Source organism: Myxococcus xanthus, assembly GCF_013116825.1.
Taxonomy (GTDB): domain Bacteria; phylum Myxococcota; class Myxococcia; order Myxococcales; family Myxococcaceae; genus Myxococcus; species Myxococcus xanthus_B.
This window is the reverse complement of sequence record NZ_JABFNS010000087.1, coordinates 1-40,893: the sequence shown is the minus strand read 5'-3', so window position 1 is coordinate 40,893 and position 40,893 is coordinate 1. Positions and strand designations below refer to the sequence as shown.

Sequence of the window (40,893 nt, the reverse complement as noted above, 5' to 3'; positions counted from 1 at the left end):
CCCACGTCCGCCCTCCAATGCCGCCCATGCCCACGTGACTGCCACCGCCGCCACCCGAGTTGTGGCAGACGCCGCCGCCACCGGCGTTGGCGGCGTTGCCCCGGCCCGTCGTCAGGCCTGTCGGCCCATCAGGAGGGAGCGCCTCGCCCCCAAAACGGCCAGGCACCAGGCCTTCGCCCTTCGACGTCCCGATGAGATACTGATTATCGGGCCCCCACGCATCATCCAGGCCGTCGCAGCCGTCTCCTCCACCATTCCAGGCGAACCCTCCGCGGAACCCACGGCCATCGGCATGAATGGCCCCCGCATTGCTCACCGCCCCCTGCGCCAGGAAGGCCACCACGCCGCCCCTCGTCCCATTCCAGGGCAGCGGAACGAGGCTGCCCGCGGCGCTCACCGTCACGTTGGTGTACTCGGGCACCCGAATCACCTGCGTGCTGGTGGCCGCGAAGGCGCCGGTGAGAGGCTGCATGAAATAGAGCCGCGCGTTGCCAACATCGACGCTGTCAATCCGCGCCAGCTCCCAGCGCCCCACCGAGCCCCCCGTCAGAACGATGGGCGCTTGATTCCCAGATGGAGCATCGTCAAGGCCCGTGGCCTGGAAGACCATCACCAGGTCCTGCGCCGTGAAGCCGGCCGTCGTGTCCACCGTCACGAAGCTCTGCCCCGCGGAGACGTCCGCCGTCACGCCCGCGTAGTCGTTGACGATGGTGTCGGCGGCACCGACGGTCAGCGCGCCGCTGCTCCCGTTCCCCAGGCCGAAGGTGTCCGCGGCGGCCTTCGCCACAGGACCCAGCAGCGCCGCGCACATCAGCACCAGGGGTGCGATGGCCAAGCCGAGGCGTCCTCGGGAAACCCGCTCAAGCAGGGGAACGTAAAAGGTCTTTCGATTCATAAACTCGGGGTCGCTGGGGGGTGTGGGCCCAGCGGCAAATGCCGCCTATAGCAATCCGAGAGCCAGCCTCTGTCCAATCTACGACCCTGGAGATTCCGAGGATTTCAGCGTCCGACTCATGGGGTATCCCACGCCCCATCCGAACCACGGATCCAGATTCCGGAAACTGGACCGGCTCGGGCACTTCGGAGGGCAACCCATCAGGTCGGCTGACGCGTCAAACCAGGACGCTGGCGCGTCAACCAGGACGCAGGGCGTGTGGCCCACGCCAACAAAAAAGGGCCCCCCTTTCGGAGAGCCCTTTGGCAACGCGGTGGGCGCTCGGCCCGGCGCGTCAGAAGATTTCCTCGAGCCATTCGCGCATGCGGCCCTTCACCTTCTTGTACACGTTCTCCTCGCGGATGCGGAACATGCGCCGGTCCAGGTGGCGGGCGCCGTAGACGACCAGGCCCACGCCGGTGGCGTACATGGGGCTCTTCACCACATCCACCAGACCGCCAATGCCGCGCGGCATGCCGCGGCGGACGGGCAGGCCCAGCACTTCCTCGGCCAGCTCCGGCATGCCGGCCAGCAGCGTGGAGCCACCCGTAATCACCACGCCCGAGGCCAGCAGGTCCTCGTAGCCGCACTTCTGGATTTCGCGGTGCACGAGCTGGAAGATCTCCTCCACGCGCGGCTCCAGTATTTCGCAGAGAATCTGCCGCCCGAGCACGCGGGGATGACGGCCCCCGACGCTGGGCACTTCAATGGTGTCGTCCTTGTTGATGAGCGACGACAGCGCACAGCCGTACTTCTGCTTGATGCGCTCGGCCTCGTGCGCGGGGGTGCGCAGGCCAATGGCGATGTCGCTGGTGAGGTTGTTGCCGCCCAGCGCAATCACGGCCGTGTGGACGATGGAGCCGCCGGAGAAGATGGCGATGTCCGTGGTGCCGCCGCCGATGTCGACGAGGCACACGCCCAGCTCCTTCTCGTCCTCGCCCAGCACCGCCTCCGCGCTGGCCAGCGGCTGGAGGACGATGTCGGAGACATTGAGCCCGGTGCGGTTGGCGCACTTGACGATGTTCTGCGCGCTGGACACCGCGCCGGTGACGATATGGACCTTGGCCTCCAGCCGGACGCCCGCCATGCCCAGGGGCTCCTTGATGCCGCCCTGGTCGTCGATGATGAACTCCTGCGGGAGGACATGAATGACCTCCCGGTCCAGCGGAATCGCCACGGCCTTGGCCGCGTCAATGACCCGGGCGATGTCCGCCTCGCGGACCTCCTTGTCCTTGACGGCGACGATGCCCTGGGAATTGAAGCCCTTGATGTGGCCTCCGGCGATGCCCGTGTAGACGTGGGAAATCTCCGCCCCCGCCATGAGCTCCGCTTCTTCCACCGCGCGGCGGATGGAGGAGACGGTCGCCTCGATGTTCACCACCACGCCCTTGCGCAGACCCTTCGACGGATGCGTACCGATACCGATGATGTCGATGCCGCTGTCGGTCAGCTCTCCGACGATGGCGCAGATCTTCGTCGTGCCGATGTCGAGGCCGACGATGATCTCCCCCGACTTCTGCTTCGCCATGACAACCCTCCCAGGCCCCCCACTCTCGTGAAAGGGGCGCGTCCTCTTACCGCATCGAAGCCCCGCTCCTCTCGGACGCGGGGCTCGAAATCTTCACCGCCACCCAGCCGGGCCGGGCACGGTTATCCAGGTGAATGATCTCCGCTGCAAGCCCCCTCGCACCCAGTTCGCGCCGGACACGGGCAAGACGCTGCAGCTTGACCTCTGAATCTCCTTCACCCAGGCGCACTTCCTGCCCGGACGCCGTCACCAGCGCCAGGCTCTGCGCCTCCAGGCGGACCTCCGACAACTGTTCGGCCTTCTCGGGTGACAGCCGCGCGTACGCGCTGGCCACCGTCAGCGCCGAACGGAGGCGCTCCCGCGCCGCCGCCGGGTCCGCCACATAACCTTCCCGGTCCAGGCCCGTCACCAGGGGCAGGTCCAGTCCGTCCCCGGGCGTCACCCGCTTGAAGGGCTCGCCCTCCTCGTCCAGGACGTACAACTCCCCCAGCACCGCCATCGCCACCGGCACGTGCTCCGTCACCTCCACCGACACGCGGTTGGGGAAGCGGCGCGTCACCTCCACCGTGCGCAGCCAGGGGTGCTGGTGCATGGCGCGCTCCAGCGCGTCCACGTCCAGCGTCCACAGGTTCTGCCCCTTCGTCAGCGCCGCCAGCCGCAGCAGCTCCACCCGGGAGGCGCGCTGGAGGCCGGAGAAGGACACCGCCTCCAGTTCGAAGCGCGGCGACGTCAGCGCCCACTCCCGCAGCGCCACCCCACCCCACACCAGCAGCCCGGTGCCCAGGGTCAGCCCCATCACCTTGAGCACGCCCGGCCCGTGCGAGCGCACCGCGCCCCGGACCGCCTCTTTCTGCTGGGCGGCGTCCTGACGGCGGCGGTTCTTGGATTTACCGAAGGCCATGGGGAGAAAAGGGTTGACGCATGCTGGGCCCGGTTCGGGAGCCACGCCAGTTTTTGGCTACAGGCACGTCGCTGTAGCGCAAGCCGCCACACAGGGGCTTCGGAAATTTTCGAAGGAGGCCGACGCCAAGTTGCGCCGGCCCCATACCAGACGCTCAGGCCTTGAGACACGCGCCCAGCAGCAGGCGCTCACACAGGGCGGGAAAGTCGATACCGCGCCCCGCGGCAATCTTGGGCAAGAGGCTCGAGGCCGTCATGCCCGGCAGCGTGTTGGTTTCCAGCAGGAACACATCGCCTCCGTCGGTGACGATGACGTCCGACCGCGAGCCCCCGCTACACCCCAGGGCCTGGTGCGCGGCCAGGCACACCTCGTTCACCCGCGCATACTGATCCGGAGGCAGGGGCGCGGGGAAGAGGTACTGCGTGCCGGTGCCCGCCTTGTACTTCGCGTCATAGTCGTAGAACTCGCGCGCGGCGCGGACCTCGATGACGCCCAGGGCCTCATCGTCCAGCACGCCACCCTGCACTTCGCGTCCCTTGACGAACTGCTCCACCAGCAGGGTGCCCGCGTACTTCGCAGCGTCCGTCACGGCGGCCTCGTAGGCGTCCCGCGTCTTGCAGATGTGGACGCCCACGCTGCTGCCTTCGCGGCTGGGCTTCACCACCACTGGAAACGGGAAGGGCAGGCTGTCCACCGCCGCCAGCGCCGACGCGGCGTCCCGGAAGGAGCGGTACGCGGGCGTGGGGATGCCGTGGGCCACGTAGACCTGCTTGGCGTACACCTTGTCCATGCCCAGCGCGGAGGCCAGCACGCCGCTGCCGGTATAAGGAATGAAGAGCGACTCCAGCAGCCCCTGGAGACAGCCGTCCTCGCCATAACGCCCGTGGACGGCCAGCCACGCCACGTCCACCTTCTCCGCCGCCAGACGCGCGGGCAAATCCCGGCCCACGTCAATCTCCACCACGTCGTAGCCCAGCCCGCGCAGCGCCCCGGAGACGGCCTCACCGGTGCGCAGGGACACGTCGCGCTCCGCGGACATCCCGCCCAACAGCACACCGACACGCTTCTGCTTGAGCTCGTCCTTCGTGAAGGCACCGCGGTTCGGAGTCACAGGAAGTCTCCCAGGCGCTTGACTTCGGGTTTCATGTCAACGCCGGACTGCTCGAGCACCCGCTGCCGCATGAGGGTGACGAGTCCCAGCACGTCGCGGGCGGTGGCACCGCCCAGGTTCACAATCCAGTTGGCGTGCAGGGTGGACACCTGCGCGCGCCCCAGCGAGTACCCTTTCAGGCCCGCCAGTTCAATAAGCCGTCCGGCATGGTCGCCCGGCGGGTTGGTGAAGACGCTGCCGAAGTTGGGCTGACTGAGCGGCTGTGTCCGTTTCCGGTAACCCAGGTCCGCGTCCATGACGGCCTTGGAGGCCACCACGTCCCCCTTGCGCAGCGCGAAACGCACCCGGGTGACGACGCCGCCCGGCGGCAATTCGGAGTGACGGTAGGAATACGGCACCTGCGCCTTCGTCAGCCACCCCACCCCGTCCGCCGTGGCCACCTCCACCGCCTCGATGACGCGGAAGGCCTCGCCGTTCTTGGTGCCGGCGTTCATCGACACCGCGCCGCCCAGCGTGCCGGGGATGCCGGCCAGGAACTCCGCGCCCACCAGCGCGTGGGCCCGCATGACGTTGATGAGGCGGACGATGGCCGCCCCCGCGCCCAGGGTGAGCCGCCCTTCCTCGGGGCCCACGTCGGCCACCTCCGGAAAGAGGTCTCCTGGCAGCTTCAGCGTCAGGCCGGGCACCCCGCCGTCCCCCACCAGCGTGTTGGCGCCGCCGCCCAGAACCGAAACGGGGACCCCCTCTTCGCGCGCCAGCTTCAGCAGCGCCACCAGGGCGTCTGGCGAGCGCGGGCGCACCAGGGCTTCCGCGGCGCCGCCGGCCCGGACGCTGGTGAGAGGCGCCAGCGGCTCGCCCGCCTTCACCTCGCAGCCGCCCAGCGACTCCACGCGCGCCGCCAGCGCCGTCTTCACGCCCGCGTCAACCATGGCGCTAGTCCTTCGACAAGGGGGTTGTGCGCAGCAGCTCGAGCAACTCCGGCCCCACGTGGGTGATGTCACCCGCGCCCAGCGTCAGCACCAGGTCCCCCTCGCGCAGACGCGGCAGCAGCGCCGCCGGCAGGTCGGTGCGCTTCTCCACGAACGTGACGTCGCGGTGGCCGTGGGCGCGGACGGCGTCCGCCAGCGCGTCGCCCGTGGCGCCCTCGATGCGCTCCTCGCCCGCCGCGTAGACGCTGGTGACGAAGAGCACGTCCGAATCATTGAAGGAGGTGGTGAACTCCTTCATCAGGTCATGCGTGCGCGTGTAGCGGTGCGGCTGGAAGGCCACCACCACCCGGCGTCCGAAGGCCCGCCGCGCGCCGGCCAGCGTGGCCAGCACTTCCGTGGGGTGGTGCCCGTAGTCGTCCACCACGGTGATGCCCTGGGCTTCTCCGCGCACGGTGAAGCGCCGCTGCACGCCGCCGAACTCGGCCAGTGACTCGCGGACCGTCTCCAGCGGGATGTCCATCTCCTCCGCCACGGCGATGACGGCCAGCGCGTTGAAGGCGTTGTGCGCGCCCACCATCCGCACGCGGAACTCGCCCAGCGACTCCTCCCGGCGGTAGGCGTGGAAGCGCGTGGTGAAGCCGTCCAGTTGGATGTTCTCCAGCCGGTAGTCCGCCATGTGCGAGCTGCCGTAGGTGACGAAGCGCTTCTCGATGCGCGGCAGCAGCGCCTGGACGTTGGGGTTGTCCAGGCACAGCACGTTGAGGCCGTAGAAAGGCACCCGGTTGCAGAACTCCACGAAGGCGGACTGGAGCGTGTCCAGGTCGCCGTAGTGGTCCATGTGCTCCGGGTCGATGTTGGTGACGATGGCGATGGACGGATGCAGGTGGAGGAAGCTGCCGTCGCTCTCGTCGGCCTCCACCACCATCAGCTCGCTCTTGCCCAGCTTGGCGTTGGAGTCGAGCACGTTCACCTTGCCGCCCACCACCGCCGTCGGGTCCAGCCCCGCCGCGCTCAGCACGGTGGCCACCATGGACGTCGTCGTCGTCTTCCCGTGGCTGCCGGCCACGGCGACCGCGTACTTCAGGCGCATCAACTCCGCGAGCATCTCCGCGCGGGGGATGACGGGAATCTTCCGCTGCCGGGCGGCGACCACCTCCGGGTTGTCCTTGCGAACCGCGGAGGAAATCACCACCACGTCCGCCTGAATCAGGTTCTGCGCGCGGTGGCCTTCGAAGAAGGTCGCGCCCATGCGCACCAGGCGCCGGGTGATGTCGCTCTCGCGCAAGTCGGAGCCGGACACCCGGTAGCCCAGGTTCAGCAGCACCTCGGCGATGCCGCTCATGCCGATACCACCGAGCCCCACGAAGTGGACCTGCGCCGCATGGCGCGTCTTGAAGAGGCTGGGGGGCTTGTTACGCGTCACGAATGGCTCCTGGGGGCCTTCTTCTCGGCTTCGATGGGGGTGCGCTCGCGGCCATTGGGGCCCCACGTCTGGACCATCAGGTCCACGCACACGTCCGCCAGTTCCTTGGCGGCCTCAGGACGGCCCAACAAGCCCGCCTTCTTCTCCATGCTCTTGAGGCGCTCGGGGTGGCTCTTCAGCTCACGCACCGTCTGCGCCAGCTTCTCTCCGGTGAGCTCCGACTCGCGGAACATCAGCGCCGCGCCCGCATCCACCAACGCCCGCGCGTTGACGGCCTGGTGGTCGTCCGTGGCGTGCGGGAAGGGAATCAGGATGCTGGCCTTCTTACAGACGGTCAGCTCCGCGAGGGTCGTCGCGCCGGCGCGACAGACGACGAGGTCCGCGCGGGCATAGGCGCTGGACATGTCGTCGATGAACTCCACCACCTCCGCCTGGAAGCCCTTGTCCGCGTAGCCCTTGCGCACCGACTCCAGGTCGTTCTTCCCCGTCTGGTGGACGAAGTGCAGGCTGTCCTTCAGGTCGCCCAGCGAGTCCAGCGCTTCCGTCATCCGCTGGTTGATGCCCCGCGCGCCCAGGCTGCCGCCGAAGACGAGCACGGAGAAGCGCTCGTGCGCGACGTGGCTGCGCAGGTAGTTGTCCATCAGCTTGCGGCGGATGGGGTTGCCGATGAGCTGGACCTTCTTCTCCGGGAAGAAGGCGCGCGCTTCCTCGAAGGCGATGAACACCACGCGCACGATGCGGCCCAGCACCTTGTTGGTGAAGCCGGGCAGCGCGTTCTGCTCCTGGATGGCGGTGGGGATGCCCATCAGCCACGCGGCCAGCACGACCGGTCCGCTGGCGTAGCCCCCCACGCCCACCACCACGTCCGGCTTCTGCCGGGCGAGGATGCGAAAGGACTCGATGAGGGCCAGCGGCAGCGCGAAGAGCGCCTTGAGCAGGGACAAGAAGCCCTTGCCCTTGAGGCCCTGCACCTTCACCAGCTCCAGCGGATAACCTTCCTTCGGCACCACGCGCGACTCGATGCCGCGCTCGGTGCCCACGAAGACGACCTCGTTGCGGTGATGCCGTGTCACCACCTCTTCCGCCAGGGCGATGCCCGGAAAGAGATGTCCGCCCGTGCCCCCACCCGCGATGAGCACCTTCATCATGCCGCCACCTCCCGCATGTCGGTTCCCACCCGGCTGGGCCTCGCGGCCCCCTGGGTGTTCGCGCTCAACGACAACAGCACTCCAGCCGCACCCATCAACACCACCAGCGACGAACCTCCGTACGACACGAAGGGCAGCGTCAGCCCCTTCGTCGGCAGCAACCCCATGGCCACGCACATGTTGACCGCGGCCTGGAACGCGATGATGGAGCTGATGCCCAGCCCCAGGTACGTTCCGAACGTCTCCCCCGCCGCCAGGCTGGCCCGGACGCCGCGCCACAGCACGACGCCGTACAGCACCACCAGCAGGCCCACGCCAATGAGGCCCGTCTCCTCGGCGATGATGGAGAAGATGAAGTCAGTGTGGGCTTCCGGCAGGAAGAAGAGCTTCTGCCGTCCGTCGCCCAGGCCCAGGCCCACCACGCCGCCCGAACCGATGGACATCAGCGACTCGGCCACCTGGTAGCCCACGTCATGCCGGTGCGCCCACGGGTCCATGAAGGCCAGGATGCGCTTCATGCGGTACGGACTGGAGGCAATGGCCACGTAGGCCAGGGGCAACGCCAGCAGCACCATGCCGACCAGGTAGCTCAGCTTCGCGCCGGCCGCGAACAGCAGCACGAAGAGCATGAACACCAGCAGCACGCTGCTGCCGAAGTCGGGCTGCATCATACAAAGCAACACCAGGATGCCGCACAGCGCGAGGTGCGGAACGAAGCCCACGGAGAACTTCGCCACCTTCTCCCGCTTCTTCGCCAGCGAGTAGGACAGGTAGACGACCCAGGCGAACTTCGCCACCTCCGCCGGCTGCAGGCCAAAGCCCGGCAGGCGAATCCACCGCCGCGCGCCACCCGCCGTGCTGCCGATGCCGGGGATGTTCACCAGCACCAACAGGACGATGGCCGCCAGCAGCAGCGGATAGGCCCAGCGCGCCAGCCGGCGCCAGCCAATCTTCATGGCCACGGCCATGGCGCCCAACCCCAGGCCCGCGGCGACGAGCTGTCGCTTGAGGAAGTAGAGGCTGTCGCCCAGCTTGTCCTGCGCCAGCACCGCGCTGGCCGAGTACACCATCACCAGCCCGAAGCTCACGAGCCCGAGCACCGCGCAAAGCAGCACCGGGTCGAAGCGCACGAGGGCGGAGGACGGAGGAGAAGGGTTCTTCATGCAGTCACAGCGCCTCCACCAGGCGCTTGAACGAATCGCCCCGGTCCTCGAAGTTCTTGAACTGATCGAAGGACGCGCACGCGGGCGACAGCAGCACCGTGTCACCCCGCTCCGCCAACTCCCGCGCCCGCGCCACCGCATGGGCCAGGGTGCCGCACGCGTGGACCTGCGCCGCGCCGGCATAGGCCCGGGCCAGCGTGTCCGCGTCGTCCCCGATGGTGAGCACGCCCTTCACCTTGCCCTGCCCCGCCTCCACCATGGGCGCGTACGGCGCGCCCTTGCCCTTGCCGCCGGCAATCAGCCACACGCCGCTGGAAAACGCGCGCAGCGCCACCAGCACCGAATCCACGTTGGTGGCCTTCGAGTCATTCACCCACTCGACGCCATCCAGCACGCGCACGCTCTCCAGCCGGTGCGGCAGGCCCGGATAGCCGTCCAGCCCCGCTTGCACCTCGCCGGAAGTGACGCCGCCCAGGCGCGCCAGCAGCGCCGCCGCCATCGCGTTCTGCGCGTTGTGGGCGCCACGCAGCGCGCGGTTCGTCAGCGTGTAGTGCTCGCCCAGGAAGGCCAGCCGGAAGCCGCCCGGCTCCGCCACCGCCAGGCCCGCCAGCGCCGGGGCCTCCGCCACCGGCTTGCCCGTGAGGCTGAAGCCGTACACCTGCGCCTTCGCGCCGCGCGCCAGCCCCATCACGTCCGCGTCGTCCGCGTTCACCACCGCGAAGTCACCGGCCTGCTGCTGCTGGAAGATGCGCGCTTTCGCCTCGCCATACGCCGCGTGGCTGGGATAGCGGTCGATGTGGTCCGGCGTCAGGTTGAGGATGGCCGCGCCGCGAGGGCGCAGCGCGCGGATGCCCTCCAACTGGTAGCTGGACAGCTCCACCACCAGCGCGTCCCAGTCGTCCGGGGACATGGCCGCCTCGCTGAAGGGCCGGCCCAGGTTTCCACCCACGAAGGTGCGCTTGCCGCCGCTGGCGAAGAGCGTGCCGGTGAGCGCCGTGGTGGTGCTCTTACCGTTGGTGCCGGTGATGCCGAACAGCGGCACGCCGGACAGCAGCCGGCCCGCCAGCTCGACCTCGCCCCACACCGCCACGCCCGCCGCGCGCGCGGCCTGGATTTCCGGCAGCGCCAGCGGCACGCCCGGGCTCACCACCACCAGGTCCTGCGACGCGAGCAGCCCCGGCGGCGTGGGCCCGGACACCAGCGTGGCGCCCAGCGCCTTCACCTCGTGGGCCACCGCGCCCAGCGCGTCCTCGCCCCGTGCGTCCAGCGCCGTGACGTCCGCGCCCTGCTGACGCAGCAGGCGCAGCGCGGCCACGCCGCTCTTCGCGAGCCCGAACACCAGCACCTTCTGACCGGACAGCGCCAACGTCATGGCCGTGCCACCTCCGGATTCAGCGGAGCTTCAGGGACAGGAGCGCCACGCCACCACAGAGGATGGAGACGATCCAGAAACGGACGATGATCTTCGGCTCGGCCATCCCTTTGAGCTCGAAGTGATGGTGCACCGGCGCCATCTTGAAGACGCGCTTGCCCGTCATCTTGAAGGACGTGACCTGAATCATCACGCTCAGGATTTCGGCGAAGAAGACGCCGTGGATGATGGCGGACACCACCTCGTTCTTGGACAGCATCGCCAGCCCGCCCAGGGCGCCGCCCAGGGCCAGCGAGCCGATGTCGCCCATGAAGACGGAGGCCGGGTAGGTGTTGAACCACAGGAAGGAGATGCCCGCGCCGACGATGGCCGCGCAGAACACCGCCAGCTCCGCGCCGCCCGGCACCTGGAGGACGCCCAGGTACTGGTACAGCGGCGTGGCCACCAGCTTCGACACGCCGCCCACCACCTCCGAGTCCGCGATGCTCAGCGTGGTGCCCGCCACGTAGCAGAGCACCGCGAAGGTGATGGCGGACACGATGGTGGGGACGATGGCCAGACCGTCCAGGCCGTCCGTGAGGTTCACCGCGTTGGACGTGCCCACGACGACAATCCACGCGAAGAAGACGTAGAACCAGCCCAGGTCCGGGTTGAACCAGCGCGTGGGGATGAACGGCAGCGTCAGCTTGGTGTTGACGAGCAGCGTGGGGCCGAAGGAGCCGTCCGGCAGCGTCCACGTCGTCAGCAGACCGAACACGGCGACGAGGAAGAAGAAGGTCTGCAGCACCATCTTCTTGCGCCCGGCCAGGCCCTTGGAGTTGCGCTTGGACAGCTTGAGCCAGTCATCCAGGAAGCCGATGAAGCCGTAGCCCAGCGTCAGCAGCAGCATCACCCAGACGGCGCGGCTCTTCAGGTCCGCGAACAGCAGCGTGCCCGCCGCGATGCACAGCAGGATGAGCGCGCCGCCCATGGTGGGCGTGCCCTTCTTCTTCTGGTGCGAGTCCGGCGTGTCCTCGCGCACGTTGCTCTGCCCGTGCTGCTTCAGCCGCAGCCGGGCGATGAGCCTGGGCCCGATGAGCATGCCCAGCAGGAGCGCGAAGACGCCCGCGGCGATGATGCGGAAGGTGGGGTAGCGCAGGAAGTTGAGAACGCGCCCCGCCTCGGAGTTCTGGATGACCTCGTAGAGGAGGTACAGCACTAGTGGTTTCCTCCGGGGGCGGCCGTGCCCGTCAGGGCGGCCACCACCCGCTCCAGCCGCATGCCGCGGCTGCCCTTCACCAGCACCACGTCACCTTCGCGAAGCCGCGGCGCCAACCACGCCATCAGCGGCTCCACGTCGGTGAAGTGGGCGGCGGATTCACCCATGGAAGCGGCCTCCCACCCCTTCAAGGAGCGGGGACCAAAAAATGCCGCCAGCGCCGCGTGCGAGGGAATCTGGCCACCCAGGCGCGCGTGCTCCTCGAGCTCGCCCGGCCCCAGCTCCAACATGTCCCCCAGCACCACCACGGCCCGGCCACCCGCGGGCACCAGCGTGCCCAGCGTCTCCAGCGCGGCGTCCATGGAGGCCGGGTTGGCGTTGTAGCAGTCGTCGATGACCGTCACGCCGTGCTGCCCGTCCACCACGTTGAGGCGCCGCGAGTACGGCCGCGCCGACTCCAGGCCGCGCACGCACTCCTCCGGCGTGTAGCCCAGCGCCAGCGCCACCGCGAAGGCCGCCGTCGCGTTCTGCGCGTTGTGGGGCCCCACGAAGTGCAGCCGCACCGGCCACTCGCGGCCCAGGTGCCGCACCGTGGCCACCATGCCCTCGCGGCCCAGCGTCTTCACGTCCGCCAGCCGCACGTCCGCGTGCTCCGCCCGGCCGAACGTCAGCCGCTGCGCTCCGCTGCGCTCCGCCTGCGCGGGGATGAGCGCGTCGTCCACGTTCACCACGATGGTGGTGCCGTGCCCCATCTCCTGGAACAGCTCGCCCTCCGCCGCCGCCACGCCCTCGATGCTGCCCAGCCCCTCCAGGTGCTCGGGCTGGACCACCGTGATGACGCCCGCGTCCGGCTGGACGACGCGCGCCAGCCGCTCGATTTCCCCCGGCTGGTTCATCCCCACTTCGATGACCGCCGCGACGTGGCGCGGCTCCAGCCGGAAGAGCGTCAGCGGGACGCCAATCTCGTTGTTGAGGTTGCCCTCGGTCTTCAGCGCCGGCCCGCGCGTGGCCAGGATGGCGCCCACCATCTCCTTGGTGGTCGTCTTCCCGTTGGAGCCACCCACCGCGCACACCGGAATCCGGAAGCGCTGACGGTGGTGCCGTCCCAGCGCGCCCAGGGCGCGCAGGGTGTCATCCACTTCATAGAGCACCAGCCCCTCGGGCAGCGCGGGCAACGGACGCCCGCGTGCCACCACCGCGCCAGCCGCCCCGCCCTTCGCCGCGGCGTCCACGAAAGCGTGGGCGTCGAAGCGCTCACCCACCAGGGCCACGAAGAGGCACCCGGGGGTGAGTGCCCGCGTGTCGGTACAGACGGTAACGTAGGCGGCCTGGGCCGGGCCGCCACGCCGGGTCGCCCCGGTCGCCTGCACCACCTCTTCGTCGCTGAAGGAAGCTGCCATGGAGTGAGAGATGGGCGGGCGGGTCGACGGGGCTTGGGAGGCTCGGGCTCAGCCTGCGGTGCGGTTGGCCAGCGCCTTCGCGGCCACCTGCCGGTCGTCGAACACGAGCTTCTCCTCGCCGACCTGCTGGTACGTCTCGTGGCCCTTGCCCGCGATGAGGACGACGTCGTCCGCGGACGCCAGGCTGATGGCCTGCTCGATGGCCGCGCGGCGGTCCGCGTCGACCAGGTAGCCCTTCTCACCGCTCTTCGCCTTGCCGGCGGAGATGCGGCGCAGGCCGCTCTTCTCGATGCCCGCGGTCACCTGGGAGATGATCTCCTCCGGGTCCTCGGTGCGGGGGTTGTCGCTGGTGATGACGGCCAGGTCGGCGCCCTCACCCGCCACCGCGCCCATCAGCGGACGCTTGCCCTTGTCGCGGTCCCCGCCGCAGCCGAACACCGCGATGACGCGGCCCTTGGCCAGCGAGCGCGCCGCCTCGATGGAGCGCTTGAGCGCGTCATCCGTGTGCGCGTAGTCCACCAGCACCGCGGGGGCGCCAGACGGACCGTAGTTCTCCACGCGCTCCATGCGGCCGGCCACCGGCATCATCCGCTCGATGCCTTCCTGCACGTCGCGCCGCGCGAAGCCCGCGCCCAGGCCAATGCCCACCGCCAGGAGGATGTTCTCCAGGTTGTGGGGCCCCAGGAGCTTGCTCTTGAGCGGGATGTCACCGGCGGGCGTCTTCAGCACGCCCTTGATGCCCTGGAGCGAGAAGCTCACGTCGGCCGCGGAAATCTCCCCGGAGCCCTGGCGGCTGAACTTCCACGCCATGCGCTTCTGGCCGCGCTGCTCGTTGTAGATGCGGCTGGCGTAGGTGTCGTCGCCGTTCACCACCGCCACGCCCGTGGCGGACAGGTTCTCCGCGAAGAGCTTCCGCTTGGCCTGGAAGTAGTCCTCCATGTCCTTGTGGTAGTCGAGGTGGTCGCGGCTCAGGTTGGAGAAGCCCGCGGCCTTGAAGGTCAGCCCGTGCACGCGCTCCTGCGCGAGCGCATGGCTGGACACCTCCATGATGACCGTCTCCACGCCCGCCTCCACCATCTCCCGGAGGATGCGGTGCAGCTCCAGCGGATCCGGCGTGGTGTTGGCGCACTCCACCGTGCGGCCAGCGAACTTGTAGCCCAGCGTCCCGATGACACCGGTGGACGCGTACGCCGCGGTGCTCATCGCCTCCAGCAGGTAGCTGGTGGTCGTCTTCCCGTTCGTACCGGTGATGCCCAGCAACGTCAGCTGGTCCGCCGGGCGGCCGTAGAAGTTGGCCGCGATGAGCGCCAGCGCCTTGCGAGCGCTGCTCACCTTAAAGAAGGGCACCTGAGAGGACGGCACCGGCTTCTCCGACACCACCGCCACGGCGCCACGGGACACGGCCTCACCGATGAACTGGGCCCCATCCTCCTTCGTGCCAGGAATGGCGACGAACAGGTCTCCCGGCTTCACGCGCCGCGAGTCCTGCGTCACACCGGTGACGTCAACCGCGGAACGGCCGCCCGAGGTCTGCTCGGCACCACATCCTGCGAGGACATCCGTCAGCTTCATCTCTTCCCCTTCACACGCATTGCAAGAGCGGGGCCTGGAGCGGACGCGGCCTTATTGCCGCGCGGCGAGCTCCAGCGTCACCCGGGCCCCCTTCTCCACCAATGAACCGGCGGCGGGGGTTTGAGATACCACGCGTCCACTGCCCAATACCTGTGGCTCCAGCGCCGCGGCGAGCAGCTTCACCACGGCCTCACGTCCTACTTCTCCCTGAAGGTCCGGCACACGCACCGTGCCGGGTTCAGGGGTCTCCGTCACCGCGTCCGCCCGTGCCGTCCGGGCGGCGCCGGAGGCATTCGCCCCCGGCTTCGCCGCGGCAGGCGCGGGGGACTCGGCGGCCACGGCCACCTCGGGTGCCACCGTCCGGGACGGGGGCACGGCCAGGTGAGCCATGGCGGCGGTCGCAATCTCCTTGAAAGCAGGGGCAGCCACGGTCCCCCCGTATACGTCCGTCTTGGGTTCGTCCACTACGACAAGAATCACTGCTCGCGGAGACTCGGCCGGTACCACCCCGACAAAGGAGGCGATCCGCTTGTCCGAATACCCCCGCGCCACCGGGTCTGCCTTCTGCGCGGTGCCCGTCTTTCCGGCCACCCGGTAGTCCTCCATGGCGGCCTTGGTGGCCGTCCCTCCCTTGGCCACCACGCTTTCGAGCATGCCCACGACCTGCCGGGCGACCTTCGCGGAGACCGCCCTGCGCAGCTCCGTGGGACGGTTTTCCAGCAGAACGACACCGTCCGGGTCCACCACCTTCGACACCAGGTAGGGCCGCATCAGCACCCCATCGTTGGCCAGCGCACCATAGGCGGCCGCAATCTGCACCGCCGTGGCCGTCATCCCCTGCCCGAAGGACTGGGTGGCCAGGGAGACTTCCGCCTTCGGGAACGGCAGGACGCCGCGCCCCTCGCCCGGCAGGGACAGGCCGGTGCGCTCGGCGAAGCCGAAGGCCTGGTAGCCCTTCACGAACTTCTCCCGCCCCATGGCCTGGGCAATCTTCGCCATGCAGATGTTGGAGGACTTCTGGAGGATGCCCTGCGGGGTGAGCCAGCCGTAGGAGTGGGTGTCGTTGATGGTGTGGCGGCCCACCCGCCAGGCGCCGTTCTCACAGAACAAGAGGCTGTCGGCGGTGATGGCCTTCTCTTCCATCGCCGCGGCCACCACGAAGGCCTTCAGGGTGGAGCCCGGCTCGAAGGTGTCCAGGGCGGCGCGGTTGCGCATGCCCGAGCGCGAGCTGGACTCCGGCGTGTTGGGGTTGAAGCGCGGGTGGTTGGCCACGGCGAGCAGCTCGCCCGTGCGCGGGTCCAACACCACCGCCATGCCGGCCACGGCCTTGGCGTCCTCCACCGCGCGGCTGAGGGCCTTCTCCGCGACGTACTGGAGGTGGCGGTCCAACGTGAGGGTGACGGCGGCGCCCTGGCGCTGGAGCGGATCCAACGCGCCCTGCACCAGCAGCTTGCGGCCCTTGGCGTCGCGGAAGCCGGAGGTGGAGGAGTTCTGCCCGGACAGCTCGTCCTGGAAGGCCAGCTCCAGGCCCTCCAGGCCGCGGCCGTCCATGCCCACCGTGCCCACCACGTGGGCGCCCAGTTCGCGCTGGGGGTAGAAGCGCTTGGGCTCCTTGGAGAAGCCCATGCCCGGCAGCGCCAGCGCCTTCACCGCGGCGACCTCGGCGGGCTTGGCCTGGCGCTTCACCCAGGCGAAGCGCTTGGCCCGGGCCAGGCGCGCGCCCAGCTCGTCGGGGTCCAGCTTCAGCGCCTTGGCCAGCGCCCGGGACGCGGCCTTCACGTCGGGCAGCATGGAGGGGTCCACCCAGATGGAGTCCACCTCCACGCTCTGGGCCAGCGGCGTGCCGCGCCGGTCGAAGATGTCGCCGCGGCGGGCCGGAATCTCGATGTGCCGGACGTACTGGTCCTGCGCCATGCCGCGCAGCTTCTCCTGCTCGAAGACCTGGAGCTGCACCGCACGACCAAAGGCGACGCCGAGCAGCATCAGGAACAGCCCGAACAGCAGCCGCACCCGCAGCTTCAGCCACTTCGCGTTGGGCTCGGGGGCCCGCGCCGCCTTGAAGTCTCTCACCGACCCGCTCCGGCGCGGCCCGCCACGCGGACGGTGGGCTGCGTGGCGTCCGGGGACTCCGCGCGCGCTCCGCCGCCACGCGCCGGCTTGTCCGCCGTCAGCGACACCACGGCGCCGCCGCGCGGCATGGCCATGTTCAGCTGCTCACGCGCCACGCGCTCCAGCCGGCCCGGCGCCTTGAGCGTGGCCAGCTCCAGCTTCAGCCGGTCATTCTCGCGCGTGAGGATGCGGCTCTCCGCCTCCTCGCGCGACAGGCGGTAGCCCATGTCCACCACCAGCACCCGGCTGGAGACGTGCAGGATGCCCACCGCCGCGAAGAGGGCGAAGAGGCACACCGCCGGCAGCAGGTGCAGCAGCACGCCGCCCACCGTCACGGAAGAACGCAACGCCGACACCCGGGAGTGCACCTTGCTCATCGGAGTTTCTCCACCACGCGCAGATGCGCGCTGCGTGAACGGGGATTGGCCTCGACCTCCGCCTCGGAGGCGGCCACGGCCTTCTTCGTCACCAGGGCGAAATCACCCACCCCGCTGCAGACGCACACGGGCAGGCCCGGCGGACAGGTGCAGCGCCCTGCGAGCGCGCGGAACGCCTCCTTCACCTTCCGGTCCTCCAGGGAGTGGAAGGCGATGACGGCGGCGCGGCCGCCCACCTTGAGGAGCCCGGGGATGGCGGCCAGCAGCGCGTCCAGCGCCTCCAGCTCGCCGTTGACGGCCATGCGCAGCGCCTGGAAGGTCCGGGTGGCCACGTGGATGCGGTTGGGCCACGCCTTGCGCGGCACCGCCCGCTTCACGACCTCCGCGGCCTCCAGCGTGCGCGTGGGCAGGGCCTTCTTCAGCTCGCGGGCAATGGGCCGCGCGAAGGGCTCTTCACCGTAGTCCTTGAGGATGCGGACCAGCTCGCGCTCATCCGTGGTGGCGATCAGCTCCGCCGCCGTCGGGCCGTCCGGCCCCATGCGCATGTCCAGCGGGCCGTCCTTGGAGAAGGAGAAGCCGCGCTCGGCCACGTCCAGCTGCGGCGACGACACGCCCAGGTCCACCAACACGCCATCCACGGGCAGCAGGTCCGCGGCGACGCGGGGCAGCTCGGCGAAATTGCCGGCGCGGCCCTGGAAGCGCGGGTTCGCGCCCAGGCGCGCGGTGGCCGCGGCGAGCGCCACCGGATCCCGGTCCACGCCGACCACCGTGGCGCCCGAGGCCAGCAGCGCCTCCGAGTGGCCACCGCCACCCAGCGTCCCGTCAATGATGACCCGCCCATCCGCCGGCCGGAGCAGTTCCACTGCTTCCCGCAGGAGGACGGTCTGGTGCTGGAAGTCCGAAGCCGTCACGGGCCGTCAGACAAAGGGTGCCCGTGCCAGCGCGAAGGCGGCTCGGGCATCGTTCATGTGCGGGTAGATTTCGAAACAGTCGTGCGCGCCGGCCGCGCGGAAGATGGCGGCCAGGTACGGCGAAAGTCCGGACAGCTTCACGTCCCCGCCGGCGCGGCGGAAGGCCTCCGTGCGGGCCATCAGCGGCTTGACGCCGCGGTAGTTCAGGTGCCCCACGTCGCCGAAGTCCAGCACCACCTGGCGCGTGCCGCGCTGCAGCTTGCGGCCCAGGTCGTCGCACAGCTCGAGCAGGTCCTGCTCGCTCAGCTCGCCCTCCAGCATGAGCGTCTCGACACGGCCGGCGGCCATCGCCGCGCCCGCCAACCCTGGCCGAACCTCCAGAACCTGGTTCATACGCTTGCCACCCTCCCGGTACTTCGGGGTCCTGTCGACTTTCCCGTCACGCTTGCCGCAGCTCGGCGAGCACCTTCATCACGTCCGCGGAGGTCGCTTCCTGGCGCGCTTCTTCCTGCGCCTTCGCCCACCCCTCCCGGCTCCACAGCTCGATGACCTTCACCATCCCCGCCCACACCACGTCCTTCTCCAGCCCCGCATAGGAGCGGAGCGTCGGAGGGATGAGCAGGCGCCCCAGCTTGTCCAGCGGGCACTCCTGCGCGCTGGCCACGTACAAGCGCATCAGCGTCTTCACCCCAGGCTCCATCGGGTTGCGCTTGGCCAACGACAGCTCCAGCGCTTCCCACTCCCGCACCGGGTAGGCGTGGAGGCATCGGTCGAGCGCCGTCGTGAGGATGAGCCTCTCGTCGTAGGCGCCCACCAGCGTGTCCCGGAGCTTCGCCGGGAGGCTCGTCCGCCCCTTCGCGTCGATCTGGTGCTCATAGACGCCTCGGAACACTCGGGACGATCCACCTTTTCAGCCCGCTGAGGGATGAACCTCCACTCCTTCCCACTCCTTGCCACTTCCGGGCGGCATACATACGCGCCCCACCTGGGGGGGTCAAGAAACCGCAACAGGTTGAAACAGCGGTTTGTCCGCGCCGGACGTCCGGAAAGGCCGTCACACCTGGAAGGTCCAGTGGTTGGCGCCGTACGACGCCCTACCTATTGCGCTGGGGTAAACTTGAGTTCCCCCCTGACCCAGGCGCAAAGTGTCAGTCGCGTGAACACGAACGTTCGGCTGAAGGTGGCCTACAAGACGCCGCAGTCCCTGGTGGGGGAGTACACGCGCAGTGTCGGACTGGGGGGCGTCACCCTGGAGACGCGCCGCAGCCTCCCGCTGGGGACCCGCTTCACCTTCGAACTCCATGCGGGCGGTGTGCCTCGGCCCGTGGAAGTGTTGGGGGAAGTGGTCCAGGTCGTCCCACACGAGGAGTCCCAGCGCTTCCTCCTCACCGTCCGCTATGGGGTCGGAGAAGACCGCAGCGCGTTGGACGCCGTCCTCCAGCGCATCTACTCCGCCGATGAACACTCCGGCCTGCGCCGCTTCCCACGCCTACCCCTGTACCTGCGCGCCATCGAGGCGGCCCCCCTGTCCCCGAGCTTCGTCGTCCGGGACATCTCCCGGGGCGGCGTGGGCCTGGAGGTGCAGGCCCCTTCCCTGCCCCGCCAGGTGAAGGTGGGCACGCCCTTCCTGCTGGAGATGGACTTCCGGGAGGGGCCCATGATGCTGCACGGCGAGGTGGTGTGGACCTCCACGGTGCCCCGGAAGAACTCCGGGACGGTGGCGCCGGGCTTCGGCGCCACCTTCGGCCGGCTCCGGCCGGATATGCAGCAGCGGCTGGAGGGGCTCTTGTCCCTGGCCACGCTGCCGCCCGTCCCCTGGAAGGCCCGGGTGAGCTTCGGCATGGAGGCCGTCGCGCGGATGCCGTGACGGCCTGGAGGCCCCCACGGGCTACACCGCGCCCAGGGGGTAGCCGCCCGCGGACTCCAGGGCCACCACCACCGTCTCCCGCAGCGCCGCCGGGTCATACGGCGTGAAGACGTCCAGCGTGCCCAGGCGCTCGAGCTCCTGGGCGAGCGCGTCCCCCTTCAACGTGGCGCACAGCGCGCGGCGCGTCCTGTCGTAGGCGCGGGGGATGGCGTCCAGCGCGTAGAGCTGCGTCATCGCCACCCGCACCGGGTCCAACGCGCCGGACGTGGCGACCTGGCGCGTGCGCGTCACCATGGAGTCCAGGGCGAAGGCGTCCATCACCACGTCCGACAGGGCCGCGAGCACCTCCTGGTGCTGCTCCAGCTCCGGGCCGAACGTCTCCGCCGCCACGCGCAGGCCGTGGAGCGCCAGGTGCTTGGCGGCCTCGGCGGCGACCTCCTGCGGGGCCAGGGCGTCCTGCACGCGCGCGCGGGGCCGCTCGCCCCGGGACAGCTCCTCCGCCACGTCGCCGGCCATGGCGAACAGCGGCAGGTCTCCCTTCACCGCGCGCTTGAGGAGCATGCCGGTGATGAGCATGCGGTTGATTTCGTTGGTGCCCTCGAAGATGCGGTTGATGCGTGCGTCGCGGTACGAGCGCTCCACCGGGTACTCCTCGATGTAGCCCGCGCCGCCGTGGAGCTGGACGGCGTCATCCACGAGGTGGCCCAAGGACTCCGAGCCGTGCACCTTCATGATGGAGGACTCGATGGCGTACTCCTCCACCGCCGCCAGGAGGCGCGCCTCGTAGCCCGGGGCGTCCTTGTCCCCCTGCCCCAGGCGCGCGTCCACGAGCCCGGCGGTGCGGTACGTCATGCTCTCCACCGCGTAGACGAGCGCGGCCATGCGGGCCAGCTTCTCGCGTGACAACGGGAACTGGACGATGGGCGCGTTGAACTGCTTGCGCTCCTGCGTGAAGCGCAGCGCGTTCTGGAGCTGGAGCTTCATGCCCCCCAGCACGCCCGCGCCCAGCTTGAGGCGGCCGTAGTTGAGGATGTTGAAGGCAATCTTGTGGCCCTTGCCCACCTCGCCCAGCTGGTTCTCCACCGGGACGCGCGCGTCCTCGAAGTAGAGCGGGCACGTGGAGGAGCCGCGGATGCCCATCTTGTGCTCCTCCGGCCCCACGGTGAGGCCGGGCGTGTCCTTCTCCACGATGAAGCCGGTGAACTTGTCCCCGTCCACCTTGGCGAAGACGATGAACACGTCCGCGAAGGCCGCGTTGGTGATGTAGAGCTTGGAGCCGTTGAGAATCCAGTGCCTGCCGTCGGGGGACCGGACCGCCTTCGTCTTCGCACCCAGCGCGTCACTGCCGCTGCCCTGCTCCGTGAGCGCATAGGCCGCCACCCACTCCCCCGTGGCCAGCTTCGGCAGGTACTTCGCCTTCTGCTCGGCGTTGCCGAACCAGACGATGGGCAACGTCCCGATGCCGGTGTGCGCGCCGAACGTCACCGACCATGAGCCGTTGAGGCTCATGGCCTCCGCCAGCAGCAGCGACGTCGTCTTGTCCAGGCCAGTGCCCCCGTAGGCCTCGGGGATGTCCACGCTCAGCAGGCCCAGCTCGCCGGCCTGTCGCAGCAACTGGCGCAGGAGCGCGTTGTCCTTGGCCTCGATTCGCTCGGACAGGGGGAGGACCTGCTCGCGGGAGAACTGGAGCGCCGTCTTGAAGAAGAGGCGCTGCTCCTCCGTGAAGGTCTCCGGCGTGAGGATGCGGGCCGAGCCCACCTCCTCGAAGAGGAACGCGCCCCCGGGAGCAAGCCCCTGCTGCGAAGTGGCCTTGGATGCGGCATCCATGAGTCTCCCTCCAGCGGGCGAGCGCACCCCGCCCTGGGGCCTGAATCTAATCCTCCGGCTGGAAGTCGCCCGCGAAGAGCCGGCGAGTCCTCGCCAGTCCACTGCCCTGCCTCGCTTCAGGTGAGGTCCGCTGTCCGGCAGGCAGCGCCTTCCCGCAAGCGAAGGGGCGAGCGGTGCCCTTCAAGTCAGCCGAAGCAGGCGGTCCTGGACACCGCGCACGCCTGGCTACGGACCGCCGCCTTCGTTGTCGGCCTTGGCCCGAGCCCGCTTGCCCCGCGCCACCTCGGTGGCGAGCGCCTCCAGGCGCGGGGTCCAGAACACGCGGAACTGCTCCAGCCACGCGTCGACCTGCTGCAACGGCGCCGGGTCGACGCGATAGAGGCGGCGGGTCCCTTCGGCGCGAACCTCCGCGAAGCCGCTGTCGCGCAGCACCTTCAGGTGTTGGCTGACCGCCGGCTGACTGATGCCGAACTCCGCCTGGATGGACTCGGTCACCTCGCCAGAGGGGCGCTCCCCCTCGGCCAGGAGCTCGAGGATCCGTCTGCGCACCGGCTCACCCAGGACGTCGAAGGCATGCATCGTGGCCATCAGGTCCCCGGATGCCGCACGTCGGGCGGCGGCGCTCCAGTATAGAAGGCCGTCGTCCGCGCCGCGCGTGCCTTCGCCGCCGCGGCGTCCTCTCCCCGCGTCACATCCGCCTGGCCCCAGCCTTCGCTGCTGGCCGTGATGAACGCCTTGCCCTCGTCCGAGGCCGTCCAGGATTCCACCGCCGCGCTGTCGACAGCGGCGCCGCCGGACGCCAAGTGCAGGCCCAGGCCCATCAGCCCCAGCTCCCAGCCGACGCCGGTCGCGCCAGGGCCGTAGTCGTCCCAGAAGGGGCTCACATGGGCCATGTGCTCCAGCCGCAGCCGGGTGCCACCGCCAGGCGCGTTGGCCAGGATGACCTCCAACCAGCTCACCGTCCCTCCGAACTCCCACGTCAACCCCAGGTGCCGCGGAGCCTCGCAACGGGTGACCGTGCCGCTGGCATTGCCCTTGAGCTCGTAACGCCCACCCAGCTTCAGGTCGCCGGACACCGGGAGGAACCAGCGAGGGATGCGCTCGGGGTTGGTCAGCGCGTCCCAGAGGTCCTCCACCGTCGTGTCGTAATCGCGCGTGGCGACGACGACCCGTGCGGGCTTGCCCTCATGCTCACGGCTCTCCACCTCCCGCACGACGGCCCCCAGGTACCGCTTCACATCCATCATGTCGCCTCCAAAATAAGCCTGCACTTATATAAGTGACGACTCATGAAAGATGTCAACGCTCGATGCAAGGACACGAGCGCGCGGCCACGGTGGATTCCACACAGCGGGTTCACCCTCCGTCCGGGGCCTTGTGCGGCGTGGGGTAGACGAAGCACAGGGTGTCGAACAGCGGCTCACCCGGCGCGGTGAAATTTCCGCCGAGCGCCCGCGCCGCCTGCGCCACCTCCGTGCCGAACGAAGGCACGAGGCAGATGTCCTCGGACGTCTTGAAGCGCCCCTTGAGCAAGCCCAGGCCCCGGCGGAGCGTGACGATGTCCTGCCGCCCCGCCCGCACCGGCACCGACGGACCATTTGGATCCGGCCCCGGCAACTTGCCCACGCTGGTGGTCAACTCGAAGCCGTCCGCGCGCATGATGATGCGCAGCTTGCCCGGCGCGACCTCCTCCAGCCACGCGCGGAAGCCCGCTTCGTCCCGCAGCACCACGGGATAGGCCACGGGCCCATCCGGGTGCGCCAGCCACACGGACTCCGCCGAGTCCCGCAGCACGGTGAACAGCTCCGACGTCTGCACCAGGAACGTGTCCGCGTCCGGAACCACCAACACCGTGTGCCCTGTCACGCGCTGCGCCAGCCGCGCGGCGTCATCCGGGCGCGCCGGCTCGAAGGTCTCCTCCCCCACGCGCACGCGCTCCCCCGCCAGCGCCACCCGGAGCGCGGACGCAGGAAGCGGCTCACCCTGGACGGGGCCCGCCACCTCGACTTCGGATGGCGACGCGGGGCGCGGTGCTTCCGGGGCCGCTTCGCCCGGCACGGTGAGCGAGGGCAAGGGCTCGGGCTTCAGTGATTTGAGCGGCTCGGCCTGCGTCTCCTCACGGCAGCCGGCGCCCACCACGACGAGCAGCACCGCGGCGAGCGCCAGGGTGGCCACATGCATGCCCCGCACCGCCCTCACGTGGCGCTCCCGCCAAGTGGCCGCCACCCAACGTCGCTGCTGATGACGCATCGATACGTGGCGCGCCGAGCGGGCATCCTTCGGCGCCCGGCCCTGGCCCCCGGCACCCACGACACCTCGGGCATCGCCATGGCGGCGGATGTCATGAGACGTAGGAAGAGACACACCCACCACCGAATCACAGTCAACGGATTTTTCCCGTAATGGCGTTTTACCTACCCCATGATACATTCAGGTGGCCCTGCCAAGACAGCGCGGGCCCCCTTGGCGCAGCGGCCACCTGCACCCGAAGGAGCCGGAACGAACGTGCAGCAGCTTTCCGAAGGGCTTCATTTCGGTAAATACAAGCTGCTCGAGCGCATCGCGACGGGCGGGATGGCGGAGATCTACCGCGCTCGGATGACAGCGGCGGCGGGTGTCACCAAGCCGGTGGTCATCAAGAAAATCCTCCCGGACTATGCGGGCAACAGCGCCTTCCTGTCGATGTTCGTCAACGAGGCCCGCATCGCGGCGGGGCTGAGCCACGGCAACATCGCCCAGGTCTTCGACTTCGGCGAGGTGGACGGCGAGTACTTCATCGCCATGGAGTGGGTGGACGGCCGCACCCTGTCGAGCGTCATGCGGCGCGCGCGAGAGAAGGGCATGTACACCCTGCCCCAGCCGCTGGCGCTGCTCATCGCCGTGGAGATGCTGGAAGGGCTGGGCTACGCGCACACGCGGCTGGATGAACGCGGCCGACCGCTCCACATCGTCCACCGCGACGTCAGCCCGCAGAACGTGCTGCTCAGCTACGAAGGCCAGGTGAAGCTGGTCGACTTCGGCATCGCGCGGGCGCGGCTGGCCGGCAGCGCCGAGCCGGTGGCGCACGACCTCAAGGGCAAGTACACCTACTTCGCGCCGGAGCAGGTCCGCGGGCGCGAGCCCGACGCGCGCTCGGACATCTTCGCCGCGGGCATCGTCATCTACGAGATGCTGTGCGGCCGCCTCCCCTTCGAAGGGAAGATGCCGGACGTGCTGCGCAAGCTCGCCCTGGGCGACTTCCCGCGGCCCCGCGACCTCAACCCAGGCATCCCCACCGCGCTGGAGCGCATCCTGCTCACCGCGCTGGCCGTGGAGCGCGAGCAGCGCTACGCCACCGCGGAGGCCTTCGCCGAGGCCCTCACACGCCACCTCCACACGGCCGCGCCCGACGTGTCCTCCAGCGCGCGCGCCCACTTCATGGGCTACCTCTTCGAGGCGGAGCTGGTGGGCGAAGGTCGCCCCGTGCTGCTGCCCCGGGAGTTCCTGGCGCAGATGGCCCGGTGGACCCAGTCCCCCTTGGAGCGCCGCGCCCTCCGGGAGATGGCGCCGCCCGTCCGCGAGCTGCCGGGTGATGATGAGGAGGAGCGGACCCCCATCGCCGAGTTCGAGCTGCCCCCCTCCCAGTCCCCCGCGCCCGTCGAAGGGCGGAGGGAGCGCACCACGCTGCCGCTCCCCGCGCTGCCCGGCCCGGGAGCGCCGCCCGAGCCCGGTGTCCCGCCCCTGGACGCGGCGGCATCGCGGACGATGAGCATGCCCCGGGCCGTCACCCTGGGCGCGCCCATCATCGTGGCGCTGACAGCCACGCTGGCCCTGCTGGTGTCGAACAGCACGGGCACCTTCTCCGTGGAGCTGAGTTCCTCTCCCCCAGGCGCCGCCATCCGGGTGAACGGCCAGCAACAGACCGCGCGCACCCCCGCCCTGCTCACGCAGCTCCCCGCGGACGCGGAGCACCTGCTGGAGGTCCAGGTCCCGGGCATGGTGGCGTGGAGTCAGACGGTGCGCGCCGAGCGCGGCACCACCCTGGCCGTCCATGCCCGCCGGGCAGATGTCCCTGTCCAGCGTGGTGCACGCCTTCCGCGTGCCCTACCTCTCCACCGCGCAGATGCGGCTGGACCCGTCGCGCACCTACAGCGTCCGGGTGGAGGGATGGGCCTCGCTGGGACATGCCAGCATGGTGGAGCACGCCGGGTACTTCCTGGAGGGAGACGCGCGTCTGGCGGCACGCGAGTCCTTCGGCGTGCTGGACGGCGAGGAGCGGCTGGTGCGCAACGCCTCGCGCCTCCACGTCTTCCTGCTGGACGCGAACCGCACGGACAACCACGGCACGCTGATGGTCCGCGTGCGCGAATGGGACAATGACGGCGCCGTCACCACCCTGCGGGTGGACGCCCGGACACACGCGGTGAAGCTGTCGCGCGTCGACCGCTTCCTGCTGCGCGGGCTGGCGCCGGACACGCACTACGACGTCGTGCTGCGGGACACCGCGGAGTCCGCGCGCACACGGGGCTTCGACGGGGGGCCGGTGGGCCGCGTGCTGGGCCTGTACGGCGCCGGCGAGGGCCCGGAGACCGCGTCCGGACTGCTGACGCTGCTGGAGGTGGGCCGCCCCCTGCGCCTGCGGGGCGCCACCTGGTTGCAGCTCGCGTTCCCCGACGACCACCTGGCCGACAACACCGGCAGCCTGGTGCTGGAGGTGTCGCCCGTGGCGGCGCCCGGCACCTCGCCCGCTCCCCCACCAGGGCCTCACGCTCCCGCGCCCACCCGGTAACGGGCCGCTACAGCGGTGCAGCGTCCTGTTGCCGAAAAGTTGATCACCGGAGGCTGCCCCCTACCCTGGGCGCCACGGAGGACTCACCATGAAGAAGCTGGTGGCGGTGGCCGTGTTCGGCCTGATGGGAACCCTGGGGATGGCCGCGCGCGTGGACGCCCGGCCGGGAGTGGACGGGATGGAGCCAACGGATGCACAGGTCGAGGCGGCGCTGGACGCGCGGCAGAAGCTGGTGCTGGGCAACCTCCTCAGGGTTCAGCAAACGGACGCACGCACGGCGGCAATCCACCGGTAAACTCGTGGCGTCCGACGTGGCTCGGTGCTAAGCCCGGGCCTGTTCCGACGTTCAGCCCATCAACCACACCCGTGAGGGGGACATGCCTGAAGGGTCCGCGTCACTCCAGCTCGCGGTTGGCGACCGGGTCGTCTATCCGAACCAGGGGGTCTGCCGCGTCTCCGCCATTGATATGAAGGAAGTGGCGGGACAGAAGCTCACCTTCGTCACGATGCGCCGCGAAGAGGATGGCGCCGTCGTGATGGTCCCCGAGGGCAAGGTGCTCGCCATCGGCGTGCGCAAGGTCGCATCCGCCGAGGACGTGGAGGCCATCTTCACCTTCCTCCGCTCGGACAGCGACAAGGCCGACCTCGACTGGAAGCAGCGAGCCCGCACCAACCTGGACCGGATGACCCAAGGCGGCATCATGGGTCTGGCCGAGGTGGTGAAGGGGCTCCAGGTTCTCAGTGAGCTGCGCCCGTTGCCGACCAAGGAGCGCGAGCTCTACGACAATGCCCGGCACCTGCTGGTGACGGAGGTCGCCGCCGCGCTGGGCACCGCCGAGGTCAACGCCGAGGACGCCATCGACATCGTCCTCTTCCCGCCCGGCCGCGAGCGCCCCAAGCGCACCGCCGCCGAGTTCCAGCGCGAGGAAGGCGATCTGGACCTGGACAGCGACCTGCTGGGCCTGGACGGCGACCTGGACCTGCCGTCCGACGAGGAGCCCTCCGAGCCGTCCGAGGAGGACTCCGGCGAGGAAGGCGAGTCCGAAGAGGCCGCGGCCTCCGAGGAGAACGCCCCCAAGAAGCGCGGCCGTCCGCCCAAGCCCAAGCCGGAAGCCGCGGCAGAGGGCGCCGAGCCCCCCGCTCCGAAGAAGCGCGGCCGCCCGCCCAAGCCCAAGCCGGAAGCCACGGCAGAGGGCGCCGAGCCCCCTGCTCCGAAGAAGCGCGGCCGTCCGCCCAAGCCCAAGCCGCCCGAGGCGGAAGGCGCCCCGCCCGCCGCGCCGAAGAAGCGCGGCCGTCCGCCCAAGGTCAAGCCGCCCGAGGGTGAGAGCTGACAGCCCCATGGACCGACGGGCCTCTGCACATGAGGCCCTCCCGCCGAGGTGACGCCCCGTGATTCGCGTCGTGACGCTGGACCCCTTCGACGACAAGCAGCTCGCGAAGTTCAACCGTACGCTCTACACGGCGTTCGGCGTGGGCAGTGAGCACTCCGGCAGCGTGGAGGTGCCCGCGGGCATGTCCGAGCCGCTGGATGCGGAGAAGCTGGTTGATGAGGTGAAGGGCATCCGTTCCTACAAGGACGACAAGGTGCTGCTCCTCACCACGCGCAAGCTGAAGGACCGCGAGCTTCCCAGCGGCGTGGCGCCCACGGCGGGCTTCGCGCGCCAGGGGAAGGACCGCGCCATCCTCACCATCGCGCCGCACAAGGATTTGGAGAGCGCCTTCAAGACCGTCTCCCGCCACGCGCTCCACCAACTGGGGCATCTGTGGGAGCTGCACCACTGCCTGGACCCGCGCTGCTCGATGTACCCGCCCTGGACGCCGTCCTTCGCCCAGGGTGAAGCCATCTTCTGCACCTTCTGCCGCGAAAAGAGCGAGCAGAAGATTCGCCTTGCGAAGTCCTAGCATCACGCGCGCGCTGCCCCTCGTGGAGCTGGGGGGGCTGCTCCTGGTCGCGTTCCTGTGCCTGCTCTTCCACCTGCGCCTGCCCGGCCGCCTCCCATCGGAGGCGGACTACCGCGCGGTGGCGGAGCGCCTCCAGGCGGAAGCCCAGCCCGGCGACGCGGTGCTGCTCTTTCCGTGGTGGACGGAGCGCGCCCGCATCTTCGTCCCCTCCACGCTGCCGGTGTACGGCTACCTGGGCTCGGACCAGGATGACCTGTCCGCGCACCCACGGGTCTGGGTGCTGGGCCAGCCGGAGCTGCCCCGCTCGGACGAGGCGGGCTTCCTCGAAACCTTCCTGCGTGGCCGCCGCGCGGTGGGCGCCACGTCGAGGCATGGCACGTTGACGCTGGCGCTCTATGAGAACGGCCGGCACCGGCCCCGGCGCTTCACCGCCACGGAGGCCTATGCGCGCGCCCGCGTGTACCTGGAGCAGCCGGATGGCACGCGCCGTGACTGTCCCTTCGACGGCAAGGTGCACCGCTGCCCCGGGCCTGCGCACCTGTACGTGGCGCCGGAGTGGCACGAAATCCTCTACGAGCCGCGCCGCTGCCTGTGGATGCACGCGCCCGGCGGCAAGCAGCGGCTGGTGGCGGAGCTGGACGGCGTGCCCGGTGGCCTGGGCCTGCGCCTGGAGGGCGGCATCATCTTCGAGCACGCCTTCCCCAAGGACTCGCGCTTCTCCACCACGCACCTGGGCGTGGATGACGCGGCGAACGGCGCGCGGCTGCTGTCGCTGGCGATACCGCCGGGCCTGGAGGGCGTGCAGAAGGCCGAGGTCCGGCTCCCCGAGGGCGCGCCACACACGGTGAAGGTCTGGGTGCAGGCGGACAACGCGGACCGGCGGCAGGTGTGCCTGGACGTGCTGGCCGTGGAGCCCGAAGTGGGAGTGCGGGGATGATGCAAGGACGCGCCCCCACGCGCGACGAGAAGTTCCTGGCCTGGGCCCTCTGGGTGCTGGCCTTCGCGGCGCTGTGGCTGACGGAGTCCGCGGTGGGCTACACGCGCGACGAAAGCGTCTACTTCATCGCGGCGGAGGGCTACGCGAGCTGGTTCCGGCAGCTCTTCCAGTCACCGGCCCGGGCGCTGACGGACGCGGCCATCGTGCGCGCGTGGGACTACAACCACGAGCACCCGGTGCTGATGAAGACGCTGTTCGGCCTGAGCCACCTGCTCTTCCACACGGAGCTGGGATGGATGCGCTCGGCGACGGCGTTCCGCCTCCCCGCCTTCGCCATGGCGGCGCTGATTCCCGCGCTGTCCTTTCTGCTGGGCAGCGCCATGTACGGCCGCCTCGCGGGGCTGTTTGCCGCCTTCGCCTTCATGCTGGTGCCGCGGCAGTACTTCAACGCGGAGATGGCGTGCTTCGACGTCCCTGTGGCCGCCATGTGGCTGCTGGTCGTGTACTGCTTCTGGCGCGCCATGGAGGACGTGCGCTGGGGCCTGTGGTGCGGCGTGGCCTTTGGCCTGACGCTGGCCACCAAGCACAACGCGCTGTTCCTCCCCTTCGTGCTCACCCCCTTCGCGCTGTGGCGCGCCTACAGCGCCAGCGAGGGTCAGCCGGAGGCTCGCGCCTGGCTGGGCCGCTTCGTGGGCGTGTTCACGGCGGTGGCCGTGTTCTACGGCCTGCTGGTGCTGTCGCTGGGCGGCGGTGAGGGCTTCCAGCGGAAGTTCCTGCTGCTCAGTCCGCACACGCTGCTGTTCGCCGGGCTCGCGGTGGGCGGCGCATGGGTGCTCAAGGGCGTGGACAAGGTGAACGCGCAGGTGACGCGCGCGCTGGTGCCCATCGCCGCCATGGCGGTGCTGGGGCCCGTCATCTTCTACCTGCACTGGCCCTACCTGTGGCACCAGCCGGTGGACCGCACCGCGTGGTACCTGGCCTTCCACGCCAAGCACAACCACTACGCCTGGTTCTATCTGAACCAGTTGCTGCGCGAGCCGCCCTTCCCGCTCGCCTACGTCGTCGTGAAGACGGCGCTGACGGTGCCCACCAGCCTCTTCGTCCCCATGGTGACGGGCCTGGCGGCGCTGGTGGCGCGCATGGTGCTGGGGGCCTTCACGCGGACGCGCGCGTGGGTGGAGCGCCCGGTGACGATGACGGAGGCGCTGGTGTGCGTGAACGCGGTGGCGTCCATCCTCATCATCAGCCACCCGCAGGTGCCGCACTTCGGCGGGGTGAAGCACTGGTTCCCGTCCATGGTGTTCCTGGGCATCCTCGCGGGCGCCGCGGTGGCCCGGGGCTGCACGGCGCTGTGGGAGCGGCTGAAGGTGAAGTGGCCCTCATTGCCGCGGGCCGTGGTGGCCGTGGTGGTGTTCGCGGTGCTGCTGGCCCCCGCGCTGGTGTACTCGGTGCGCGTGTTCCCCTACGGGACGGCGGCGTACTCGGAGCTGGCGGGAGGGCTGCCGGGCGCGGCCACGCTGGGCATGCAGCGCCAGTTCTGGTCCAGCCACGTCACCGGCGTGCTGCCGTGGATCAACGCGAACGCGAAGCAGGGCGCGCGCCTGTTCCTGCACGAGGTGCACGGCGGCTCGTTCCGCGACTACCAGCGCAACGGCATGCTGCGGAAGGACCTGCGCGCGGTGGGCAGCCCGGCGGACGCGGACATCGTCGCGTACCAATACCACCAGGAGTTCCGCGAGCACGAGTTCCTCACGTGGCAGGCCTTCGGCACGCGCACGCCGGTGACGGGCCTCTACCTGGATGAGACGCCCCAGGTGGTCGTCTACGTCCGGCCGCCGACGCGGTAGCCCCTCGAAATCCCTGGCGCCGTGAGCCCGTCCCCCAGAAAGGCTGCTCAGCGGGCGGCGGCGAGAGGAATGTGTCTGTCATTGACCATTTCCCCTCCCTCCTCCGACAAGCTCGCACAGCCGCTCACTTGCGTTCTCAAATCCCGTCGAATTCCCATCCCACGATGCGAATTCCACTCCCTGCATTCATCGCAGCAACGCTCGTGGCCTCGGCTTGTGGAGGTGAGGCACCGTCCCCAGCCGATTCCAGTCCGGCCGAGGCCCTTGCTTCACGGGAGCAGGCGGCGTTCTCCGGTGTGAATGGCACCTACTGTCTGGTCAGCCCCTACAACTGCAAGCTGCAAGCGTCCGGTGGAAACCGCGTCCCCACCAACGCGCCCGAGGACGACAATTGGGGCCTGGTGACAGGCGTTCCCATCCGGGACGGCCACGGCACGGTGGTAGGCACCAACACGCGGACGAGCGCGGCCTTCAACTATGGCCAGACCCGCACCTTCGCGGGTGAGAAGCACGCCTTCGCGGTGTCGACGTCCAACTCCAGCGCCGGGTGGTTGCCCATCTCCAGCATCCTGGGGAGCACTTCCTTCGAGCAGAAGGTCGGCCACGTCTCCGCGCTGGGTGCGGGCCTGGGCAACCTGGGTTGCTACGCGGTGCGCGACTGGCACGACACCACGCTCGAATTCAAGAAGGTCGTCTACGACAGCACGGCGACGCACGAGCGGGCCGGGGACTACCTGCCGTTGGTGCGCGCCAACGGCCTGCGCTCGGTGAACCTGGTCTTCAACGTGCCGGGCTTCGCGCTGGGCGGGCCCGCGGTGGACCACTTCCCTGCGGGGACGAAGTTCCAGCGCCTGGACGTCCCCACCGAGCACGGCGTGCCGTCCATCGACATTCCCCTGTGGGTCCAGGACAGCGCGGGACGCTACCGTCAGCAGTCCGGCACCATGAAATTCCTCTACGGTTACGTCATCGCCGCCACGGGAACGAAGCGCAACGGGTGGATGGCCCATGACGCCCTCCAGGTCAGCTCCGGCTGTCCCTGAGGCCCGTCAGGAGCGCGCCCACGTCGCGCGCGGAGGACATGACGCCGCCCATGGGCGCGCCCGCCCGGTCGCGGTGTGCACTGGCGGTCGTTGCAGCGGGCGCGACCTGTCACAGGACAACCCCTGACCTCCCCTCAGGACGAAGCTCCGAAGTAGGCTGGAGGGAGGCAGGTGAAGGCTCTTCCACCCCCGGGAGGGACACATGAGGCGCTGGACTGGGTTGTTGGCGGTGGCCGCGCTGTGTGGCGCGGCTTGTGATGGGAAGAAGTCGACGGACAGGCCCACGCGGGCCCAGCTGCGGAAGACGGGCGGGGCCACGGTGGAGGTCATCCCCTCCGACGGCCAGCTTCCCTACTGCATGCTGTACACGGTGTCCGAGAAGGGCGTCATCCGGCAGCTCACGCTGACGCGGGAGAACCGCTCCATCCGCTGTGATGCGAACAAGCCCGTGGCGCACACGAGCTTCCGCATCCCCGTGCAGGAGGGAAAGGTCCGCATGTACATCTTCTTCTCCGACGACCGCATCCCCGCGGGCCCGGTGGCGCAGCAGCTCTACGAGCTTCGGAGCCAGGAGCGCATCAACGCCATGGACCTGCGCCTGCCTGGCCGCGTGTTCGTGGAGACGTTGGAGTTCACTCCCGAGGAAGGCGGCACGCCCGTGACGGGCACCGTGGTGGGCGCGGGAGGCGACACCGAACCGGAGGGCACGGGGGCCCCGGTGCTGTCGGATGGTGGCACCGAGGGCGGCGGCATGGGCGCCATGGACGACGCGCCCTGAGCCATGCCTGAAGCGGCGCGCCGGGGGAGTCTCCCTCCCCGGCGTGCGGCGGCTCAGTAGGCCTCGCGCGCCAGGGCCAGCAGGTCCGCCTGCGACACCTTCCGCGGGTTGCTCAGGTGCGAGGCATCCTGGAAGGCCTTCTCGGCAATCCGCTCCAGGTCCTTCTCCTGGACGCCCGCGTCGCGCAGCCGCGAGGGAATGCCCACCGCCGCGTTGAGCTTGCGCACCCGGTCAATGGCGTTGCCCGCGAGCACCTCTTCGCGCGCCTGCGTCGTGTCCCCCAGCGCCACCGCGACCCGAGCCAGCCGCGCCGTGCAGACCGCGCGGTTGAACTCCATCACCACGGGCAGGACGATGGCATTCGCCAGGCCGTGGTGCACGTTGGACACGGGCGTGAGCGCGTGGGCCAGCGCGTGACAGGCCCCCAGGCCCTTCTGGAAGGCCATGGCGCCCTCCATCGCCGCCACCATCATGTCCGTGCGTGCGGCCAGGTCCTTGCCGTCGCGCACCGCCGTCTCCAGCGAGCGGCCCACGCGGTAGATGCCGTCAATGGCCACCGCGTCCGCCAGCGGGTGGAAGCCATTGGCCAGGTAGGCCTCCAGGCAGTGGGTGAAGGCATCCATGCCCGTGGCCGCGGTGATGCCCGGCGGCAGCCCCAGCGTCAGCTCCGGGTCGCAGATGGCGGCGCGCGGCAGCAGGTGTGGGCTGAAGATGACCGTCTTGCGACCCGTGTCCTCCAGCGTCACCACGCCCGAGCGCCCCACCTCGGAGCCCGTGCCCGCGGTGGTGGGAATCGCGATGAGCGGCGGCAGGTCGTCGCGCACGTGCTGGTCGCCGCCCTTCGCGTCGTCGTAGCGGCTGAGCGGCGGCGCGTGCGTGGTGAGGAGCTGAATCAGCTTGCCCGCGTCCAGGGCGCTGCCGCCCCCCAGCGCGACGATGCCGTCGCAGGAGTGGCTCCGGTACGCCTCCAGGCCCGCGAAGACGTCGCGCTCGGTGGGGTTGGGCTCCACGCGGTCGAAGACTTCACTGGCCAACCCCGCCGTCTCGAGCACGTCCGCCACGCGCGCGGCCAGCCCCGCCTTCACCACGCCCGCGTCCGTCACCAGCAGCGGGCGCTGGATGCCCAGACGCTGGGCCTGCGCGGGCAGGCGCAGCAGCGCGCCGGCGCCGAAGACGATGCGCGTGGGCCACGCCATCTCGGTGACGCGCGGCTCGGAGGGAATGTCGAACGGCTTCATGGCGGCGGCCTCATTTGCGCTCATCAGACGAGCTCCAGGTAACGCTCCAACTCCCAGTTGGTGACGGCGCGCTCGTACTGACGCACCTCCCACTCGCGCGTGCGCACGAAGTGGTCCACGAAGCCGTCGCCCAGCAACTCCCGCGCGCGCTCGCTGCCCTTCAGCAGCGCCACCGCGTCCTTGAGGTTGCGGGGCAAGGGCGGCGCGTCGTTCTTCGCGTAGGCGTTGGCCTCGCAGGGCGCGGGGGGCTCCACCTCGTTCTCGATGCCCCACAGGCCCGCGGCCAGGCTGACCGCCATGCCGATGTACGCGTTCATGTCCGCGCCCAGCTGCCGGTACTCCAGGCGCATCGCCTTGGCGCTCTCACCGATGACGCGGATGGCGGTGGTGCGGTTCTCCAGGCCCCACGTCACGGTGGTGGGCGCCCAGGTGTTCTCCACGCTGCGCTTGTAGCTGTTGATGGTGGGCCAGTAGAGCGCGGTGAGCTCCGGCATCAGCGCCACCTGCCCGCCGATGTAGTGGCGCAGCAGCTTGCTCATGCCGTGGGGCGCCTTCGCGTCGTGGAAGAGGTTCTGCTCCCCGTCCAAGTCCCACAGCGACTGGTGGACGTGCCCCGAGCACCCCGGCAGCTTCGCGTCCACCTTCGCCATGAAGCACGCGGTGACGCCGTGGCGGGCGCAAATCTCCTTCACCACCGTCTTGAAGAGCGCGGCCTTGTCCGCCGACTTCTCGATGTCGTCGTAGCGGATGGCCGCCTCGAAGACGCCCGGCCCCGTCTCCGTGTGGAAGCCCTCGATGCCCAGGCCGAAGGCGTTGCACCCGTCGATGAGCGCATGCACCAGCGGCGCGTTGAGCGACGTGCGCAGCCACGAATAGCCGAACATGCCCGGCGTCAGCGGCGTCAGCCCCTGGAAGTCCTTGTCGCGCAGGCTCTGCGGCTGCTCCTTGAAGATGAAGAACTCGTACTCCGCGCCGAAGCGCGGCAGGTACCCCAACGAGCGCGCGCGGGCGGCCACCTTCTGGAGCAGCTGCCGGGGGCTCGCCTCGAAAGGCGTGCCATCGGGGTTTTCGAAGTCGAGCAGGAACGCCGCGGTGTCCGGCTCCCAGGGAATGACGCGGCCGGTGGACAGGTCCACCTTCGCGTGGGCATCCGGGTAGCCGGTGTGCCAGCCCGTCACCTGCGTGTTGTCGAGCAGGTCATCGCTCAAGTCCCAGCCGAAGACGACGTCACAGAAGCCCAGGCCGCCCCTGGCGGCGCTGAGGAACTTCTCCAGGGAGATGTACTTGCCGCGCCAGACGCCATCGACGTCCACCGCGCCCACCTTCACCTTCTGGACGCCCTTCTCCTCCAGCCAGCGGCGCAGCGTGTCCATGCCCGCCGCGTCCCGCGCCGCCGGGCCTCGCGCCGGAGCACGCGATGCCTTGCCGCGAACCCGGCGAGCCATGGCAGGGTGGGTCAGGACCTTCGCCTTGGGTCGGGTCGGCATCGATTCACTCCCCCTCTCTTGCTGGAAACGCCCGACACCTGGGGCTCCCCCCGCCGCCCGGCCATGCGCTGACTGGAGACGAGAAATGAGAAGGTGAGCCAACAGGCGCCGGTCATGTGGGTACCTCGAAGCACACGGGCGCGTTCCACTGCGACTGGCCAGGAACGGACACGCGGGGCACGACACGGTAGGAATGGGGACGCGATGCGGCAACCTACGGCGGTGAAGAACGTCCTCTTGCTGAAAGCCGGTGACGCGGCCGAGGCCGTGCGCGTCTCCGTCGGCGATTATGACCGGTGGTTTCTGCAAGCCATCGGACTGTCCGGCTACCGCTTCGACCTCGTGCTCGCGCACCGGGGCGCCCCCTTGCCCACGCGCGCGGATGGCTACGACGCGGTGATGATGACGGGCTCGCCGCTGTCGGTGACGGCGCTCGAGCCGTGGATGCAGCGCGCCGCGGACTTCATGGTGGAGGCCGGTGAGCGGGGCACGCCCGTGCTGGGCGTGTGCTTCGGCCAGCAACTCCTGGCACATGCGTATGGCGGCCGTGTCTCGCGCAATCCCCAGGGGCGCGAGACGGGCAGCGTCGAGGTGACGCTCACCGAGGCCGGCAAGCAGGACCCACTCTTCGACGGCGTGCCGGAGCGCTTCATCGCGCAGGCGACGCACGAGGACATCGTCTCCCACATCCCCGACGGCGCGCTGGTGCTGGCGGGCAACGCGAACACGGCCGCGCAGGCACTGGCCTTCCGCCCCACCGTGCGCGGCGTGCAGTTCCACCCAGAGGCCGGCGTGGACGCCCTTCGCGCCGTCATCGAGGCCCGCCGGGAGGACCTGGAGCGGGACTCCGTGGCGCGAGGCGCCGCGCCCGGCGAATACGTCCGTCAGCTCCTGGCGGGCCTCACGCCCTCTCCCGCGGGCCGCAGAATCCTGCTGAACTTCCTCGAGCGCTTCACCTGACCTGACAGAGGCCCTCCGTGTCCCGTCTTGCCCTGCCGACCCTGCTCCTCGCCCTGCTCACCACCGCGTGCTCGGAAGACCTGTGCACCCAGGCGCCCCGCTGTGACGACTCGGAAGCGCTCAACTGTGAGCCGGAGTGCACGGTGGGCCCGTGCTCCAGCGGCCCCATCCTCCAGGCGTGCACCGAGCGCACGACGTGCACCGTCGTCCCCGGCGACCGCAACGACGCGCGCTTCTACCGCTCTCGCGCCGTGTGCGCCGTCACCCTGGAGTCCTGCGACCCGGCGACCGCGGCCCCGCCCACCTGCGGGAGCGACCGCTTCGTCACCGGCTGCAGCGCCTACCGCCGCGACATCCGCGTGTCCTGCTCCCAGTCGGCGCTCTACTTCGCGCAGGTGCCCGCCTGCTGCCAGGGCCTGGCCACGGACGACGGCGGCACCGACGCGGGCACGGGCGACGGTGACGCGGGCGTCCCCGACGCGGGCACGGCCGACGCCGGCATTTGAGGTAGAGAAGAAGCCATGGCGTCGCGCTGGGACCACCTCTTCGACCTCAAACCGATTTCCCTGCTGGAACACCTCCTGGAAGAGGTGGCGAAGCTGCTGCACAAGGACCTGCTGCAGTGGCCGCCGCCCGTCGAGGAGCTGGACCTGGACACCGGTGGCCACTTCGCGCCGCTCTTCACGGAGCCCCGGCCCCGGCCGTCCCGGGCCGTCTACGCGGAGGCCTTCCGGCTGGCGCAGTGGGAGCTGGCGCGCGAAACGGACGCCTACGACGACTACATGCGCAACAAGCGCTACCTGGAGCGCGGCCTGGCGCCGGGCGACCGGCTGCCCCTGCTGCTCCTCAGCCGCTGGCTCACCGAGCAGATGCTGGGCCTGGGCGAGGCCACCGAGGGCCGCGTCAAGCGCAAGCACATGCGCGACTGCCTGGAGCGGCTCCAGTCAAAGCTCGGCGCCTTCCCGGTGCCTGGCGCCTGAGCCGCCGCCGGGTGACCCGGTGAAATGTTGAACAGGCACCATCCCCCTCCCAGGACGCGGGCAGGCGACTCGCGTGGCGGCCCTTGTCACCGGGAAGGCACTGCCGTAAGCCAGACGGCATGTCGCAGCAGCCTTCGGACACCACCGCCTCCGCCAACCGACGCAAGCGCCTGCTCCTCTTGGGAGTGTTGTGGCTGAGCCTGGCGCTGGTCCTGTTGGCCTTCCGCTCGGTGGTCATGCCCTTCGCCGGCGCCGCGCTCATCGCCTACCTGGTGCAGCCGCTGGTGGGGCGCATCTCCCGGGTGAAGGTGGCTGGACGGCCGGTGCCGCGCTGGACGGCGCTGCTGCTCATCTACGCCGGCTTCTTCGTGGGCGTGTACCTCTTCATCGTCGCGCTGGTGCCGCAGCTCTACCGCGAGCTGTCCCGCGTCAGCCGTGAGGCGGTGACGTTCGCCAACACGCTCACGCCGGAGCACGTCCAGGAGCTGGCGCAGCGCGCGGAGACGTGGCTCAGCACACGAGGCATTCCGGTGGCGCTCTCCAACCGCGCGCTGGAGGGCGCGGACGCGGGGAGCAGCAACGGCACCTTCGGGTTCGCGCTGGATTTGGAGCAGTTCCTGGGGGACGCGGTGAAGCGCGTGTCCATCCTGGCGCAGGAGAACCTGGGCGACATCGTCAACGTGTCCCGCAGCATCGTCACCAGCGTGGCCGCGGGCGTCTTCATGCTCTTCTTCGTGCTGATGGTGGCCGCGTTCTTCTCCATCGACGCGCAGGCCATCCGCAACTACTTCGGCACGCTGATTCCGCCGGAGTACGCCACCGACGCGCGGCAGCTGCTGGAGCGCATCGACCGCTCGTTGTCCGGCGTGGTGCGCGGGCAGGTCACCATCTGCATCGTCAACGGCATCCTGACGTTCATGGGACTGCTGCTGTTCGGCGTGAAGTTCGCGTTCCTGCTGGCGACCATCGCCACCTTCTTCAGCCTCATCCCGATTTTCGGCACCATCCTCAGCTCGGTGCCCATCGTCCTCATCGCGCTGGCGGACGGCTTCCAGAAGGGGCTGGCGATTCTCGCGTGGATCATCGGCATCCACGCGGTCGAGGCGTACTTCCTCAACCCCAAAATCATGGGGCAGGCGGCGCACCTGCACCCCGTCATCGTCGCCTTCTCCCTCATCGCCGGAGAGCGGCTCTTCGGGCTGGTGGGGGCCCTCTTCGCGGTGCCCGTGGCGTCCGTCCTGGTGGCGTGCTTCGACTACGCACGGCTCAAGGCCCAGCCCGCGCCCGCGGTGGCCCTGGCCACGACCGGACCGCTGCCCGCTGAGCGTCAGCCGCCCGCCGCCTGAGCCCTACTGGCAGGCGGCGGCGCAGCGCGCTTCACGGCAGGTGGGGATGCAACGCCCGCAGTCGATGGAGCCCTCCGGGCAGCCACTGGTACAGGGGCCGCGACACGTCGGGCCTTCGTCCGCGTGCGTGACGGCGGTCCCCAGCCCACAGCACGCGTCGGCCACGCAGTCGTCGTCCGTGTAACAGGTCTTGTCGGACAGCACCGGGGGCACGTCCCCCAGTGGCAGGTCTCCCAAACCGTCACACCCCACTCCACCACCGCCCAGCGTCACCCCCAGCACGAGGGTGAGCAGGCGGAAACGTCCGTGTCTGAGCAATGGATACTCCTTGCTCGGACAATCTCTACCGGTTCATCGACCCGAGGAAGTCCGCATTCGACGGGGTGGGCCGCATGTGTTTGAGCACGAACTCCATCGCGTCGATGGGGGTGAACGGGTGGAGCACCTGCCGCAGGGCGGTGATGCGCACCAGGTCGCCCGGGCCGAGCAGCAGCTCCTCCTTGCGCGTACCGGACTTGTTGATGTCCAGCGTCGGGAAGATGCGCTTCTCCATCAGCTTCCGGTCCAGGACGATTTCGGAGTTACCCGTGCCCTTGAACTCCTCGAAGATGACTTCGTCCATGCGGCTGCCGGTGTCGATGAGCGCGGTGCCGATGATGGTCAGCGAGCCCCCCTCTTCGATGTTGCGCGCGGCGCCGAAGAAGCGCTTGGGCTTGTGGAGCGCGTTGGCGTCCACGCCGCCGGACAGGATCTTGCCGGACGCGGGCACCACCGTGTTGTAGGCGCGCGCCAGACGGGTGATGGAGTCCAGCAGGATGCAGACGTCGTACTTCTGCTCGACCAGGCGCTTGGCCTTGTCGATGACCATCTCCGCCACCTGCACGTGGCGCGTGGCGGGCTCATCGAAGGTGGAGGACACCACCTCGCCGCGCACGCTGCGCTCCATGTCCGTCACCTCTTCCGGGCGCTCGTCCACGAGCAGCACGATGAGGTACACGTCCGGGTGGTTGCGGCTGATGGCGTGCGCGATGTTCTGCAGCAGCACCGTCTTACCGGCCTTCGGCGGTGCCACGATGAGGCAGCGCTGGCCCAGACCGATGGGGCAGAACATGTCGATGATGCGCGTGGTCATCTCCGACGACTCATGCTCCAGCTTGAGCTTGCGCGTCGGATAGAGCGGCGTGAGGTTGTCGAACAGGATGCGCTCGCGCGCCGCGTCCGACATCGGGTCCGCGAAGTTGACCTTGTCCACCTTCTGGAGCGCGAAGAAGCGCTCGCCCTCGCGGGGCTGGCGGATGGGGCCCGTCACCGTGTCGCCGGGGCGCAGGTTGAAGCGGCGCACCTGCGACGGGGACACGTAGATGTCGTCCGGGCTGGGCTGGTAGTCGCTGTCCGCGCTGCGCAGGAAGCCGAAGCCGTCGCTGAGCAGCTCCAGCACGCCCTCCGCGTGGACCTCGAAGCGCTTGTCGGCGATGCCGCCCAGCAGCGCGAAGATGAGGTCCTGCTTCTTCAGGCCCTGGTACCCCTCGATGCCCACGTCGTGGGCCATCTTCGAGAGGTCGGTGATCTTCATCCGCTTCAGGTCATTGAGCTTGATGACCTGCATGGGCTCGCCATCCCGGGTGACTTCCGTGATGGCGGGAGTCTCAGGGGACTCCGGAGGAGGCGGCAGGGAGGCGGCCGGTTCTTCTGACTCGCCGGAGATACGCGCTTCCTGGAGGTCGTCGTCCCGCACCGGGCGGGAGATGGGGGTGAGCACCGGACGGGGCGGCTCGGCAGGGGCCTCCTCGACCTCGGCGCCGGGCTCTTCGTCGCGGCGGGCGGCGGTGCGGCGGGC

At 69.7% G+C, this 40,893-nt stretch carries 38 protein-coding genes and 1 pseudogene; 14 read left to right on the top strand and 25 right to left on the bottom strand.

Annotated features, from left to right (window positions below):
- The 17 genes and pseudogenes from HNV26_RS23710 to mraZ all read right to left on the bottom strand — a co-directional run.
- A pseudogene (locus tag HNV26_RS23710) lies at positions 1-835 on the bottom strand (adventurous gliding motility protein AgmC); the annotation flags it as partial.
- A 394-nt stretch (positions 836-1,229) separates the two neighbouring features.
- The gene (gene ftsA / locus HNV26_RS23705; protein ID WP_011555553.1) at positions 1,230-2,462 is read right to left on the bottom strand and encodes a cell division protein FtsA; all 1,233 of its coding nucleotides are present in this window, start codon (positions 2,460-2,462) and stop codon (positions 1,230-1,232) included.
- Between the two features lie 46 nt (positions 2,463-2,508).
- Entirely contained in the window at positions 2,509-3,363 is an 855-nt protein-coding gene (locus tag HNV26_RS23700; protein WP_171441428.1) for a cell division protein FtsQ/DivIB, read from the bottom strand.
- Between the two features lie 154 nt (positions 3,364-3,517).
- The gene (locus HNV26_RS23695; RefSeq protein WP_141618010.1) at positions 3,518-4,474 is read right to left on the bottom strand and encodes a D-alanine--D-alanine ligase; all 957 of its coding nucleotides are present in this window, start codon (positions 4,472-4,474) and stop codon (positions 3,518-3,520) included.
- A complete protein-coding gene (murB, locus tag HNV26_RS23690; protein WP_171441427.1) occupies positions 4,471-5,403 on the bottom strand; it encodes a UDP-N-acetylmuramate dehydrogenase in 933 nt (310 codons plus the stop codon). Before murB ends, HNV26_RS23695 begins: the two co-directional genes overlap by 4 nt.
- 4 nt (positions 5,404-5,407) lie before the next feature.
- Entirely contained in the window at positions 5,408-6,826 is a 1,419-nt protein-coding gene (gene murC / locus HNV26_RS23685; RefSeq protein WP_171441426.1) for a UDP-N-acetylmuramate--L-alanine ligase, read from the bottom strand.
- Positions 6,823-7,974, bottom strand: coding sequence for an undecaprenyldiphospho-muramoylpentapeptide beta-N-acetylglucosaminyltransferase (gene murG, locus HNV26_RS23680; protein ID WP_171441425.1), 1,152 nt, complete (start codon positions 7,972-7,974; stop codon positions 6,823-6,825). The genes murC and murG overlap by 4 nt, the downstream gene beginning before the upstream one ends.
- The gene (gene ftsW, locus HNV26_RS23675; RefSeq protein ID WP_171441424.1) at positions 7,971-9,137 is read right to left on the bottom strand and encodes a putative lipid II flippase FtsW; all 1,167 of its coding nucleotides are present in this window, start codon (positions 9,135-9,137) and stop codon (positions 7,971-7,973) included. Before ftsW ends, murG begins: the two co-directional genes overlap by 4 nt.
- A gap of 4 nt (positions 9,138-9,141) precedes the next feature.
- Positions 9,142-10,509: a UDP-N-acetylmuramoyl-L-alanine--D-glutamate ligase gene (gene murD / locus HNV26_RS23670; RefSeq protein ID WP_171441423.1), complete on the bottom strand. Its 1,368-nt coding sequence runs from the start codon at positions 10,507-10,509 to the stop codon at positions 9,142-9,144.
- A 19-nt stretch (positions 10,510-10,528) separates the two neighbouring features.
- Positions 10,529-11,707: a phospho-N-acetylmuramoyl-pentapeptide-transferase gene (gene mraY, locus HNV26_RS23665; RefSeq protein WP_171441422.1), complete on the bottom strand. Its 1,179-nt coding sequence runs from the start codon at positions 11,705-11,707 to the stop codon at positions 10,529-10,531.
- Positions 11,707-13,107 (bottom strand): UDP-N-acetylmuramoyl-tripeptide--D-alanyl-D-alanine ligase, encoded by a 1,401-nt coding sequence (locus tag HNV26_RS23660; protein ID WP_171441421.1) that lies wholly within the window; start codon positions 13,105-13,107, stop codon positions 11,707-11,709. Before HNV26_RS23660 ends, mraY begins: the two co-directional genes overlap by 1 nt.
- 48 nt (positions 13,108-13,155) lie before the next feature.
- Positions 13,156-14,679 carry a UDP-N-acetylmuramoyl-L-alanyl-D-glutamate--2,6-diaminopimelate ligase gene (locus tag HNV26_RS23655; RefSeq protein WP_140865686.1) on the bottom strand — a complete coding sequence of 508 codons (1,524 nt, stop codon included), beginning with the start codon at positions 14,677-14,679 and terminating at the stop codon, positions 13,156-13,158.
- Positions 14,680-14,730: 51 nt separating this feature from the next.
- Positions 14,731-16,749 carry a penicillin-binding protein gene (locus tag HNV26_RS23650; protein ID WP_171441420.1) on the bottom strand — a complete coding sequence of 673 codons (2,019 nt, stop codon included), beginning with the start codon at positions 16,747-16,749 and terminating at the stop codon, positions 14,731-14,733.
- Positions 16,746-17,165: a cell division protein FtsL gene (gene ftsL, locus HNV26_RS23645; protein ID WP_171441419.1), complete on the bottom strand. Its 420-nt coding sequence runs from the start codon at positions 17,163-17,165 to the stop codon at positions 16,746-16,748. The genes HNV26_RS23650 and ftsL overlap by 4 nt, the downstream gene beginning before the upstream one ends.
- Positions 17,162-18,076, bottom strand: a complete 915-nt coding sequence (rsmH, locus tag HNV26_RS23640) for a 16S rRNA (cytosine(1402)-N(4))-methyltransferase RsmH (RefSeq protein ID WP_141254386.1) — start codon at positions 18,074-18,076, stop codon at positions 17,162-17,164. The genes ftsL and rsmH overlap by 4 nt, the downstream gene beginning before the upstream one ends.
- Before the next feature lie 6 nt (positions 18,077-18,082).
- Complete coding sequence (locus tag HNV26_RS23635; RefSeq protein WP_171441418.1) at positions 18,083-18,469, bottom strand: STAS domain-containing protein; 387 nt, start codon at positions 18,467-18,469, stop codon at positions 18,083-18,085.
- A gap of 46 nt (positions 18,470-18,515) precedes the next feature.
- Positions 18,516-18,968, bottom strand: a complete 453-nt coding sequence (mraZ, locus tag HNV26_RS23630) for a division/cell wall cluster transcriptional repressor MraZ (RefSeq protein WP_090490200.1) — start codon at positions 18,966-18,968, stop codon at positions 18,516-18,518.
- A 264-nt stretch (positions 18,969-19,232) separates the two neighbouring features.
- On the opposite strand from mraZ, the gene HNV26_RS23625 reads away from it, so the two are divergent.
- Positions 19,233-19,943 (top strand): PilZ domain-containing protein, encoded by a 711-nt coding sequence (locus HNV26_RS23625; RefSeq protein WP_171441417.1) that lies wholly within the window; start codon positions 19,233-19,235, stop codon positions 19,941-19,943.
- Positions 19,944-19,964: 21 nt separating this feature from the next.
- Here HNV26_RS23625 and HNV26_RS23620 read toward each other — a convergent pair whose 3' ends face one another.
- The 4 genes from HNV26_RS23620 to HNV26_RS23605 form a co-directional block, all read right to left on the bottom strand.
- On the bottom strand, positions 19,965-21,770 hold the full coding sequence (locus HNV26_RS23620; protein ID WP_171441416.1) for an acyl-CoA dehydrogenase FadE: 1,806 nt from the start codon (positions 21,768-21,770) through the stop codon (positions 19,965-19,967).
- Positions 21,771-21,995: 225 nt separating this feature from the next.
- Complete coding sequence (locus tag HNV26_RS23615; RefSeq protein WP_011555571.1) at positions 21,996-22,349, bottom strand: ArsR/SmtB family transcription factor; 354 nt, start codon at positions 22,347-22,349, stop codon at positions 21,996-21,998.
- Between the two features lie 8 nt (positions 22,350-22,357).
- Positions 22,358-23,017, bottom strand: a complete 660-nt coding sequence (locus tag HNV26_RS23610; RefSeq protein WP_171441415.1) for an SRPBCC family protein — start codon at positions 23,015-23,017, stop codon at positions 22,358-22,360.
- Between the two features lie 109 nt (positions 23,018-23,126).
- Positions 23,127-23,951, bottom strand: a complete 825-nt coding sequence (locus HNV26_RS23605) for a hypothetical protein (protein WP_171441439.1) — start codon at positions 23,949-23,951, stop codon at positions 23,127-23,129.
- A gap of 324 nt (positions 23,952-24,275) precedes the next feature.
- On the opposite strand from HNV26_RS23605, the gene HNV26_RS23600 reads away from it, so the two are divergent.
- From HNV26_RS23600 to HNV26_RS23565, 9 genes are all read left to right on the top strand, one after another.
- Positions 24,276-26,129: a serine/threonine-protein kinase gene (locus HNV26_RS23600; protein ID WP_366816930.1), complete on the top strand. Its 1,854-nt coding sequence runs from the start codon at positions 24,276-24,278 to the stop codon at positions 26,127-26,129.
- The gene (locus HNV26_RS38580) at positions 26,032-26,538 is read left to right on the top strand and encodes a hypothetical protein (RefSeq protein WP_253816953.1); all 507 of its coding nucleotides are present in this window, start codon (positions 26,032-26,034) and stop codon (positions 26,536-26,538) included. The genes HNV26_RS23600 and HNV26_RS38580 overlap by 98 nt, the downstream gene beginning before the upstream one ends.
- Positions 26,539-26,626: 88 nt before the next feature.
- A complete protein-coding gene (locus HNV26_RS23595; protein WP_011555575.1) occupies positions 26,627-26,833 on the top strand; it encodes a hypothetical protein in 207 nt (68 codons plus the stop codon).
- Positions 26,834-26,915: 82 nt separating this feature from the next.
- Entirely contained in the window at positions 26,916-27,869 is a 954-nt protein-coding gene (locus tag HNV26_RS23590) for a CarD family transcriptional regulator (protein ID WP_171441413.1), read from the top strand.
- A 58-nt stretch (positions 27,870-27,927) separates the two neighbouring features.
- Positions 27,928-28,440, top strand: a complete 513-nt coding sequence (locus tag HNV26_RS23585) for a hypothetical protein (protein WP_171441412.1) — start codon at positions 27,928-27,930, stop codon at positions 28,438-28,440.
- Positions 28,427-29,377 carry a hypothetical protein gene (locus HNV26_RS23580; RefSeq protein ID WP_090490207.1) on the top strand — a complete coding sequence of 317 codons (951 nt, stop codon included), beginning with the start codon at positions 28,427-28,429 and terminating at the stop codon, positions 29,375-29,377. The genes HNV26_RS23585 and HNV26_RS23580 overlap by 14 nt, the downstream gene beginning before the upstream one ends.
- Positions 29,374-31,224, top strand: coding sequence for an ArnT family glycosyltransferase (locus HNV26_RS23575; protein WP_171441411.1), 1,851 nt, complete (start codon positions 29,374-29,376; stop codon positions 31,222-31,224). The genes HNV26_RS23580 and HNV26_RS23575 overlap by 4 nt, the downstream gene beginning before the upstream one ends.
- A gap of 164 nt (positions 31,225-31,388) precedes the next feature.
- Positions 31,389-32,267 (top strand): hypothetical protein, encoded by an 879-nt coding sequence (locus HNV26_RS23570; RefSeq protein ID WP_171441410.1) that lies wholly within the window; start codon positions 31,389-31,391, stop codon positions 32,265-32,267.
- A 202-nt stretch (positions 32,268-32,469) separates the two neighbouring features.
- Positions 32,470-33,045, top strand: a complete 576-nt coding sequence (locus tag HNV26_RS23565; RefSeq protein ID WP_171441409.1) for a hypothetical protein — start codon at positions 32,470-32,472, stop codon at positions 33,043-33,045.
- 53 nt (positions 33,046-33,098) lie between these two features.
- On the opposite strand, the gene HNV26_RS23560 is transcribed toward HNV26_RS23565, so the two are convergent.
- Both HNV26_RS23560 and HNV26_RS23555 read right to left on the bottom strand, forming a co-directional pair.
- A complete protein-coding gene (locus tag HNV26_RS23560) occupies positions 33,099-34,283 on the bottom strand; it encodes an iron-containing alcohol dehydrogenase (protein ID WP_171441438.1) in 1,185 nt (394 codons plus the stop codon).
- A gap of 23 nt (positions 34,284-34,306) precedes the next feature.
- Entirely contained in the window at positions 34,307-35,770 is a 1,464-nt protein-coding gene (locus HNV26_RS23555) for a glutamine synthetase family protein (protein WP_253816952.1), read from the bottom strand.
- A 204-nt stretch (positions 35,771-35,974) separates the two neighbouring features.
- Between HNV26_RS23555 and HNV26_RS23550 the strand changes: the two genes are divergently transcribed.
- From HNV26_RS23550 to HNV26_RS23535, 4 genes are all read left to right on the top strand, one after another.
- Positions 35,975-36,730, top strand: a complete 756-nt coding sequence (locus HNV26_RS23550; RefSeq protein WP_171441408.1) for a glutamine amidotransferase — start codon at positions 35,975-35,977, stop codon at positions 36,728-36,730.
- A 17-nt stretch (positions 36,731-36,747) separates the two neighbouring features.
- Positions 36,748-37,236 carry a hypothetical protein gene (locus HNV26_RS23545; RefSeq protein ID WP_171441407.1) on the top strand — a complete coding sequence of 163 codons (489 nt, stop codon included), beginning with the start codon at positions 36,748-36,750 and terminating at the stop codon, positions 37,234-37,236.
- A 15-nt stretch (positions 37,237-37,251) separates the two neighbouring features.
- Positions 37,252-37,710, top strand: a complete 459-nt coding sequence (locus tag HNV26_RS23540; RefSeq protein ID WP_171441406.1) for a hypothetical protein — start codon at positions 37,252-37,254, stop codon at positions 37,708-37,710.
- A 119-nt stretch (positions 37,711-37,829) separates the two neighbouring features.
- The gene (locus HNV26_RS23535; protein ID WP_171441405.1) at positions 37,830-39,056 is read left to right on the top strand and encodes an AI-2E family transporter; all 1,227 of its coding nucleotides are present in this window, start codon (positions 37,830-37,832) and stop codon (positions 39,054-39,056) included.
- A 3-nt stretch (positions 39,057-39,059) separates the two neighbouring features.
- On the opposite strand, the gene HNV26_RS23530 is transcribed toward HNV26_RS23535, so the two are convergent.
- Both HNV26_RS23530 and rho read right to left on the bottom strand, forming a co-directional pair.
- A complete protein-coding gene (locus tag HNV26_RS23530) occupies positions 39,060-39,374 on the bottom strand; it encodes a hypothetical protein (RefSeq protein ID WP_171441404.1) in 315 nt (104 codons plus the stop codon).
- A 25-nt stretch (positions 39,375-39,399) separates the two neighbouring features.
- Positions 39,400-40,893: transcription termination factor Rho (rho, locus tag HNV26_RS23525; protein ID WP_253816951.1), on the bottom strand; the 1,494-nt coding region annotated here is incomplete at its 5' end.

Coding starts and splice junctions, on each gene's coding strand:
- ftsA (WP_011555553.1), bottom strand. CDS start 2,462: ATGGCGAAGCAGAAGTCGGGGGAGATCATCGTCGGCCTCGACATCGGC.
- HNV26_RS23700 (WP_171441428.1), bottom strand. CDS start 3,363: ATGGCCTTCGGTAAATCCAAGAACCGCCGCCGTCAGGACGCCGCCCAG.
- murB (WP_171441427.1), bottom strand. CDS start 5,403: ATGGTTGACGCGGGCGTGAAGACGGCGCTGGCGGCGCGCGTGGAGTCG.
- murG (WP_171441425.1), bottom strand. CDS start 7,974: ATGATGAAGGTGCTCATCGCGGGTGGGGGCACGGGCGGACATCTCTTT.
- ftsW (WP_171441424.1), bottom strand. CDS start 9,137: ATGAAGAACCCTTCTCCTCCGTCCTCCGCCCTCGTGCGCTTCGACCCG.
- murD (WP_171441423.1), bottom strand. CDS start 10,509: ATGACGTTGGCGCTGTCCGGTCAGAAGGTGCTGGTGTTCGGGCTCGCG.
- HNV26_RS23660 (WP_171441421.1), bottom strand. CDS start 13,107: ATGGCAGCTTCCTTCAGCGACGAAGAGGTGGTGCAGGCGACCGGGGCG.
- HNV26_RS23655 (WP_140865686.1), bottom strand. CDS start 14,679: ATGAAGCTGACGGATGTCCTCGCAGGATGTGGTGCCGAGCAGACCTCG.
- ftsL (WP_171441419.1), bottom strand. CDS start 17,165: ATGAGCAAGGTGCACTCCCGGGTGTCGGCGTTGCGTTCTTCCGTGACG.
- HNV26_RS23635 (WP_171441418.1), bottom strand. CDS start 18,469: ATGAACCAGGTTCTGGAGGTTCGGCCAGGGTTGGCGGGCGCGGCGATG.
- HNV26_RS23620 (WP_171441416.1), bottom strand. CDS start 21,770: ATGGATGCCGCATCCAAGGCCACTTCGCAGCAGGGGCTTGCTCCCGGG.
- HNV26_RS23615 (WP_011555571.1), bottom strand. CDS start 22,349: ATGCATGCCTTCGACGTCCTGGGTGAGCCGGTGCGCAGACGGATCCTC.
- HNV26_RS23610 (WP_171441415.1), bottom strand. CDS start 23,017: ATGATGGATGTGAAGCGGTACCTGGGGGCCGTCGTGCGGGAGGTGGAG.
- HNV26_RS23605 (WP_171441439.1), bottom strand. CDS start 23,951: ATGCATGTGGCCACCCTGGCGCTCGCCGCGGTGCTGCTCGTCGTGGTG.
- HNV26_RS23595 (WP_011555575.1), top strand. CDS start 26,627: ATGAAGAAGCTGGTGGCGGTGGCCGTGTTCGGCCTGATGGGAACCCTG.
- HNV26_RS23590 (WP_171441413.1), top strand. CDS start 26,916: ATGCCTGAAGGGTCCGCGTCACTCCAGCTCGCGGTTGGCGACCGGGTC.
- HNV26_RS23575 (WP_171441411.1), top strand. CDS start 29,374: ATGATGCAAGGACGCGCCCCCACGCGCGACGAGAAGTTCCTGGCCTGG.
- HNV26_RS23570 (WP_171441410.1), top strand. CDS start 31,389: ATGCGAATTCCACTCCCTGCATTCATCGCAGCAACGCTCGTGGCCTCG.
- HNV26_RS23565 (WP_171441409.1), top strand. CDS start 32,470: ATGAGGCGCTGGACTGGGTTGTTGGCGGTGGCCGCGCTGTGTGGCGCG.
- HNV26_RS23560 (WP_171441438.1), bottom strand. CDS start 34,283: ATGAAGCCGTTCGACATTCCCTCCGAGCCGCGCGTCACCGAGATGGCG.
- HNV26_RS23555 (WP_253816952.1), bottom strand. CDS start 35,770: ATGCCGACCCGACCCAAGGCGAAGGTCCTGACCCACCCTGCCATGGCT.
- HNV26_RS23550 (WP_171441408.1), top strand. CDS start 35,975: ATGCGGCAACCTACGGCGGTGAAGAACGTCCTCTTGCTGAAAGCCGGT.
- HNV26_RS23540 (WP_171441406.1), top strand. CDS start 37,252: ATGGCGTCGCGCTGGGACCACCTCTTCGACCTCAAACCGATTTCCCTG.
- HNV26_RS23535 (WP_171441405.1), top strand. CDS start 37,830: ATGTCGCAGCAGCCTTCGGACACCACCGCCTCCGCCAACCGACGCAAG.